The organism is Roseibium sp. MMSF_3247, assembly GCF_030733765.1.
GTDB lineage: Bacteria > Pseudomonadota > Alphaproteobacteria > Rhizobiales > Stappiaceae > Roseibium.
In genome coordinates this window covers 1-57,671 of sequence record NZ_JASHII010000001.1, presented here as the reverse complement: position 1 = coordinate 57,671, position 57,671 = coordinate 1, and the positions used below count along the sequence as shown (strand labels likewise).

Here is a 57,671-nt window from a genome sequence, read left to right as displayed (position 1 = left end):
GCTCGTGGATCAGATGATTGAGCAAGAAGCCTTTGGTTGCCTCCGGCGCATCCCCATCCAGCGCCCAAGCGCCTTTTCGTTTGCCGATGGCGTTCCATGTCCACACGGTGTTTTCATTGAGCGCTGCCATGTGAGCAACCGGCACAACAATCTCCCCATGGGGCGAGGTTACCTTTGCCCAATCACCTTCTGAGAAGCCATTTTCTTCCCAAATCCGGGTCGGCACATACAGCGGGTTCCGGCCGTGGATCTGCCGGAGCCAGGCATTCTGACTGCCCCAGGAATGATACATCGCCATTGGCCGCTGGGTAAGCGCATGAACCGGATAGGCGTCTGGGTCCGCAATGGTATCGCTGAGTGGTGGATACCAAACTGGGAGCGGGTCGAAGGCTTGCCTGACTTGATCTCTCAAACGATCGGGCGGTTGCCGGTCACCGCGCCCTTCTGCGGCCAGCTGGAACCGGCGCATGGGCTCGGAATAGATCTCAAAGAGATAGGGCTGCGGGCTGTCGAACAGACCCAGATTCACCGCCCAGTCCTGATAGGCCGCATTCCAGGGCTTATAAAACGCCGCTTCCTCCGGGATATGTTCGACGAAGAAACTGCCGTTTTCAATGTAGCGGTCCAACTGGGCCGGGTTCACCTCACCGCGGCCAGCTTGCTCGCCATTCCCACGGAAACCAGCGAGCGGGCCGATCCCCGGCCGGCGCTCGTGATTGACGATGTAGTCGGCATAGTCTGCATATTTGGCGCTGCCATCCTCATTGACGAAACCGGGCAGGCCAAGCCGTGCTCCGAGATCCACAAGGACGGATTGGAAGCCCCGGACATCGCGGTCCGGCTCAATCACCGGCCAGCGGATCGCATCGGCTGCCGCATCCGCTTCGCAGATCGGCCGGTCCAGCAGGCTGATGCAGTCGTGACGCTCCAGATACGTGGTGTCCGGCAGGATCAGATCCGCATAAGCGACCATTTCCGAGGAATAGGCGTCCGAATAGATGATCTTCGGGATCACATAGTCGCCGTTCTCATCTTTATCCGTCAGCATCTCCATGACACCACGGGTGTTCATGGAGGAGTTCCAGGACATGTTCGCCATGTAAAGGAACAGCGTGTCGATCTTGTAAGGATCGCCCGCATGGGCGTTGGAGATGACCATGTGCATAAGGCCATGAGCCGACATCGGGTTTTCCCAGGAAAACGCCTTGTCGATGCGTGCCGGCGTGCCATCGTCTTTCAACGCCAGATCGTTCGGGCCGCGGACGAAGCCAAGATGCGGGCCATCCAGCGGACAATCCGGCTGGGTCTTGCAATGGGGCGTCGGGTGCGCCGTGACCGGCTTCGGGTACGGCGGCTTGAACCGGAAACCACCCGGAACCTCGACCGTTCCAAGCAGGATCTGCAGCACATGCAGCGCCCGGCAGGTCTGGAACCCATTGGAGTGCGCAGAAACCCCGCGCATGGCGTGAAAACTCACCGGCCGTCCCGGCATGGTCTGATGGGTTTCCCCGCGGAAATCGGTCCAAGGTTGGTCGATCTCGAATGCTTCTTCGAACGCCACGCGTGCAAGCTCTGCGGCAACAGCCCGGATCTTGCCGGCAGTTACGCCGCAGGCTTCGGCGACCGCCTCCGGGGCGTAGGCATCATCCAGATAGCGCTCCGCCAGATGCTGAAAGACGGTCCTGCAGGACACGCCATCTGCGTCATATTCTGCACCGAGATCCGGTCGGACACCTTTCTGGTCGAATGGTGCCGGTTTTCCGGTCACCCGGTCGATCACAAGGGACTTGCCGTCAGCATCTTTCAGCAGCAATCCGTGGTCGTCAGACCCTGGATTGTCGATCACCAAACAGGGCGCATTTGTGAAGCCTGCCAGATAGTCTAGATCGATATGTCCAGTTCTCAAAAGCACATGGCAGAGAGACAAAATGAACAGTCCATCCGTGCCCGGAGTGATTCCAACCCACTCATCGGCAATGGCGTTGTAGCCGGACCGGACCGGGTTCACACCGATGACCTTACCGCCCCGCGCCTTCAGTTTGCCGAGGCCCATCTTGATCGGATTGGAATCGTGATCCTCGGCCACACCGAACAGCATGAAGAGCTTCGTGCGATCCCAATCCGGCTGCCCAAATTCCCAAAAGGCGCCACCGATCGTGTAGATACCGCCGGCTGCCATGTTGACCGAACAAAAGCCGCCATGAGCGGCATAGTTGGGGGTACCGAAGTTCTGCGCCCAGAAACTGGTGAAGCTCTGGGATTGGTCGCGACCGGTGAAAAATGCCAGCTTTTCAGGAGCGGCCTTGCGGATCGGCTCCAGCCAGGAAACGGCTGTTTTCAGCGCTTCTTCCCAGCTGATTTCCTCAAATTCACCCGACCCGCGCGGGCCTGATCTCCTGAGCGGTTTGCGCAATCTGGACGGTGCAGTGACCTGCATGATCCCGGATGCGCCCTTGGCGCAGAGCACGCCCTTGTTCACCGGATGATCCCGATTGCCCTCGATGTATGCGACTTTCCCGTCCTTTAAATGGACGTTGATCCCACATCGGCAGGCACACATGTAACAGGTGGTTTTTCGTATTTCATCGGAGACAGCCGGAGACGTCTCCACCATCGGTTGACTATGATTGAGCACATCCCCTCCCAAGGCGTCTCTAGAAATCGCATCCTGCCAAACTGCGCCACAGCGAAATCTGAGTTTCATTTGGACGTTTTTATGAGTACGGCTTTCCAACTGAAGACTTGAGTTGGCTTGGCGTCAAGAGGGGCAGAACACTTCTGCGGCTGAAGTGAGCCTCAGTTTTTTCTTCGCGCAATTAGAATACTCGGGCGCGCTTCTGACGGCCTAGGCATGGATCACAAGATGGGCTAGCGTTCGCAAATTCTGTCTGGAGGCCCCATTGGATTCAAACCGCCTGCTTCTCACGTGTTCCATTGGCCTTTGTGCCGTCGTCGGCTTGTGGGGTGTCATCGACCCGGAAGGCCTACAGGCTATCGCGCGCGAGATCGTTGATCAGTACTTCATTAGCCGCGGCTGGTTCGTGATGCTGTCTGTCACGATCATGCTGCTGTTCTGTCTTGGTCTGACCTTCAGCCGTTTTGGCGACATCCGCCTCGGTGCCGATGATGACCGGCCGGAATACTCAACACCGACCTGGATCGCCATGCTGTTTGCCGCCGGTATGGGTGTCGGACTGTTGTTTTGGGCGGTGGCGGAGCCCCTGACTCATTTTGCGTTCTTGAAAGACAAGACGTCGGTCCCGGAAGCTGCCGATTTCGCGCTGCTGGCAACGAACTTTAACTGGGGCATTCATGCCTGGGCGATTTATGGCACGACGGCGCTGGCGATTGCTTATTTCAGCTTCCGGCGGGGCACGCCGATGCTGGTCAGTGCGCCTATCAAAAGCCTGTTCCCGGGCGAGAAGTGGGCCAATCTTGTTGGCTGGTTTTCAGACTTCATGGCAATTGCTGCAATCGCGATCGGGGTTGGTGGATCGGTTGCAATGGGTGTATTTCAGGTTGCCGATGGCGTATCGGTGCTTGCTGGCACCCAGACGGCGGCGCCGTGGCTTGTCGGCTTGATTTTTGTTGTCATGGTCATTGCATATATTCCGCCCCTGATGGTCGATCTCAGTACCGGCATGGCAAAGCTTTCTAACATCGCCATGAGCCTTGCGATCGCCCTAGTCGCTTACACAGTTATCATGGGCCCGAGCGAATTCTTGATGAATTCGGTGATTGGCGGTATCGGCATGTACATTGCCGATGTCATCCCCGCCGGCTTCCGCACCTTTACCTTTTACGGTGACGAGATCGGCCGGTGGTTTCAGGACTGGACACTCACCTACATGGTTTGGTGGATCGCTTGGGGTCCGTTCGTCGGGGTCTTTGTTGCGCGGATTTCCAAGGGCCGCACGATCCGTGAATTTGTTCTCGGCGTCCTGATCGGCCCGACCCTGTTCTCCACGATCTGGTTTGGCGCTTTTGGCGGAGTTGGTATCTTTGAGACCATCAACGGCAAGGGCGAGTTACTGGCTTTGACACAGACCAACGTAGAGCGCATGACGTTCGCACTCCTCGATCGCCTGCCCTTGGCCACCTTGACCACATTGGCAACCATTCTGGCGGCCTTCCTCTTCATTGTGACGAGCGTGGTGAGTGCAGCCTTTGTCCTCGGCATGTTTTCAACCGGCGGAAATCAAAACCCGAGCACAAAGATCAAGGTTATCTGGGGCGGATTGCTGGGCATACTCGGGGCAGCGATGATCCTCTCGGGATCCATGTCGGCCGTGAGGACACTTATCGCCCTCGGTGCGTTGCCTTTCGTGTTTATAACGATGCTGCTGCTGGTTTGCCTGATAAAAGCGCTCATCCTCGATAATCCCAAGGAGGCTTGAAAATGCTTATCGGTGATCCCGTCGATACACTCATGAACCTGGGGACCTTTGCGTTTATCGGCTTCCTCGCCTGGATCCTGATGCGCAAAACGCCGAAAAGCTAAACACTTGAATACGGAATGCGTCAGCTGGCGCGTTTCAAACCGCTTTCGGCCAACGGCGCCGGCCGGTCGAACAGATAGCCTTGTAGATATTCGCAGCCCGCATTGACCAGAAACTCCCGCTGTTCTTGGGTTTCAACACCTTCGCCAATGGTTTTCATTCCCATCACCTTCGCAATGCCGAGGAGCGTGCGGACCAGCATGTCGTTTTCTTCGCTGATGCCAATGCGCGCCACAAAGCTTCGGTCGATCTTCATCGTGTTGAAGGGGTATTTGTGCAGGTAACTCAAGCTGGAATACCCGGTTCCGAAATCGTCAATCGCCAGGCCGATGTTCATGTCACGGAGCTCTGCGAACACCTTCTGGGTGCATTGGTCCTCCTCCAGCACCAGGTCTTCCGTGATCTCAAGCAGCAATTGGTCAGCAGACAAACCATAGGTCATCAGAAGGTCAGCCACATGCTCGGCAAACCCTTCTTTCTGAAACTGGCTTGAGCTCACGTTGACAGAAACACCGGTTCCGCCCCAATTGCTGGCGTCGCGGATCGCCCGCTCCAACACCCAATTGTCGATTTCGGATGTAAACCCAGCTTCCTTGGCAATGGGCAAAAACAACCCTGGAGAAACAAGCCCGCGTTCGGGATGGCGCCAGCGAATAAGAGCTTCAGCGTGTGCCCGTTCGCCCGTCTCGGACACCACGATCGACTGATAAAACAATTCAAACTGATCGTCCTGAAGGGCAGTCGCCAGCTCACTGCGAAGCTGTCGGCGTTCGCAGCGCTCCTCATCCATCCTATTGTCAAACAGCCTGTAAGACCGTTTGCCTTCGGCTTTACACCTTTGAAGAGCAACATCAGCGGATCGAATGATGTCGAGTATACCTCGGCCATGGTCCGGAAACCGCGCGATCCCTGCACTGCAGGATGCATCGATCAGGCGTCCTTCAAACTCAATTGGTTCGATCAGGTCATCAAACAATCCAACCAGATTGCTCGGGAAGTGGTCTTCCCCGACCCGGCCTTCTACCAGAATAACAAATTCGTCGCCACCGATCCGGCCGATCAGCGCATCCGGCCCAAGACACTTTCGTATCCGGACGGCTTGGCTCATGATCAGCCAATCTCCAGCCATATGCCCATGAATGTCGTTGACTTCTTTCAAGTTATCCAGGTCCAGATAAACAAGACTGGCGCCGTTTATGCGCACATCTTCGGATGACAAGCGCTTGCCGGCTTCCTTGTAAAATTGGGCACGTGTGGTGAACCCGGTCATGGAATCATGAGACGCTGCCCGACGCGCTTCCTGCTCCTGCACCGCCAGTTCACTTTTGGCCTGTGTGATCTGACGTAAAGCCGCCAGAACCATGATCAAAATGGTTCCAAGAGATAAAAACAGCACCGGGATCGAAGACACGATAACCCCGGTTGCACGGCTGATCGGATTCCAAACAAGCAGAGCCACACTCGAACCCGCTGCATTCTTCAACGGAATTCCGATCATCCCTTCTGGAACTTCATCCAACAACTCAAGTTGTTCGACAGGCAGGATGGACAGCAACTCAGCCAGTCTGCGGTCGTTCAGCTTGAAAACGGATATCAGGATGTAGGGCTCCTGATAGACCATCGGAATACCGCCAGGATCGGGGACGATCGCAAAAGCGGTTACAAGACTTGGAATGCCGTTAATCCGGAAGACATCCGATCCATTCAGATCAGCCAAATCACCGACGAACAGTATATCTCCAGCTTCATTCGCGCTGAGCCCGGCGAGATAATTGTCACGTATCATCTGCAACGCATTAGCAAAGTCACTGCTCAGGATATGCTGAAACACCGGTTGCGCCGGTTCGCCTGACCGGCTGGCAGAAAATGTCAGGCCATCATTCGGCTCTATCAGCCCGGAAAAGTCGGGGGAAAAGTCGCCGGCCATATCGACGCCAAACCGGTCTGATATCCAGTTCGCATCTGGTTTGGAAACAACATTGATATAAGCGGCATTGGAGGCAGCGTACCGCTCCATCTCGTCGACAAGCGATTGCTGGTAGCTGTCAAAAATCCGAGAAACCGCCATGACTTCACGCTGCGCGGTTTCCTTTTCGGCGATCCAGACCTTGATGAAGACTGCGCCGAAAACAACCAACACGATCGTGAATAAAACAGGCACGACGGCGACTGGCGCGACAAATAGCGTATTTATTCCAATGCGTCTTTTTACGATGCCTTCTCGGTTTTCACTTCCGTCATCATAGATCGTTTCGTCATTTTTATCGTCAATAATACCCATATTCTATCCAGATCTGGACGATATGAAGTAGTGTTTAAAGGTAATTCTCTAATTTTCTCTCAATACGTGTAAAACAACGAAAAAGCCGGAGCGGATGAACCGCCCCGACTTCAGAACTATTTGAGCGACAGATGCTTCGCTTAGAGCTTGTCTGTCACTGCCGTTGAGGTCGCGCCCTCCGGCTCCTTGGTAATAACCGGATCAGACCCACCGGAAAGGAGAGACTTCACGGTCCGCTCATAGGCGGCCATGTCCAACTTGCCGTCAGACCCATCGACCAGCTTGTTGATCTCGCCAACCATCCGGATCTGATGCTTTTCAGTCTGAGCACCGGTGGCGTCGTTTTCCAGAACGATTTCAGCTGCCTCTTCCGGATTTTCGGCAGCATACGCCCAGCCCTTCATAGAGGCTTTTACAAAGCGCGCCAGCTTGTCGACCATTGCCGGGTCTTCCAGGCTGGACTCCAGGACATAGAGGCCATCTTCAAGGGTCGCGACGCCCTGGTCTTCATATTTGAAAACCACCAGCTCTTCCGCCGGGATGCCCGCGTCGATGACCTGCCAATACTCGTTGTAAGTCATCGTGGAAATGCAGTCGGCCTGCTTCTGTAGCAACGGATCCACATTGAAGCCCTGCTTGAGAACCGTCACGCCACCGTCACTGCCGTCCGTCGGAATGCCAAGCTGGCTCATCCAGGACAGGAACGGATATTCATTGCCGAAGAACCACACGCCAAGCGTCTTGCCGCGGAAGTCCTCCGGAGAAGAGATTCCGGTTTCCTTCCGGCATGTCAGCATCATCCCGGACTTCTGGAATGGCTGGGCGATGTTAACGAGCGGCACGCCCTTTTCGCGCGACGCCAAAGCGGACGGCATCCAGTCGATGATGACATCTGCGCCACCACCGGCGATCACCTGTGGCGGCGCAATGTCCGGACCGCCCGGTTTGATTGTGACATCCAGGTCCTCCTCTTCGTAGAAGCCTTTGTCTTTAGCGACGTAGTAACCTGCAAACTGGCCTTGCGTAACCCATTTCAACTGAAGCGTCAGCTCGTCGGCAGCCTGAGCACCGGTCGCAAACAGACCAGCGCCAAGGACCGAAGCCAGTGCCAGACTTTTGAGTGCCTTCATTGCCATTCCCCTATTGGTTATGGGCGTGCCTTGCTGGCTCCGCCCGTCTCTGGAAGTCAAACCTTGCCGGGAACAAAGGAATGAGCATCTCCCTCACGCTCTTGCACATTCCCCGCAATATGGCCGCGCTGCATTGTGCGGGCGTGTCGCCTTCTTCACAGTCAGCCTGACCAAATGGTCAAGAAAATCTAGAAAGCTGCCAGCTCTCTGGTCAAGACTATTTTTTAGTCATGCGGAATTTTAATTCTGTTGACCCGTTAATTCGCTCATATTGTTTCTATTTTCCAATTTCCACTCAAGCTTGCATTGCCATGATATTGGCAATTCCTGCAGTATCAATCATGCTGCCTTTGAATGGAACTCAGGCAAGCCTCATTCTGATGGACAACAGCCAGAACGCGCAAGGTCTTTCCATGATCGACAAATCAAACCTCGTCTATACGGCTCTGCCAATGCCGGATCGGCGGGCTATTTCCGATGAAGATATGCGCCAGCGCGCCAATGAGTTTCTGGAAGACGTCCGCACCCGGCATACGGTTCGCCAGTTTTCCGACAAACCGGTAGAGCGCAGCGTGATCGAAACCTGCATACGCGCAGCCGGCACCGCTCCAAGCGGCGCCAATCATCAACCCTGGCATTTCGTGGCAATCCGTAATCCGGACCTAAAGCGCCAAATTCGAGAGGCAGCCGAAGTAGAAGAGCAAAAGTTTTATGATGGCGGCGCGGGAGATGCCTGGATCAAGGCGCTCGAACCGATCGGCACCAACGCGCACAAACCGCATCTGGAAATCGCTCCGTGGCTGATTGTGATCTTTGCACAGCGCTGGGGCACGTATGAAGACGGAACACGCTACAAGCACTACTATGTTCCTGAAAGCGTCGGGATCGCGACTGGTGTGCTGATCACGGCTTTGCACCATGCTGGCCTCAGCACCTTGACCCACACGCCAAATCCGATGCGGTTTTTGAACGATGTTCTGGACCGCCCGGAAGCCGAAAAGCCCGTCATGATCCTCGCTGTCGGCCATCCGGCAACAAACGCCACTGTTCCTGCCGCCGCCAAAATCAAAAAGCCTCTCAAAGAGATCCTAAGCGTGTTTGATACCTAGGCTTAGTTCGGGAAAAATGGGCAACTTGAGATCTGTCTCATGGACTACGCTATTCCGGCGTTTGCGCCACAATCAGCTGTCGTCTTCGTGCACTATTTCTGTTTTGAACCGAGGGCGCCGGATATGGAAATCGTTCAGACTGAAGTCACCGACAATGTCACTTACAAACAAGGCTGAATGCTCCAACGACAACTGTACGACGATGACAGTGTCGCCTTCTGCGAGGGTCGGAAAATCAAACTGGGCCAAATCATCATCTTCCAGAAGCGCATCGTCATCATTGCTTTCTGACCAGTGAACCTCCAATTCATCCTCATCATCGAAGAAATTGCGGACACTCGAAACTGTCATGATGAAATTGCTGTCGGTCGCATAGTTTCCGAGGATCGACACTGCCGTTGCTTCAATAAGATCGAAATCGTCCTCTGTAAACGTATCTCCATTGAACCGGGTAACGAGATCTGTTGTCACACTTGCTGCTCGCTCAAGCTGACGGGAAGCACGGAACCCATCAAATAAACTGGCGGTGTTCAAGAAGATCAGGATCAACAAGGGAAAAATGAGCGCAAACTCGACCGCGGCAGCTCCCTCTGCAGCCGCCCGAAAGCTCCGGATCCTTTTAAAGAACAACTGCATCTTAAAAAGGCTCGTTCATGAAGGCCATTGAAGAGATTATTTCAAACCGATTGTTGTCGGTTTTCGAGAGCTCCAGGCCAAATCCTAACCCCGGTGTATAGACATCCGTTGTTACGCACGCCCGCATGAACACGATGCTGGTCCCAGCGCCCGGATTGAAGTTCACAACAGGCTCGAATTCATCACCTTCATCGCGACAGACTGCGTCCGTGTCCGGCAGATCGACTAGGTTATCGATTTCCGTGAGCTCGATAGTGATGTTATTCGCGCAATTCGGAACAACAACACCTACAAGATCGCAGATATCTTGCTCAAGGTCATCGCTGGAAACCGTATTGTTCGCCAATCCTTGTGTGACTGTCCCAATATAGACTGATTTTGAGGTTGTGTTTACAGCATGATCCAGCATTGCCATGCGGATGAACAAAAGCCCCATCTCAAAACAGGACAGAAACAACGCAAAAAACGGCAGGCCGATCAGCGCAAACTCTACGGCAGTCGCACCGTCTTTCTTTTTAAGGAGACTTCGCAGGACACGCATTGAAATCAACCTAGCCGGAGATGCGAAGACTGTTCACCGACGCCGCAATAGCATTGAATGCATCATCGATGTTCAAGCCCTCGACAAAATAGTAATTTGAAAGACTTGATGCACAGTATTGAAGAAGCTCGTCTGGCAGTGAACCACTACTGATTTGAAATCCTATCGTATATACTTGAACATTGTTATCGTTCAAATATTCACAAATGCGCTTAAAGTAAGCAACCGCATTATCGGCTGTGGACGAAGAGGTATTTTTACCGCCCTTCGACACGATGGTTTGCTGAGTACTGTTTTTGATTTTACCAGTCGTTGTGTAGTCCCGTGGTCGAAACTGCGCAGTTATTGCGCCATCAGTCATGATCACAGCAACCTTAAGCGTGTCCTCATCATTAAAATCGGCAGGCCGGTCCGAAAAATCACCGCCCAGTTGCCCCCTCATGTCACTGGACAGAACCTTTGCACCCCACAGCGTTCCGATGTCCATGCCGGTACCGTCGGACAGGTCCATGTCATCAATCAACGCCTTCAAGTCGGATGTGTTGTTTGAGTTTAGAAGCATTGCGGTGTCGTCAGACGGACACCAGGGATTGGTCGCGACCCATTTGGTAAAGTCAGGTATTTGCGGGCGGCTGTTCGCCGGAATCGCGGTCATGTCGAAGTCGTCATCCGTGTATTCGATGCACCCTTCTCTCTCCGTAGAGAACATGAATTTGCCGTAGGGAACGTTTTTGTTCACGTAGTAATCAGCCGGACTTGGTGAGTCGATAACCCCCGGGGTCGATGAGTTCACAGCATATCTATCGTAGAAATCCCCGATATTTACGGTTCCTCCAAACGGTATAATGCTCAGGGACGTGTATTCCCGATCGTCTTCGTTCAGCATTGTGTCAATGAAAGACTTCGCAGCTGAACGCAGGTTCGTAATTTTCGACCCCCCCATGGACGAGGAGATATCAAGCACAACAGCCACTTCGACATTTGTTGCAGCTTGCTGAGCGACTGAAGATGCCAAAACACTCGTCGTGTCGATCCCGGCCAGCTTCAAAATCGTCATTTCGATGTCAACGGTCGCATTGATCTCGACAGACTTTGCGTTGAGGCTATCTGTGACATTCCCTATGGTCAGGTTCAAAGTTGTCCAAGGTGCGGTGTCGGGCAGGTTGGCTCGGACATACTCATCTACCGTATCTTCGATACTCGCAGTGTTGCTCAAAGAAGCGGCCGCAAGCGTCGCTGAGTCCAATGTGGATTGGAGTTTTGCCTGAGCGGTCGTCATCCGGACGACATCGAGGCTGCCAATCGTGATCAGCATGAGCGGCACAAACGCCAAAGCTGTAAGAATGGCGACATTACCGGACTGATCCGCCCCCAAGTTGGAAAAACGGGACGCAAGTTTTTGAAGAAGTGAGCGCAATTGCGAAATCCGTACTCTAGAAATGCCTTACAGCGGTGGCACCAATTTTCTCGCCCTGAACAGTTCACGGTTGATCAGTGGACGGCATAGTATTTTTGAAATAACAATCCGACCACTTCTATAAAGTTAATCTGAATAAATAAATTAGATATGGTTACACTTGCCTGAACGCAGTTTTATTGCCTATTTTTTGTTCATAATAAGTATTTTTGCCGATATCTATGAAGGGTGAGCTCCGAATTTGATCATTCGCATAAAAAAGCAACTTCCTTCTTTTCCAGATAAAAGTGCAATTGGCCCCAAATAACTGTGATCACAATTCTGTGTTTACGGAACGATAAGCACGCCGTCGCGTTCGTTTAGTTGATGGATGAAAGCAAAAAAGGACTTCCCTATGACAGCAGGCGACACAGGCACCAAACTTATATCGAAAGCAAAAGCTTGTTCAGTTTGCGGAGCTCTAACGCTCTTCGGCGCGTCAGCCGCACTCGCTCAAGACGAGATCGTAATCGGTGGTAAAGCCGTACCTGTCGAGGAAGATTCTTACAAATGTGACATGACCGCTGAGGAAATCCCGGATGATCTGAGCATCAAACGGCTGGCGAACTGTGAATCCGCCGAACTCATTGATTTTGAGATGCCGGGCAAGGATCTGCGCGCCGTAAAGTTCACCATTTCACCGGATGACAAACCTATTTCATCCGGGATCCGCGCTGAGTTGCGCGACATGTACGTAGCTAAAAATGGCGAGGAAGTCTGGTACCGGATCTCCACATTGATCCCGGAGACGTTTCCCATGGAAGCAGACCACCGGCTGGTCCTGTCTCAGTGGCACGAACGGCTGAGAGCAGGTGGCCATAGTCTGCGGCCCAACATTTCACACCGGCTTTGGAACGGCCGATTTGTCGTGACCCTTTGGAGCGACGACGTCATCGAGCGGTTTGGCACTATCGAAGGGGACGGCCAGATCCTTTATTCGGAGCCACGGATCGACCAGGGCGTCTACCACGAATATGTCTACCGTATTGTGTGGTCGCCAGAAAATGATGGCCGGATCGATGCCTGGATGCGGCAGTGTCCGCCCCTGCGGGAGACCTGTGACAGCGATTGGCAGGACATGATTCAGTTTGAAGGTACAACCGGCTATTCCAACGACAAGGTAGACGGCTATTATTTCAAGTACGGGCTCTATACCGTGAGTGACTTCGACGTGCCGTTTACGGCGTTTCACAAGGATTACTGGAGCGGACCAAACGCCGAGAGCATCGGATTGTCCGATCCGATCTTCAAATGAGCCCGGCGAAAAATATGTCTTTCGGCTAACATGTTAACGCAGTCGGGAGGACTATCCTCCCGATCGCGTTGCTCAGCAGCCACGATATCTAAGCCATCTGGCGGGCGTAGCGCTCCAAATGGTGGTCGGTATCGCCGAACGCTTTTTCTGCGACCATGACCCGTTTCACATAGTCACCAAGCTCATATTCATCCGTCATGCCGATGCCGCCATGCATCTGGATCGCATTTTGACAGATCACCCGCCCGCGTTCGCCAAGGTAGACTTTGGCGGCAGAGACAGCTTTCTTCCGAATGAGGGCCTCCGGGCTATCGGCGGTCATGGCGGCTTCAAACACCAGCGACTTTGCATGCTCGAAATCAATCATCATTTCGGCCAGCTGATGCTGAAGTGCCTGGAACTCGCCGATCGGACGGCCGAACTGGGTGCGAACCTTCAAATACTCGGTCGTCATGGCGATGATTTTTTCGAGCGCTCCCAAAGCCTCTGCGCAAAGTGCTGCGGTCCCTAGATCTGCGATATGTTCGATGAGGTCTGCCGCCTTGTCTTTCGGACCCAGCATCTCAGATGCCGCCACAGGAACATTTTCAAGCACAATGTCCGCACCGGTCCGGCCATCTGCAAACCGGTAGGGTTTCATCACCACACCGCTTGCGTCCGGCCGTATGAGGAACAAGGTAAGACCATCCGGATCAGCCGCATGTCCTGAGGTTCGGGCCGACACGATCAGAATGTCCGCTGACGGGGCGCCGATCACTGCTGTTTTCCGGCCGGAGAGCCGGTAACAATCGCCGTCCGGTTCCGCACGGGTCGCAACACTTGAAAGGTCAAACCGGCTTTCCGGTTCCAAAAACCCGACCGCGGCGCGTTTGGAGCCGTCCGCAATACCGGGCAGAAAAGCGTTTTTCTGGTCGTCCGTTCCAGCCAGTTGAAGGGCGCCCCCGCCCAAAACAACGCTTGCCGTGAACGGCTCGAGCGAAAGGTGACGCCCAAACTCGACGGCCGCGACCATCGTGTCAACGGCGGTGCCGCCAACTCCCGCATAAGCCTCTGCGATGGGCAGGCCCAGCATTCCAAGCTCGCTGAGCGCCGACCAGATCTCGGGATCATGGTCCTGATCACCGGCTATGAGAGACCGGCGCGTGGCCTGGCTGCAGCCGTCGCTCAACACCTTGCCGAGACTGTCGGAAATCAGGGATTGTTCTTCAGAATAATTGAAATTCATGATGCCGGTCCGCTTAGCTCAGGAGTGTTTTTGAAATGATGTTCTTCTGAATCTCGGTCGAACCGCCGTAGATCGTTGCCTTTCGGCGATCGATATAGGCCGGCATGCGCGGGATTGCATAATCCGGGCCGACTGTGTCGCCGTTCCACGCAGGATCCATAGCCGCTTGCTGCCATGGCAAGGCATATGTTCCGACCGCATCCATTTGCAATTCGGCAATGCGCTGCTGCACTTCGGTGCCCTTGACCTTCAAAACAGACGGGAAGGCCCCGTTGAGACCCGTTCCACTGCCACTCAGCATCCGCATGTTGGTGAGTTCCAAAGCCCTGAGGTCGATCTCGAGCCGCGCGATCTTCACCGCAAACAGCGGATCCTCGATCAAAGGCTTGCCGTTTTTCTTCTCTGTCCGGGCGATATCCAGAAGCTTCTCAAACTCGGCCTTGCAGCCGCCGACGCCCGCAATTCCGGTGCGTTCATGCCCGAGCAGGAACTTGGCATAGTCCCAACCCTTGTTTTCTTCGCCGACCAGGTTTTCCGCCGGGACCCGGACATTTTCCAGAAAGACTTCATTGACCGAATGCATGCCGTCAAACGTGATGATCGGGCGGACTGTGATGCCGGGGGTTTTCATGTCGATCAGAAGGAACGAAATCCCCTGCTGTTTCTTGGCCGCATCGGGATCGGTGCGCACGAGGCAGAACATCCAATCGGAAAAATGGGCGTATGAGGTCCAGATCTTTTGTCCATTGACGATGTAATCGTCGCCGTCGCGAACCGCCGCCGTTTTTAAGGACGCCAGATCCGAGCCGGATCCGGGTTCGGAAAAACCCTGGCACCACGGCACTTCACCGCGGGCAATCCCGGGCAAGTGACGGTCTTTCTGATCCTCACTGCCGAATTCAATGATCACCGGGCCGACCATATTAACGCCGAACGGCAGAACGCGGGGCGCTCCGGCAAGGTAGGCTTCTTCATCGAAGATGTTCACCTGCACCGGTGTCCAGCCGCAGCCGCCATGTTCTTCGGGCCAGCGGGGCACCAGCCAGCCCTTTTGCCCAAGGATCTGCTGCCAGCGCATGAAGTCTTCGCCATCGAGCTTTTGTCCTGCCTTGACCTTGTCACTGAGACCTTTTGGCAGCTCCGCCTCCAGGAAAGCCTTTACCTCAGTCCGGAACGCCTCGTCTTCCGGCGTATAATTGATGTCCATGCCTCACTCCCAATTTGATTTTTTGCCTCTACGCGCCGGCCGCTCCCCCAAGCGGCTTTGACGCCAATAGTGCCTACCGTCCCGCGACCAGCCGTTTGGCGGTGTAGGTGATCACCGTTTCCCCATTTTGATTGACGATGTCGTTGCGCGTGGTCACCACGGCACGGTTTCCCTTGCTGGTCTGGCGGACCTCTAAAACTTCCACGATGGCGTGAACGGTGTCGCCCGCCGCGACGGGCGCCAGAACCTTCTTGTCGACTTCCAGAAGCGCCAGCCCCGTCGCCTGGATGAGGGTCTGGCACTGGATGCCCTCGATCAACGTGTAGGTCAGTGCCGCAGGTGCGACCCGCCCGCGAGCCGCGACACCCTGCCCAAAAGTTTGATCGGTAAACAGGACTTCGGTCATGCCGGTCACACCGACGAAGGCGATGATGTCTGCTTCCGTAATTGTGCGTGCCAGGGTCCGGTACCGGTCCCCGGCAGAAAAATCCTGCCAGTAGAACCCCGGTCCGACGAGCCGTGGAGATTGAGTCATGCGTCCAAACACTCTCATAAGTGCGTGGCCGGGGTTCAGGAACACCCGATCACGTTTTCATAAGTATATTTATTATTATATTGCGAACTAAATTTCTGGCAAGCGTTCAAATCGATCTAGCGGGCTCAACGCTCTTTACATGGTCAAGTCAAAACGGCGCTTGAAGAGAACGCCAGCTCTGAAGGCCAGCACCCGGTTTCATGAAGTTATGAAGGAATAACTCAACCAGGCCTAAGCGCCGGCTCCGCTCAACCGGCCCTGAAGGTTCTGCCGTGCCTTGCGCAGGGTCGTAATCAGATGCTCAATGTCGGCTTCATCGACACCTTCAAAGGTGACTTCATTCATCTGGCGCATGCTTTCGCCGATCTTCTTCCAGACTTCCTGCATCTTCGGCGTCAGCCAAACACGTTTGGCCCGGCGATCCTTTTCATCCGGTCGGCGTTCCACGTAGCCTTTGGCTTCCAGCCGGTCAACAAGACCGCTGATCGTGACCGTTCCGATATCCATCCGGGATGCAAGATCCGTCTGCGTCAGGCCATCATCCTTGTGAAGATGATTGAGCAGGAACACCTGCACATGGGTCAGGTCGTACTCGGTTGCCAGTTGATCAAAAAGAATCCGGCGGAAACGGGCAATGTCGCTGAACAAAGTTCCGAGTTTGCGATCCAGATCGTGCATAGGTGTCCAATTTCAGGTTTGCCAAAACCGATTTTTTCAGAGGATTTTCTGTTCCCACTGCTTGCCATCGGACCGGCCAAAGTCTTTATCCCTGCCTTAACGGCGCGCGATCCTTAGCAAAATATGTACATGCGAACAATCGTCAGTTGGTCGAGGGTAAACTTACGGAGCTGTTGCCAGACACTTTGTGATTTCTGACGCAGAGAAACCGAGTTCTTCCAGAACTTCACGACTGTGCTGCCCAACCTGAAACGGTGGCTCTGCCTTTTGGTACGGCCCGTCCTCGTTCGCCACGAAGGGCGCACCGAGCAAAGTGACGGGGTCTGACGTGTCGTGAAGTTTCCCTGCCTCCACAAGCAGGCCGCGATGGTCAAGCTGCGGGTCGGACAGCGCCTGCCCCAGATCACGAACGGCTTGAACGGGAACGCCATGCGCCTTCAGGATTTTCAGCCATTCCTCCGTCGAACGGCTTCGCAAGACAGGCCGGATTAGCTCCCGGCCTTCTTCAAGATGTTTGTGGCGGGCGAGCTCAGAGGAAAAACGCGGGTCCTCCAATAGCGCTGCAAGACCGAGCGCCTTGAACGCCCCTTCCTGCTGATCTGAGGTCAAGGTAGCGATCAAGATCATGCCATCCGATGTTTCGAACGTTCCGGCAGTCGGTTGGGTCATTGGGGATTCATTGCCCATCAGCGGTGGCAGACACCCTCGGACCAGATAATCCGCCCCCTGGCAGCACATCAGCTGAAGGGCCGTGTCATACATGGCAACGTCCAGAAACTGGCCTTTGCCGGTCATCGCCCGCCGATAGAGCGCAGCGGCTATGGCATAGGCTGCCGAAACGCCGGTGGTGACGTCTACAAGCATAAACCCGATCCGGGTTGGCCCTGTCTCGGGGAATCCGGTCAGCGACATCATTCCAGAATCTGCCTGTATCGCAGAATCATAAGCTTTTTCAGAACACCTCGGTCCGCTTTGACCATACCCGCTGATGGAACAATAGATGACATCCGGGTTGGCTCTCCGAACCGCCTCGTAGTCAATGCCGAGTTTTTGTGCCGTTCCCGGCACGAAGTTTTCGATGACAACATCCGCGCCAGAAACCAATCGGCCAGCCGCCTCGCGTCCAAGCTCCGATTTCAAATCAAGGGCAAGACTTCGCTTTCGAAGATTGCCGGTAAGGAACGCCGGTGAGAGGCGTTGTGCCGCCATCTCAGGACTGGCCAGCACCCCGCGCAGCTGGTCTCCGTCACCGGGCGGTTCGACCTTGATGACATCAGCATCGAGCAACGCCAGCATTTGCGCAGCCATCGGCCCTGACAACGCACGGGTAAAGTCGATGACACGCAGTCCCTTGAATGCCCGCATGTCACTTTACCGCCGGATCGCCGGCAAGCATTGTGGCTTTAGGCACAATGACCGCATCCAGGGCAACAGCGCCCTCCGGCAGGACGACAAACGGATTGATGTCGATTGAGTCCAACCGGTCGGCATTTTCTGCGGCAAACACCGAGAGCCGGGACAGGGCTTGCGCCAATGCCTCAATGTCCGCAGGCGGTGCACCGCGCACACCATCCAGCATCGCCCGTCCCTTGATCTCGCCGATCAGGCGATGCGCTTCATCAACGCCAAACGGGGCCAGGCGGAAGGTCACGTCCTTCATCACTTCAACGAAAACCCCGCCAAGACCAAACATCACCGCCGGCCCGAGCGCCGGGTCATTCGTTACACCAAGAACCGTTTCAACACCTCCTGAAACCATTTCACAGACGAGCACACCCTCCATTGTGGCATCTGGCTGGGCTTCCCGCGCGCGTTTCACGATGGCCTCAAAACCTTCGGTGATCGCCAATTTATCGTTGAGACCGATCAAAACGCCGCCGATTTCGGTTTTATGCAGAATATCCGGCGAGGCGATTTTCAAGACCACCGGGCCGCCAATTGCGTACCATGCCTTGACCGCTTCTTCGGCACTTGCCGTCAGGAAATCACGGGTCACCGGGATACCGGCGCTTGCCAGAATGGCTTTTGCTCCAGCTTCCGACACCCGTTCATCCGGCGCTTTGGCCACATCAGCCGGAAGATCTGAAGGTGTATCCGGCTGGCCGCGTTCGAAGGTCTTGTGAAACTGGGCAAGGGCCGCCATTGCGCGGATCGCCATCACAGGATCCTCGTAACAGCCGATGTTGAGCGCTTCATACTCGGCAATGATTTCGGGTGTGGCGATCATGCTGAGCGCCAGCGGTGTTTCAGGGTGTTTTGCTCGCAGGTCCTTGAAAGTCTGAAGGCAGAAGTCCTTAAGCCCCGGCGCCTGAGGGGCGCTCGCAAGATAAATTGCATAGGCATCACAGCCGCTTTCGCGGATTGATAGATCAATGCCCTGACCGATGACTTCCGGCTGGTTGAGCACCTGCCCTGTTATGTCGATCGGATTACGCACACCTGCGTAGGGGATCAGTCCCAGCAGTTTTTGCTGTAAGGCTTCCGGCATGGCCGGAACCTCCAAGCCGTTTTTGACAGACTCGTCGGCCATCTGAATACCAATACCGCCGGAGACGGTCTGAATGGCCATCTTCCGGCCCTTTGGGAAAAGCCCTGTCTGGCAGGCATAGGCGACATCGACCATTTCCTGGCAGCTGTGCGCTCGGTAAACGCCGTATTGTTTGAAAAGGGCATCATAAATTGCATCATCACCAGCGAGACTAGCCGTGTGTGTGGCCGCAGCTTCTGCGCCCACATCCGTATCCCCGACCTTGATCATAATCACCGGCTTCTTCGCGGCGCGGGCCAGATCAAGGGCCGCACACATGCGGTCTCGGTTCTTCACGCCTTCGGTATAGGCCATGATGGTCGAGACATCCGGATGATCCGCATAGTAAGCGATGACCTCGGCGACATCGATGTCGCATTCATTTCCAGTGGTTACCCAAAGGTCCGTCGCGACTCCGCGCCGCTGCGCCATGTAGAACATGTGCGCCCCATAGGCACCACTCTGGCTGACGATTGCCGTTTTCCCCGGAGCAAGGCGCAAGCTGGCCTGAACACTGGAAAACGTGCCGAACCAGCCGGCACTGACGCTGAACGCTCCGATGCAATTCGGACCAATCAGCCGCATCCCGGTTTTCTGCGCCGCTGCCGCAATCCGTTGCTGTACTTCGGCGCCCCCTGCTCCGAGTTCTGCAAAACCGGAGCTGAAAATGATCGTGGACTTGGTGCCCATGGCGGCGCAGTCCGCAACCGTCTTTTCAACAAGAGGCGCGGGCACGGCAACAATCGCGCAATCCACCGCTTCGGGCACCTCGGTGATTGACGGATACGCCTTGAGACCCTGAACCGTTGGCCGCTTCGGGTTGACTGGATAGATCCGTCCCTTGAACCCGCCGGCTATCGTGCTGGCGACCGGCCGCCCGCCAATCCTGGTTGCATCATCCGACGCCCCGATGATTGCAACGGATTGAGGCTTTAGGAGAACATCGAGGCTGGCGTTGGTGGAAGGCAATACATCGGCCATGAAATGTTCCTTGTTCAAATCCGCCGGCCGGCATCGGCCCAAAAAGCATCGCGCAGCTTGCGCTTGAAAATCTTGCCGTTGTCGTCCCGCGGCAAGCTGTCCTTTATCAGGATCTTACGGGGGATCATGTAGCTGGCAATCCGGGACCGGAGGTAATCCTGCAATTGACCGGTATCGATGGTGGTGTCCGGTTCCGGCTGAATGGCAACAGCGATGGCTTCGCCTAGATCGGGATCGGGAATTCCAAAAACCGCGCAATCATGGACCTGATCATGGCCGAACATGGCGGCCTCGATCTCCGCTGGATAGATGTTGACCCCACCGGAGATGATCATGTCGCGCTTGCGGTCGGAGATGAACAGATAGCCATCGTCATCGAGGTAGCCAATGTCGCCAACGGTGAAGAGCCCGTCCCGCTCCACAGCTGCCCGGTCCTCCGGGCGCCCTTCATAAATAAAATCAGGAAAGGAATGCAGACGGCAAAAGATTTCGCCTGGCACATTCGGCGGGCACTCCGCCCCATCTTCGGCAAAGATCTTGATGGTCGCGTCCTCAACGGCGCGGCCCACCGTGCCCGGCTTCTGAAGTGCCTCTTCGCTGGAACACAACGTCACCGCACCGGTTTCAGTGCCGCCGTAATACTCAAAGATCACGGGTCCCCACCAGTCGATCATCGCGCGTTTGATATCCGGGGGGAACGGTGCGCCGGCGGCAACGATGTGCCGCAGGGAGGATGTGTCATAGTGCCGGCGCACCGCAGCTGGAAGTTTCAAGAGCCGGATGAACATGGTCGGTACCATGAAGGCCGTCGTGATCCGGTACTCCTCAATGATCTGAAGGATCTTTTCCGGATCGAATCGCGGGACAAGAACAAGATCGCCACCCACATCTACGGTCAGCATGGCAAACCGGTTCGGGGCCGAGTGATACATCGGAGCCACCATCAGGGTCCGGCAGTGTTCGGTAAAAATCCTGTTGTACCCGGTGCTGACCAAGGTGGGATTTGTTAGCCTGCGCACGCCCTTGGGGTATCCGGTGGTCCCGGAGGTGTAGATCATCGCAGCCTGACCATGCGCGTCCGGTCCGTCCCAGACAGACTGGTCTGCGAGCCAGTCCGCCCAGACCGGGAACCCCTCCGGCAAAGCACAGGCATCTCCTGAGAGGCCATAGCTCGCTGCAATGTCAGCCGGGGTCGGCACAATGACGATCTGAAGCTGGTCAATGACATCAACCGGAAGGTCCGGGCCGATCTGGTTCCAAAGATCCGCGTGAATGACAAAAACCTTAGCCTTGCAGTCCTTCAGAATATAGGCGGCTTCCTCAGCTGTGAAACGCCAGTTGACCGGAACGGCTGCTGCTTTCACAAGGGCGGCCGCCAGATCCATCGCAACCAGCGGAAAATCATTCCGCATCATGGTGGCAACTGTACCCCCTTCCGTGACGCCGACTTTCAGGAAACCACTCGCCGCTCTTCGGGCAAGGGTACGTACATCGGTTTGAGCCATGGACCGCGGCCCGCAAAACAGTGTCTTTGGCATATGGTCGGTACTCTTCCCGTTTTAATGGCCCAGAAAATTGGGCTTACGGCTTTCACCAAAGGCGCGGACGCCTTCTTCGAAATCCTGAGTGTTGAAGGCCTTGCTTTGGCAGGCTGCTTCCAGGCGCAAGGACTCGTCGAGGGTCGCCGATTGCGCGGCTGCGATCTCGCGCTTGATCAGTCCAAGCGCAACCGTCGGACCGGAAGCCAGGCGCTGCGCAAGTGCGGTTGCGGTATCTAAAAGGCTTTTGTCTTCCGTAACCTCATGCACCAGGCCCCAGTCTTTTGCCGTTTCTGCGTCCATCGACCCGCCAAGCATCGCCAGCGCCGTGGTGCGCGACGCACCGATCCGGTGGGTTAGGAGCGAGGAGGCCCCGCCATCCAGAACCGCGCCGATCCGAGCAAAAGACAGGTGAAACTTCGCGGATTTGGCTGCAATGACGATGTCGGACGCCAGGACGATGGAAAACCCGGCACCGGCCGCTGGACCATTGACGGCGGCAAAAACCGGAACCGGCAGATCCCGCAAAGCCTGAACCACCCGATTGATGCCGCCGAGGATCTGCGTCTCTATATGCTGACGGCGCGCCAGGATCGTCTCAAGATCGAGATCGGCACCGCTGCAAAAGCCACGGCCCGACCCTGTGATCAAAACAGCGCGCACACTCGGAGCATGCAACTCCGATAGAAGCTCCGACAAGATGCCCTCGCGCATGTCCGTTGACAGGGCGTTCAACCGGTCCGGTCGGTTGAGGGTCAGGCTCAGCACACCGCTGTCCCGCTTTACAAGTAAATCGCTCATTTGCTCCTCCCCAGGATGCATTTGCAGCCGGCACCTCCTACCGCTCTGCTGTGACAAGGCCCGGCTAGGTATCAATCACCGGGCCCTGCCATCGCGATGGCGGTGTTTATGCCCCCATCTTTCCGACGATTGCCAAGGAGCAGACGTTCTGGTGCGGGAAACCGCCCAGATTGTGCGTCATACCGAAGACGGGTTCTTCCTTGCGCTGGCGGTCACCGGCACGGCCCTGAAGCTGCAGATACATTTCGTAAATCATCCGGAGACCCGACGCTCCGATCGGGTGGCCAAAGCATTTCAGACCGCCATCGATCTGGCAGGGGACCTTGCCGTCGGCATCATAAAAACCGTCCATGATGTCCTTCACAGCGCCGCCTTCCGGTGAGATGAAAAGGTCTTCCATTGTCACCAGCTCGGTGATCGAAAAGCAGTCATGCACTTCAAACAGGCTGATCTGATCGCGCGGGTTGGTGATGCCGGCTTCCTTGTAAGCCCGCTCGGCGCATTTGCGCGTCGTCACGAAGTGGCTGCCGTCCCAGGAATTGTGCTGCGCTTCCAGTCCGTTCGAAGCCGCAAGCTGCAAGGCCTTCACGGTAATGAGGTCATGTTTACCAAGGGACTTGGCGATTTCCGGTGTGGTCACGATGGCACAGGCTGAGCCGTCAGACACCCCGCAGCAATCGAACAGACCCAGCGGCTCTGCGATCATCGGGGCATTCAGCACCTTGTCTTCATCAATCCGGTTGCGCAGGTGGGCCTTGGGATTGCGCGCGCCATTGTCGTGGCTTTTGACAGAGATATGCGCCATCGCGCGTTTCAGATCACCGGCGTCAATGCCATGTTTGGCGCGATACGCGGATGCGAGCTGTGCGAAGGATCCAGGCGCGGACACGTTGGCCCAGAAAAGATCATTCACCGAGCCGCGGTTGCGCTGAGGCAAACCGCCGTAACCAGTATCCTTCAGCTTCTCGACACCAAGAGCCAGCGCGATGTCGGCCGCCCCGGCTGCGACAGCATAAACGGCACCCCGGAAAGCCTCCGAGCCGGAGGCACAGTAGTTTTCAACGCGCGTGACCGGAATATTCGGCAAACGCAGCGCCATCGACAAGGGAACGGCGGACTTGCCGACGTGCTGCTCCTCAATGGCCGTCCCGAGCCAAGCGGCATCGATCTGGTTTTTCTCAATGCCTGCGTCGCCGAGCGCCTCGGTGAACGCTTCGATCATCAGATCATCGGCATTGTCGCTCCAGCGCTCGCCAAACTGTGAACAGCCCATGCCGAGAATGGCGACCTTGTCTCTAATTCCAGATGCCATGTTTTTTCCTCCTTATTCGGCCGCTTCGGCGGGCGCGCTGGCCTGATCATCATTGTCTGGCGTTGCCTTCCAGAAGTACCGGCGGAATCCACGGTTCCTGTCGTAGTCCTTCACTCGGAACATCAGCTTCATGGGCATGCCGACGGCCAGTTCCTGGTCCGGATCAATGTCTGTGAAGTCGGCCATCAACCGGCCGCCGTCCTCGAACTGGATCATGCCGTAATAGGCGGGCGGGTCCGGAGAGAAGGTCAGCCGGTCGGCCGTGAAGGAATTCAGCCGGGCCTTTTTGTCTGCAAACGCGTGGTCTTCCTGCGTGCCGATGGCACCGCAATTCGGATTGACGCAAACATTGCTTTTGGGGAACTGCAGTGTGCCGCATTCACTGCAGCACCCTCCGATCATGCGTTGTGCCATATCCCGGTTTCGATAGTGGGTGGACAGGCCGGTCTGTTTATCGACCTCCGCCCTTATGCCCTCTTCCATCGTGACCAGGCCGTTGACGGTTAGAAAGCGGGCGTAGTTGGTGTCCGCCCGGCGGCGGGCCAGATGGCCGGAAACAGCGGTTCTCGGTGCAAGCTTTTCGATGGCGTCCGTCACTTCGAAGATCAAAGCATCGCACCCCTGGCCAAAGCCGGTCACAAGGATTTTGTCGCCCGGTCTTGCGGTTTCCAAAGCGTGCACCAGCATAATGACCGGATGGGCGGCCCCCGCTTCCCCGCAAGTCGCTTGGAGATTGTCGGCAACGGCCTCGTCCGCAAGGCCCACCTTCTTGGCGAGCATGCTGGCGACCCGCTTCATGGCGGCCGGGAAGCAAAACGTCGTGACATCGCTTGCCGCAGTGCCTGTTTTATCAAGCACGGCTTTGATCGCGTCAGGCACGATCTTCAAATAGCCATCATCCCGCAGCCAGCGCTCCTCCCAGGCATAGTCATACGCGTGACCAGATCCCCGGAAATGATCGACAAAGTCGGCAGATACGGTGTGCGCCCCGATGAATTTCGCAATCACTTCGCCTTTGCCGACCAGAACCGCCGCGGCACCATCGCCATAAGTCATTTCCTGCGGGCTCGCGGCCTTGGTCTTGCGTTGTTCGGAGGCGGTAAACAGAATTGGTCCCTCGGCACCAGAGGCCGCTTGCAAGGCGACTGACAATCCGGAACTGCCCGCGCGCTGAGAGGCTGCCAGATCGAGAGTCATCAGTTGGCTTTTGAGGTTCAGCGCGTCGGCGACCACCCCGGCATTCTGCCGGTCGTCGAAGGGAAAGCTGGTCGATGCCATAAAGACTGCAGAAATCTCGGAACGATCGAGCGCGGTCAGGCAGTCTCTGGACGCTTCGACCGCCATAGTGATGGCGTCTTCGTCCCAGTTGGCGATGGTACGCTCGCCCTTTGCCAATCCCTTCAAGCCGGGATTGTACCAGCCGTGCATCTTGCTGATCTCAGCACGTTGCAACCGGCTTTGCGGTAAGTAACCGCCGAAGGCCAGAATTCCCAAATCCATGATGCTCCTCCTCCCGCGCTTTTCAGCGCTTATGTTTTCGGCTTCCGGTCAAACAGCTTGAACGCGCCCGAGGCGGTGGCGATCAGAGTGCCGTCCGGCAGCACAATTTCTCCTTCGGCAAAAAACACGGAGCGCCCCCCGCCAATCCGGCGGCCATGCGCCCGCAGCAACCCTTTTCGCATTGGCGCGATGAAATTCGTGTTTAATGTCAATGTCATGCAATAAAAACGCGGCTCCGGGGGCGGGCGATAACAGCCGGCCATGCCGCATGCAAAATCGAGCGCACTCACCAAAACACCGCCATGGGTCACGCCCATGACATTGGTATGGTAGCTGTCGATCTCGACCGCAACACACGCATGATTGCGCTGCCATTCGGTCAGCTCAAACCCGACATGCTTGTTGAACTCCCCTATTGGCCCCGATGTCTCGGCAAGGGTCATGATTTCTCCCGCTCTCACAGCTCCGGCCTTCGCAACGATTCAAGATAGCCGCCGTCCGAAGCATTGCCTTCCAGCCGGATATTATATGTCTTGATTATTATTCGCAAGCGTATTATTAATCTGCGATACAATTTTGGCGTCATATCTACTTACGCGCCGCAATTGCCCGATTTTGAGGCCGAAATACTGAGGGATGGGAATGTCTGACAAAGCTTTGCTGGATGGAAAAGTTGCAATTGTCACCGGCGCGGGCCGCGGTGTTGGCCGCGAGATTGCCCTTTTGATGGCTCAAAAGGGTGCCTGCGTTGTCGTCAATGACCTTGGCGGAACTGGCGGCGGTGAAGGCGAGGATGCGCTCCCGGCAACCGAGGTCATCAACGAAATTACTGCCGCTGGCGGCAAGGCCGTTGCCAACTTCGACAGCGTCACGGATTCAGCAGCAGCTCAAGGCATGGTTGATCAGGCAATCGAAAACTTCGGCAAGCTCGACATCGTGGTGAACAACGCCGGCATTGTCCGGGACGCGATCTTTCACAAGATGACCGAAGACGAGTGGGATCAGGTGATCGCCGTCCACTTGAAAGGTGCCTACAATGTCAGCCGCGCCGCCGCGACCGTGTTCCGGGAGCAGCAATCCGGCCGCATGATTCACATGACATCCACGTCCGGATTGATCGGTAACTTCGGTCAGGCCAACTATGCCGCCGCAAAACTCGGTATGGTCGGCCTATCACGGTCCATCGCCCTCGATATGGCGCGCTATAATGTGACGTCCAACGCGATTGGACCTTTTGCCTGGAGCCGCCTGATCGGCACGATCCCGATCAAGTCCGAAGAAGAGCGTATCCGGGTTGAGCGCCTGAAGAGCATGACACCGGCAAAAGTCGCGCCTCTCGTTGCAGCTCTTGCCTCAGATGCCGCCCAGAACGTTAGCGGCCAGGTGTTTGTGTCCCGGGGCAGCGAGGTCATGCTACTCAGCCAACCCCGGCCAATCCGGTCCATGGCGCGCCCTGACGGCTGGACGCCGGAATCCATTCTCGAACACGCATTCCCGGCTTTTACCAGCACACTTGTGCCCCTTGAGCGCTCAGCCGACGTGTTCTGCTGGGATCCGGTCTGATGGCCATCGACTATGACAAGCTGATGGCCTGGCCGTTCGAGGAGGTTGAACAAACCTACTCAATCAAGGACAGCATCATCTATGCCCTTGGCGTCGGATATGGCCATGACCCGATCGACGAGGGGCAACTGCCCTTCGTTTTTGAGGAAGCCGATTTCAAGGCTGTGCCGACCATGGCCGTTGTGCTGGCCGGGCCAGGTTTCTGGCTGCGCAAGCCTGCGACCGGCATTGATTGGCGCAAGATCCTGCATGGGGAACAAGGCATCCGCTGGCACAAACCACTGCCGAAATCAGCGACTGTCACAGCACGCACTCGCATCACCCGCATTCTCGACAAGGGGGCGGACAAGGGCGCCCTTATCTATTCCGAACGTGATCTCGTCGATAAAACCACCGGCGACAAGCTCGCCACTTTGTCGTCAACCACCTTTGCGCGCGGAGATGGCGGTTTTGGTGGGGCACCAGGCCCACAGCCGCAACCGCACGACGTGCCCGAGCGCGATCCCTGCGCTGTGTGTGACCTCCCCACAAGGCCGCATGCAGCGCTGCTATACCGCTTGTCCGGCGACCCCAATCCGCTGCATGCCGACCCAAGGGTGGCCGCGGCAGCGGGGTTCAAAGCGCCGATCCTCCATGGCCTTTGTACTTTGGGGATCGCCGGACATGCGGTTCTGCGCAGCTTCTGCGGATATGACACGACCTGTTTAAAATCCTTGAAATTGCGGTTTTCAAGCCCGGTCTATCCAGGCGAAACCATCCGGACGGAGATGTGGCAGGATGGCGACGTCATCTCTTTCCGGTCCAAGGTTCTGGAGCGCGATACGGTGGTGTTGAACAATGGATGCGTCGAGCTGGGATAACAACGAGGGGGGACGCGAAATGGATGCAACGCTCGCGGCCTGCAAATCGATCTTTCAGGACATTGCCCGGTTTCGCGGCCTTCTGTTCGATCGCCTCATCGCTCCCTACGGACTGACCATGTCCCAGGCGCGGGTGCTTTTGCACCTGCTTGCCGAAGACAAGCTGACCCAGTCGGACATTGCGCGCCGCATGGATGTCGGAACAGTAACGGTCGGGGGTCTTGTTGACCGATTGGAAGCTCGCGGCCTTGTTGAGCGCCGGGCGGACCCGATCGACCGGCGCGCGAAGCGGGTGTGTCTCACGGCCGAGGCCCGGCCTCTGGAAAAAATCATGGATGAATGCAGCGCCGAAGTAGATGGCGCATCTTTCAAGGGCTTGCCGGAAACCAGCATTCACGTTTTGCTGTCCAACCTGCAAGCGGTGCGGCAGAACCTGCTTGAAACACTGAACAAAGATGCCGGCTGAGCGCGGCGAAAATAGAGTCTGGGAGGACTGGGGATGGGGCCACTTCACGGTGTGAAGATCGTTGAATTTGCCGGTATTGGGCCGGGCCCCTACGGCTGCATGATGCTTGCCGATATGGGGGCCGAGATCCTGCGGATTGACCGGGAACCGACCGGGGCTCCAGACATTGAAGGCATTGACGAACAGCGGAAAAACAGTGTTGCCCGTGGCCGTAAATCCATCACGCTTGATCTGAAGGATCCTGCAGCCGTTGAAACCGCTCTCAAGCTGATCGAAAAGGCAGATGCTGTTGTCGAAGGCTTTCGCCCCGGCGTTATGGAACGGCTCGGTCTTGGCCCGGACGTATGTCTTGCCCGCAACCCGGCGCTTGTTTACGCCCGCATGACCGGCTGGGGTCAAACCGGCCCCTTGGCACATGCGGCCGGTCACGACATGAATTACATCTCCTTGTCCGGGGCCCTTTGGTCCTTTGGAGAGGAGGGGCGCGATCCGGTGCCACCGCTCAATCTCCTCGGAGATTATGGCGGCGGCGGCATGTTCCTCGCTTTTGGCATTGTGTGCGCCTTGCTGAGGGCCAGAACAACCGGTGAAGGCGATGTGATTGATGCCGCCATTTCAGACGGAACTGCCGCTTTGATGGCGCCGGTTTATATGTGGCTCGCCAACAATCGCTGGCAAAACCGCCGGGCCAGCAACCGATTGGACGGCACGGCGCCCTATTACGGCGTTTACAAGTGTTCCGATGGCAAATGGGTGTCGATCGCACCGATCGAGGAAAAATTCTGGCAGCTGTTCCTGCATTTGCTGAAGCTTGACGAAGCAGACATCGGCGACCGCCATGACACCCGCCAATGGCCGGACATCCGGCGCCGCTTTGAAAGCATCATCGGCGCACAGCCACGCGAGTATTGGTGTCAGCTGTTTGAAGGAACGGACATCTGTTTCGCGCCAATTCTGGACCTAGAAGAGGCTCCGCTTCATGCACACAATGCGGCGCGGGAGACCTTCGTGGAACGTGATGGCATCGTTCAACCGGCGCCGGCCCCGCGTTTTCAGAATGCCAAAGCCACATTGCCGTCCCGGCCGCCGCTTATCGGCGAACATAACGAGACTATCTTACGGGACTGGGGAGTGGCTGACGATGATGTATCAGCTCTAAAGAAAAGCAGCGCAGTTTGACAACAGATCCCAACCCGCAACGCCGGGTCGGGTATCAGCCGCACTTGCGTAATTATATAATATGCGTATAATTCGTATACTTATAATAATAGACCAAATTGTATTGAGTTGTGAGGGAGCGAAACGCGGCGAACACACGCAGGCCGCATGGATCGGCACCTATCTGGCCCGGTCCGAACACGGGAGGAGATAAAGATGATTTCCATGAAGTCGGCCCTTTTGGGTCTGGGCTTGACCATCGCCATGGCAGGCGTGGCATCCGCTGAAACCATGCTGCGCTATTCCGAAGCCGGCCCAAACCGGGGCGCCAGAGCCAAGGCCCTGCAGTATTTCCTCGATGAAGCGAGCCGTATGACGGAAGGCCAGCTGACCTTCGACGTGCATTGGGGCGGCGCGCTCCTGAAATGGTCAGCCGTGCTGAACGGAGTTGCCGCTGGCGCTGCCGACATGGGAACCGTCATTGCTCCCTATTCGCCCAAGCAGCTTCAAGGCCTTGCAATCGGGGATCTGCCTATTTCCTCATCCGACACCTGGGTCGGCCTGAGAGCGATGCACGAGTTGATGACCACGAACGCACAGCTCCAGGACTTTCTTGCGAAAGAAAACGTCGTCTTCCTCAGCAACTTCACCTCTACCGGCACCCAGTTTGAGTGCACCGGCGATCACAAGATCGAAACGGCCGACGACTTCAAGGGCCTGACCGTGCGGGCGACCGGGACGGTCGGCAAGGCGCTCAATGAGCTTGGTGCCAATGTCGTCAACATGACCTTCGACAAGGTGTATCAGGCACTGGATTCCGGTTTGGTCGACTGTGCCGCCGGTTACTATTACACCAACCGCGCGTTCCGGCATTATGAGATTGTCGATCACATCACCGAAGCCAATTGGGGCCAGGTCGGCGGCTTTGCCTTGGTCATGAACAAGGATGTCTGGGAAGACCTTCCTGCGGAGTATCAGAACGCGATCATGACCGCCGGATCCCAGATGATTGACGAGTTCGCTCGCATTCAAATCGAGACCATTAACGACGTGAAAGCCGGGCTTGCGAGCGGCGAAATCGGCCGTCAGGTGCCCGTTGTAGCGCTGGACGACACTGAGCGCGCAAAGTTGCTCGCCATGACGGACAAATATGTCCAGGAATGGATTTCCGACATGACGGAACGGGGGTATGACGGCCAGGCGATCTGGGATCAGTACGCCGTTCTCGTCGACAAGTATGCGGATGAACTGAACACCAAAGGCTATCCATGGGCACGGTGACGCCCGGCAAACCGGTCCCGCCTGGCAACGGGCGGAGCCGGTTCTCCTCCCCCTTGAGACTTCTGGCCGGGCTGGAAACAGCGTTCATAGCAATTGCTGCTGTCGCCATTTTGGGCATGTGCGTTTACATCACGCTTGGCATTGTCCTGCGCACCTTTGTCGGAATGCAAATCCCGGATGAAGTCGTGATTGTCGGAGACCTGATGATCGGCGCCTTGATCCTGCCACTGGCCTATGTGGCGGCTGATCGCGGTTTTATTGCCGTTGAAGTGATAACGGACCTGCTGCCGAAAGCTGCCCAAGTCTGGCTTAATGTGCTTGCGGCCATAATCGGACTGTGCGCGGTGATCCCGATCACTTATGCCGGATATCTTGCCATGATCCACGCGATCGAAAGCGGCAACTATTTCTTCGGCATTCTGGAAGTGCCTGAATGGCCGGGGCGGGTCGCCTTCTTTGCAGGCTACGCCTTGTTCTTCATCCGCCTGACTGTCTTGTTCCTTCAAGACGTCTGGACCGCCATCGGCTCCGGCGGCGGAGGGAATCCCGGCAAGACACAAGATCCAAGCTGGGAGGAGGCTGCCTGATTTCAGGCAGGCGGCCACCTCGTTCATAATTCACCCCGAACGAGAGACACTCTAGTGGACCCCTCAACAATTGGTATCATCGGCTTTGCGGCAGCGCTCACACTGCTTATCCTGCGCGTTCCAATTGGATTTACGCTGGTCAGCGTTTCCTCTATCTGCGCTTTGGTCACATATGCTTGGCGCCCGGGCGCTGAATTCAATCTCGACCGCGGCCTGCGTCCGGCGATGGCGCTCATTGAATCTAACGCCTTTGAGTTCATTCACTCGTATTCCCTGTCGATGGTGCCGCTGTTCATTGCAGCCGGTCACATCGCCTATCACACGCGCATTACAACAGATATTTACGACGCGGTCCGGGTCTGGATGTCCCGCCTCCCGGGCGGCTTGGCCGTTGCGTCGCTGATCGGCTGCGGCGGTTTCTCGGCGATCACAGGATCCAGCGTCGCCTGTGCCTCGTCCATGGGCCGGATTTGCGTTCCGGAAATGTTGCGCTACGGCTATGACAAGCAGCTGGCAAGCGCCAGTGTCGCCGCGGGCGGTACACTTGGCGCCCTCATACCGCCCAGTGTTCTGTTCATCCTTTATGGCACCTTCACCGAGACATCGATCAGCCGGCTGTTCATGGCCGGTGTGGTGCCTGGCCTCTTAAGCCTTGCCGGGTTCATCATCACCGTTCTGGTCTGGGTAAAACTCCGGCCGGAAGCGGCCCCCGTCCCCGAAGGAGACATCTCCGGAGACGACCGGTTTACGGCCGCGATCAAAGCCTGGCCAGCCGCCACACTGATGATCATTATCATTGGCGGGATCTATGGCGGGATCTTCACCGCCACGGAAGCAGCTGCCGTCAGCCTGTCTTTCGTGTTGATCTACGGAACAGTTTCAGGCCGGTTGCGGTGGGCGGATTTCGTCCTGTCGATGCGCGAGACCGCCTATCAGACTGGGTCGTTGTTCTTCATTGCGGTCGGCGCAAAGATCTTCGTTTCCTTCGTCTCCCTGACCGGGGTGACGGGCGGGTTGGTCGATATCGTGTCGTCTTCGGGCCTGGAAACCTGGATGATCCTGTTGTGTATCGTCGCGATTTACCTGGTGATGGGCATGTTCCTGGATCCGATCGGCACCATGCTTTTGACCCTACCCTTCACGGTCCCGCTTATTGAAGGCATGGGATTTGATCTTATCTGGTTCGGTGTCATCGTCGTCAAACTGCTGGAAATCGGCCTGATCACACCGCCGGTCGGCCTCAATGTCTTCGTCATCAATTCGGTGGTTGGACGGGAGATACAGGTTCACACGATCTTCTTCGGGATCATGAAGTTCCTGGTGCTGGACATTGTTGTCCTATTGGCACTTCTGGCCTTCCCGATCCTGTCACTCGGCCTGCCGAGTTTGATGTTCTGATCAACATAAGGCACTGCCCCGGTCTTGCGCCGGGGCCGGAGTGTATTTGGTCCCGGCTCAAGGCCGGGACGGCTGACAGTTTAATGCTAAAGGTTCTAGACTAGAGACTTCTCAAAATAGACGCGACTGAATCCGTCTTCCGTTCGGCGGCCGGCCTCTTTGTAGCCGAGTTTCGGATAGATGCTGAGATTGGCGGTCATCTTTTCATTTGTGTAAAGGCGGATGTCGGAAAGACCGAGCGAACGGGCTTCAGCCTCACAGTGGGATATCAGAGCCCTGCCGATGCCTCGACCGGCTGCGGCCGAGACAACAGCGACATTTTCCAGGAACATGTGGTCGGCCCTTGGGGAATAGACGATGAAGCCCAGGAAACTGCCGGTCTCATCTTCTGCAACATGAACCTGCCCAGCGCCGATCTGCCTCTCAAAATCAGCAACCATGGGCGCCGGCTTCCGGCCAATTGCCGCGATATAGGGCGCATAGGCCTTTTCCGCACAGGCTCGAACAGCCGATACATCGTCTGGCATGGCAGGCCGGATCTTCATCGCAGGGCACTCCGGATCAACTGATTTCTGCCCCATTCATTCCGGCAGAATGGGCATTTGGCAAGAAAAGACCCGGACGCCACAAAACGTCCGGGCAAGAAACACTCCGGTGATGTGCGCAGGGAGTGTCGAGGGGGCCGTATTGCGCGCTGCCTGTTATTTGGCCCGCTGGTTGAACCGGCGGCCGACGAGGGCGCTTGCAATGTTGGTTTTCTGAATGTCGATGGACCCGCCGGCGATGCCCCAGCCCCAGCTGTCCCGCATCTTTTGTTCCATCGGATATTCGCGCGAATACCCATAACCGCCCATCAGCTGCATGGCCTTGCCGGTGACTTCGCGGGTCATCTCATTGGCAAAACACTTGGCAATCGAGCTTTCCCCAACCGACGGAAGACCGCTTTCTGCGTTCACGACAGCCCGGTAGAGCAGCAGGCGCGCTGCATCCAGTTTCATTTTCATGTCGGCGATTTGAAGCTGAACCGCCTGGAAATCGATGATCTGTTTGCCGAACTGCTCCCGCTCCTGAACATAATTCAGGACGTAGTCGAAGGCCGACTGCGCACAGGCGAGGCTCATGGTGGTGTTGCCGCAGCGTTCCAGATCGAATGCCTCCATGAGCTTCCGGAATCCGCCTGCTGAAACAATGATGTTCTCGGCCGGAACGCTGACATCATCGAAATACATGTCTGCGCTGTGCACACCGCGAAAGCCCATATGGTGCTCCCGTTTGCCGAAGGTGAAGCCATCAGCTCCTTTTTCGACCAGAACAGCCCCGATGCCCTTCGCTCCGGGATCGTCGGACATGCGGCAATAGACAACATAGGCATCCGAGTGGCCTGCGCCGGAACACCAGCGCTTTTGACCGTTGATGATCACCCTATCGCCCTCGACCCGCGCCTTGGTGGTGAGATCGGTCAGCGCTGATCCCGCACCCGGCTCGGACATGGAAACTGCGACGATCATGTCGCCGGAGCAGACCTTCGGCAGGACTTTCTGGCGCATGGCTTCCGGGGCAAAATTGGCGATCGCAAGTGCCGGGCCGAAGCAGGATTCAAAGACCGGAAAAGCAACGCCAATGGAGACCTTGGCAACTTCTTCCAGCACCAAAACCGCTTCGAAATGACTCATGCCGCCGCCGCCATAGGCCTCCGGCAGGTTCACCCCTAAAAGTCCGAGCTCAGCGAACCGGTGCATGACATCCGGTCCCGGCGACTCATCCGTTTCTTCAACCTCACGGGCTATGTCCGGCAATTCCGTCTGGGCAAACCGGCGCACGGTTTCCTGGAGAGCGGTCTGTTCTTCTGAAAGGGTAAAATCCATTTGCGATGCTTTCACTTTTCCGCTGAAACGGCGACTGTCTTGTTTCGGTGTGAGATTGGGGATCAGCTAACCGCTTTTTCCCGGAAATCCGGCGTTGCTTCCCAATAGGGATCCCGGAGTTTGCGCTTGAAGATCTTGCCGGTGTCATCGCGCGGCAGAAGAGATTGGAATTCGATCCGGCGCGGCAACTTGAACCCGGCCAACCGGCTCTTCAGGTGGGCGATGATTTCTTCTGCCGTGAGATCACTGGAGGGCTCTGGCTGCACAACCGCCATCAGCGCTTCACCATACTCCGCATCCGGCACACCAAAGACAGCGCAATCGTCGACGCCTTGCATGGCATGAAGTTCTGCTTCAATCTCTGCCGGATAGATGTTGACCCCGCCCGAAATCACCATGTCCTTTGACCGGTCGCACAGGAACAAGTATCCGTCTTCATCCAGATACCCGACATCGCCCGTGGCAATGAGGCCGCCGACATCGAGATCCGCCCGCGCTTTCGGATTGTTGGCGTAGGTGAATTCAGGGGCCGTATCGAGGCGGGAGACAATCTCGCCAGGTGTTCCGGCCGGCACGTCCTGACGGTCACCGTCCATGATCCGCAATATCACGCCATCCAGCGCACGGCCGACCGTGCCTGGCCTACGGAGGCTTTCTTCCGGAGTGCAAAAGGTCACATAGTTTTGTTCGGTGCCTGCGTAGAACTCATGGACCACCGGTCCAAACCAGGCCTGCATCGCCGTTTTAATCTCCGGCGGACAATGCGCGGCAGCGGTCACCACATACTGCAGCGACGACACATCATAGCGACCCCGGACTTCAGGGGGCAGTTTCAAGAGACGTGCAAACATGGTCGGGACCATGAAAACGGTCGTGATCCGTTCACGTTCGACGGTTGCCAGAAAATCCTTCGCATCAAAACGCGGCATCAGGAAGACTTTGTCGGCCACAGCGTAGGTGCGCGTCCCGAAGGAATTCGGCGCCCCATGATAGAGCGGGCCGCAGATGAGCGCCCGAATGCCGGGCTTGATCCCGTAAATCCGGTCGCGGACCGCAAGAAACTCTTTCGCCAGCCCCGGCTCCTGCGGCAGCTTGATCACACCCTTGGGTTTTCCGGTAGTGCCGGAGGTGTAGGTCATCGTGTCGGTAAAGTCCCGGCACGGATCTGTCAGTGGCGGGTGTGTTTCAATGAAGTGCTCCCAGGCCACCGTTTCAACGGTTTTAACGCCATTCATGGACGGAAGCCGGTAGGCCACGCGCAGTTCCGGCGGGGTGTCCACCTCAAAAACAAGCATATTCTTTGGAATCGCACCGCCCAAGCCCTGCAGGAGATCAGAATGCGAGATCAGCGCTTTTGCGCCGGAATCCTGCAGAACATAATCAATTTCCGGTGGAGCCAAATGCCAGTTGACCGCCACCGGGCTTGCGCCGAGCAATGTGGCCGCCCGCGCAGCTTCAAAAAAGGCAAAATCATTGCGCAACAACAGCGCAATGCTGTCACCGCGATTGATGCCATAGTCCCGCAGACCGGAGGCCGCGCGATGAGCGCGCCGTTCGCAGTCCGACCGCCAGGTTGAGCGTTCACCGCTGTACAAAACCGTGTCAGACATGGCGGGCCTCTTCAGCATTGTCGTTGGTCCCATTCATTGCTGGCACCTTGGCACCCACCAGCGCGCGGGCTGCGCCAAGAACGGTATCAGTGTGTTCGCCAACGTCTGGAACATGGGAACCGACCGGCAAAGGAGCTCCGGAAAACTGAAATGGCAGACTCGCGACTTTAAAAGCCTCTGCACCGGTTCCGACCGTGCTCATCAGGTCCCGCACCGTGACCTGTTCGTCGCAGATTGCTTCGGCGACTGTCTGATAGCGGGCACAAGGTATCCCAGCGCCCATCAAGGTCGCTTCACAGTCAGCGGCGGTCCGCGATTGCGTCCAGTCCTCGACCAATGACATAAGGGCCGGCCAATTCTTTTCACGTTCCAGCTGGGTGTTGAAACGGGTGTCGTCCTTCCATTCCGGGTGATCCAGAAGGTCTGCGAGCCGCTCAAAGATCCGGCTCGTGATCGGCACGGCGATCACATGCCCATCGGACGCCCTCACCGGTGTCGCCAGCCAGCGGTCAAACGAACTTGGCGTCTGAGCTTCTTGCATTTCCAGGACGAGCAGATTGATCATGCTGTCCATCAAGGCAACATCGATGTACTGCCCAGCCCCGTGGCGGAGCTGCCCAATCAGGGCGGTCTGGATCGCGCTGAAAGCAAACAGGCCGCCAATCAAATCAGCGTACCAGATCCCGGTCCGGAACGGCTTGTCCACATCCTCGGCATAGGACATCGCGGCAAGGTCATGACCAGAAAGCGCATGCAGGATGGGGGCATAGGCTGGGTGCCGGGAGCGTGGCCCTTCCTGGCCAAAGCCGGAAATCGAGCAATAGACCAGATCTTTGCGGCCTTTGGAGAGGGATGCGTGGTCAAGCCCAAGATCGCGAACGACGCCCGGGCGGAAATTCTCAACCACCACATCACAAGATGCGGCAAGCGTGCGGATTGCCTCCAGATCGCGTTCAGAGCGGAAATCGATCTCAATGCTTTTTTTTCCGGCGTTAAAATGGCCGAAATAGGTGCTCTTTCCGTTGCGCAGCGGTTCCTTGACCCGCATGTGTTCTCCGCCCATCGGCTCAATCTTGAAGACCTCTGCGCCGCAATCGGCAAGGAGACGAGTGCAGTAGGGGCCGGAGATGATCCGGGTCAAATCAAGGACCCGGATCCCGTCCAGCGGTTTTTTGGTGTTCAGTGCCATAAAAGATTTTTCCCGCATGCGGTTACTGCGTCAGCACATCGCTGGCCATGTCGAGCGACACCGGTGCGTCGGCGAGCAGAAGATCGGTCGCCGCCTTTTCAAAGCCGGTTTCGCCAACTTTCAGCGGGTCTTGCGCCCGCAGCCGGTGGTCGATCACCATCCGGGCAAGCAGCAGTCGCCGGGCATCGCGGCCAGCTGCGCCCAGCGCCGAGCCTTCGGTTGCGAGCAATGTGGCTGTCGCTGAGTTGTAAACCGCGCTGGAGGCCTTGCGCGCCAGTGTCTGGTTGCCGCTCATGGCAACATCCTCGGCAAAATCGATGGCCTGCTGGACGGTGCTGCGCAATTCGCCCTTGAACTGGCCCGGCATGTTGGAGCTGGTGTCGATCTGATCCATCAGCTCTTCCTTGAGGTCCTTGTGCGCACCGACCTTGGCAATCGCACGTGTCGTGATGTCGAGCGAGTTGATGTTGGAGGTGCCCTCCCACAAGACACCCAAATGCGCATCGCGCACCAAACGGGCGTTGACGAAATCTTCGATGTAACCGTTGCCGCCGCGTACTTCCATCGCACCCGTTGCAACACGAACGTTGTCGCGGGAGGTCCGGTATTTGTGCGCCGGGGTCAGGATCCGGGTGATCATTTGCGCCCGCTCATCACCAGCCTCCGCCAGGCTGATCTGATTGCCGAGATAGAGTGTAATCGACAACGCCTGTTCTGTCGGCAACATCAGCTTCATCAACTGGCGGCGCAGGAGTGGCTTGTCGATGATCTTTTCCTGAAACGCATGCCGGTTCTGGGCTGTGACCAGCGCCTCGTTGAGGCAGCGGCGCATCATGGCGGCGGCCCGGCACCCATGGGACAGGCGCGACAGGGACACCTGATCCATCATCATTTTCAGGCCCTTGTTTTCATGCGGGCCCACCTCACCGAGCGGATAGGCAACGGCGCCATCAAAGACGATCTCGCCGGACGCCATGGAGCGGCTGCCAAGTTTGTTCTTCAACCGCACAATCCGGTAGGAGTTCCGGCTGCCGTCGTCCAGGCGGCGCGGCAGGGCGAAGAGCCCCAGTCCCTTGTTGCCAGCCGGAGCGCCTTGCGGGCGGGCAAGCAGAAGGGCGACATCGCCATCCGTGCAGGAGCAGAACCACTTTTCGCCGTAGAGCTTCCAGTTGCCGTCTTCGAAACGGGCTTCCAGCTGGATATTGGAGACGTCCGATCCTCCGGTGCGCTCCGTCATGAACTGGGCACCCTTGAGCATGGTCTTGGTGTCCTGGCTTATCAGTCCATCGTAGAAGCGGGCCTTGGTGGCCTCGTCCCCATAATCCTTGATCAAGGTCGCCGTCGTTTCTGTGGCGGAGATCGGGCAAAGCTGGCCGAACTCCGACTGGCCGAAGATGTATTGGAAAATGAATTTCACGGTATGCGACATTGGCTTGTCCCAGCCGAACACTCCCGGCTTATGGATCATCGCGGCCAGGCCATAATCGCCCAGCGCAACGTCTTCCATGTTCCGGTAGGCCGGATGGAATTCGATCCAATCTTCGAACCGTCCCCATGGATCCCGGTGATGGAGAACGGGTATGTGCTTGTCCGCCATGCGGGACCAGTCATCAACCTCGTCACCAACCAGCGCACCGAATGCCTCCAGATGCGGCTCAAGGTGGGCCCGCAGATCGTCCGGTAGGTAGAGGGTAACAAGATCCTGCAGGCTCTTGTCGATGCCATAAAAATTCAACCCATGGCAATCCGGCGCCACCAGGTTGGCAAGCTCTGGGGTTGGCAATGTATGGTGTTGCGGTTGAACATTCATTTAGAAATCCTCCCAATAGGGTCTTGGCGTCGGCATTTTCCGGCCGGGCTGTTGAATTGAAATTCAGAGAGATAAGGTCTGTTCAGCTGCCCCGATCGAAACCGGGGCGTCGCTCAAGAGAAGATCTGTTGCGGCTGTTTCGAAAGCGCTGCCGTCGCTGGACAGGGGATCTTGCGGCGACAGACGGTGCGCGACAACCATTCGCGCCAGCAACAGCCTGCGCGCATCGCCACCATCTGTGCCAAGGCGCGCACCTTCGCAGGCCAAAAGAACGGCGGTCGCGGAATGGTAGACGGCACTGGCGGCCTGGCGGGCAAGGCTCTCCTCCCCGCGCCGGGCAATTTCTTCGGCGAGATCCAACGACTTGATCAGCGATGATTTCAAGATGCCGGCAAAGGAGTTAGGAAGCCCTGAACAACCGTCGATCTGCGCCAGCAGTGCGGACTTCAGGTCCGTGTGGGCCTCTGTCCGTCCGATGGCCCGCGTTGTGATGTCCAGCGCATTGATGTTGGACGTGCCTTCCCACAGAAGGCCAACATGGGCATCCCGGACGAGACGGGCATTGACGAAGTCCTCGATGTACCCGTTGCCGCCGCGGATCTCCATCGCCCCCGTCGCGACGCGGATGTTGTCGCGCGCGGTACGGTATTTGTGGGCAGGGGTGAGGATCCGGGCGACGCGCTCGGCATGGGTGTCGCCGTCACCGGCTGCGGTCAAAACAGTGCCGAGATAGAGCGTCATCGACAACGCCTGTTCGGTCGGCACCATGAGTTTCATCAGCTGCCGGCGCAGCAAGGGCTTTCCGATGATTGTTTCCCCGAATGCCTTTCGGCTCCTGGCAACAGTCATGGCCTCGTTGAGACACCGGCGCATCATGGAGGCGGCACGCGCCCCATGGGACAGGCGTGACAAGGACACCTGGTTCATCATCATCTTGAGGCCAGGGTTTTCCTTTGCTCCGACATCCCCAAGCGGATAGGCAACTGCGCCCTCAAAAACCACCTCGCCAGACGCCATGGAGAGCGTGCCGAGTTTATCTTTCAGACGCACAATCCGGTAGGCGTTCCGGCTGCCATCCTCCAGACGGCGCGGCAAAGCAAAAACCGCAAGGCCCTTGTTTCCTGCCGGGGCGCCTTGCGGGCGGCCAAGCACCAGCACGACATCGGCATCAGCGGCGGAACAGAACCACTTTTCACCATAGAGCCGCCATGTGCCGTTCTCATTCCGGGCCTCGACGGCGAGTTGCGACACATCTGACCCGCCATGGCGTTCGGTCATGAATTGACCGCCAGCCATACGGGTCGCCGGATCCTGGCTGATTAACCGATCATAAAACCGCTCTTTAAGCGCCTTGTCGCCAAATTTCTTGATCATCGCAGCGGTGGTTTCGGTCATCGAAATTGGACACAGCTGACCGAACTCGGATTGCCCGAGCAAATACTGGAAGAGAAACTTGACCGTATGCGGCATCGGTTCAGGCCAGCCGAACACCCCCGGCTTCCCCGTCATGCCGGCCATTGCGAAGTCACAGAACGTGATCTGCTCCATGCGTTTGTAGGCCGGATGAAACTCGATCCAGTCTTCAAACCGTCCGCGCCCGTCACGGTGATGGAGGACTGGCACGTGCCGGTCGGCCGCTCTGGAAAGCGTATCAATTTCATCGCCCACCAGAGCCCCGAACTCTTGCAGTTTCGGCCAGAGATGAATGCGCAAATCTTCAGGTAGATAAAGCGTCAGCAGATCCTGAAGACTGCGGTCGATCTCAAAGAAGTTCTGTCCATGGCAATCCGGCGCAACCAGCCCGGCGAGTTCGCCTTGAGGCAAAGGAACGTGCTGGCCTGTGTGAATATTCATGAACGCAGTCTCCAAAACAAAAGGGCGCGGCAAAAAAATCTGTACTCAATAGGACTTCGGCAGCCCCAGAACCCGTTCGGCGATATGGCAAAGGATGAGTTGTTGGCTAACCGGCGCCAGGCGGGGGATCATGGCCTCGCGCATGTAACGCTCGACGTGGTATTCCCGGGCATACCCGAACCCGCCATGGGTCATGACCGCCTGCTGGCAGGCTTCAAACCCGGCTTCGGATCCCAGATACTTCGTGGCATTGGCTGCCGGGCCGCAGGGCAGACCGGCGTCATATTGGCAGGCAGCTTCCAGCGCCATGAGCCAGGCGGATTCCAGCATCATCCAGTTGCGCGCGAGCGGGTGCTGGATGCCCTGGTTCTGACCGATCTGCCGGTCAAAGACGATACGCTCCTTGGCATAGGCGCAGGCTTTGCGCAGCGCCGCATGGCCCAGACCAATGGCTTCCGATCCGATCAGGATCCGTTCCGGGTTCATGCCGTGCAGGATCGCCCGGAACCCTTCGCCTTCCTCTCCAATGAGATTTTCTGCCGGAATCTCGAAATCTTCAAAGAAGAGTTCGTTACAATCGACAGTCTTCCGGCCCATCTTGTCGATCTCCCGGACCGCAATCTGGTCACGGTTGAAATCGGTGTAGAACAGGCTGAGCCCTTGTGTCGGTTTTTCGACCTCTTCAAGCGGTGTAGTGCGGGCCAGAAGAAGGATTTTTTCCGCGACCTGCGCCGTGGAGATCCAAACCTTTTGACCATTGACCAGATAACGGTCTCCTTGACGCCGGGCGGCCGTTTTCAGATGAGTCGTGTTCAAACCGGTGTTGGGCTCGGTGACAGCGAAGCACGTACGTTCCTGACCCGCGACGACCGGCGGCAACATGCGCCTCTTCTGCTCGTCGGTGCCGAATACAACCACCGGCGAAAGACCGAAGATGTTCATATGCACGGCAGAGGCGCCAGAGAGCCCGGCTCCGGATTCGGCAATCGTGCGCATCATGATGGCAGCTTCAGTAATCCCAAGACCTGCGCCGCCATAAGCTTCAGGGATACAAATGCCAAGCCAGCCCGCCTGGGCCAGGGCCTGAAAAAGCTCGGTTGGAAAGCCGCCAGTCTTGTCTTTTTCGAGCCAGTAGACGTCATCGAATTGGCTGCAGAGGCTCGCGATTGCATCCTGAATGGCCGTTCTATCGGGGGAAAGCTGGATATCCATTGTCGCCTCAAGCTGGAACCGGTTCAAACGCAGGAGCGGAAACAATCCCCGACTGCAGCAATTCGTAGATCGTGTCTTCGCTGAGCCCGGTTTCCTTCAGAACTTCAACGGTATGCTCGCCAAGGTTTGGCGGTGGCCGACGTTTGCTTGACGGTGTCCGGGACCATCTGGTCGGCACTTTCGTGCGCCGCATTCGGCCTTCGCTTGGGTGATCGTACGTCTCGAAAAAGCCGACATCGTTGAGATGCGGGTCGTCCAGCAGGCTCTCAATGGAGTGCATCGGCATAACCGGGATGTCCGCGGTCTCAAGCAGAGCGAGCCATTCGCTGCTGGTTTTCGTCTTGGTGACTTCACTGACAGCTTTGCAGAGATCGTCAAAGTGCTCTTGCCGCCCGGTGAAAGAGGAGAACCTGTTGTCAGCCGACAGAACGGCTGGCTTTCCTGTGACATCCAGAAACCGGCCCCACTGCGCATCGGAATAAAGAAGCAGGCAAATGTAGCCGTCTTTCGTGCGCAACGGCCTGCGGGCTTTCGACGTGAGACGATGGTATCCGCTCGCATCTAGTGGTGGTTCAAAAGATAGGCCGCCCAGATGATCCCCGAGAACGAAATTCGCGACAGTCTCAAACATCGGAATGCTGATCTGCTGCCCCTCACCGGTCCGGCCCTTGTGAACGAGCGCCGCAAGAATCGCGTTGGCAGCGGCCAAACCAAATGCCCGGTCGGCAATTGCATTCGGGAAATAGCGCGGCACCCCGCCGCTCGCCTTGGCCTGAAGAAACGGCAGCCCGACAGCACCCTGGATGAGATCATCATAGGCAGGCCGTCCCGAATACCGGCCATCCTCATCAAATCCGAGCAGCGCCGTGTAGATTATGTCCGGTTTGACCGCCTGAATGGTGTCGTAGGAGAGGCCCAAGCGCATCATCGCTTTCGGACGGCTGTTGGTGACGAAGATATCGGCGGTCCGGATCAGGCCCAGCAAGACCTCGCGGCCATCTTCCGTTTTCAGGTCAAGGCAAACGGAACGCTTGTTGTAGTTGGCATTCATATAAAGCGGGCCCATGGCCGCTGACCGCATTGGTCCCACCTGGCGCAACATGTCACCTGCCGGGGATTCAATCTTGATGACGTCGGCGCCGTAGTCGCCCAGCGTCTGCGTCGCAACCGGTCCGGCGAGCACCGCCGACATGTCTATGACACGTATGCCTTCCAAAGGGCCCATGCGAAAAACCTTGGCTTATGTCTACATATATGAATAATAAGTCCATATATTGAAACATTGTCAAGCCAATCGTCGATGATTGCTCGCGTTTTGTGGGAAAGCGCGATAGAAGACCGAGACCAGAAATGAAGACTTCGACAGGCTGCCCGGTTGCGCCGACACGCTGCGGAATCAACGCCTTGCAACAAAAGACCGTGCCCCATGGCTGTTAAACAGATCCAGAATGCACTCGATCTGATCGAGTATTTCGCCCGCACCAAAAAACCGGCCAGTCTGGCGGAACTTCAGCAGCATTTCGGATGGCCGCGATCGAGCGCCTACAATATTTTGAACACATTGGTGGAACGCGGCTACATGTATGAGCCTGCGCGGCGCGGCGGCTACTATCCAACGCCCCGGCTTGCCAGTGTTGCTGAAAGCATCATGTCGGCGGACCCTCTGAATGAACGGCTGGCAGAACTGTTGCGGAAACTTGCTGATGAAACCGGCGAAACGGCCATCCTGGCTGCGCCTGCAGGACGGTTTTCCGTTTATCTCGATGTCATCGAATCCCCGTCCCCCATCCGCTACGCAGCGCATGTGGGCATGCGGATCCCGATCCATGCCGGGGCTTCCGGGCGCGCGCTTTTATCTCTCTATTCAGAAGCCGAGCGCGCGGCCCTTTTGAGCAAGGTCTCCTTTGACCGGTATGGCGCAAACGCCCTGATGACAGCTGAAGACGTTGAAGCGGCACTTGCAAAATCCAGGGACCGCGGTTGGTACCAGAGCATTCGTGAATACAGCGCGGACCTCGCAGCCATTGCCATTCCAGTGATGGTCGATGACCGTAGATTTGCGGTTGTTGTTGCCGGCCCGCAGTACCGGCTTGAAGACAAGTGCGCTGATGTTGCTGCCACTTTGCAAAGGCTGACGGCAGAGTTCGGCTTTTCAAGCAACGAGATCACGTCAGACCCGATTGCGGCCAGCAAATAATCCAGGCGATCCACCGCCGGAAACAGGCACGTTCGAAGAACCGACCGTTTGCCGCCTGCGCACCACGCCTGCACCCGCCACCACTCCTAACGAACGATAGGCTTTAGCGGCCGGTACATTCACGCATTCCGCTTATTGGGCGGGGCTACGCTCTTATCGATCCCATAACTTGCTATTTTCATTTCATTTTTTGCCAAAGTCGAATTCCCAATCCTGCGGAAAATACTCCCTGCCGGTGACCGGACGGACTGAAGGCCAAAAAAAGCTGGCTAGACATATGTCTCAATATATGGTCATTTAGTCCACAAATAAGAACAAAATTCAGATACTGCCCTTGCTCAGCCGATATCCGCCTCAGGAGAAGGCCGGCAGGCAAGAGAACGGGCGCTGAGCCCGGGCACCCGCGTTGGGTGGATCTCAATTGGGAGGAAATATGATGAAACGCATTAAAAACGCGGTCTGTGGTGCAGTTGCCGCCGGTTTATTTGCAGGTTCTATGGCGCAACCGGTCATGGCCGCAAATGTCGACGGTCCACCAGTCTTCTGGAAGTTTTCGGTTTGGGGCAAATCGCGGGCCCTGACAGCCGGTCCGGAACACCTTGCAGCACGGCTTGCCGAAGAAACTGGCGGAAAGTTCCAACTCAAGATCTTTTACGGCGATCAGCTGTCCAAGGCGAAAGAAAACCTCGACGGCATGAGGGTCAATGCTTTTGAAGCTGCGATCGTCTGCAATTTCTACCATCCGGCAAAGACACCTGCCTTGATGGTCATGAGCCTGCCATTCCTGCCGATCAAGGATTTCGACACATCGATTGCCGTGCGCGATGCGCTTTATCAGCATCCGGTTACCGTGTCCGATCTGGAGAAGTGGAACGCCATCAGCTATGCGTCGACGCACTTGCCCCAGTATGAGTTCATGGGAACCGGTGAACCTCCCAAAACCCTCGCGGATTGGAACGGCCTGCGGGTGCGTGCCGGCGGCGGTGTTGGCCTGGCCATGGAAAAACTCGGCGCAGTGCGGCAGTCCATGCCAGCGACGGAAGTCTACACCGCGCTGCAGCGCGGCATTGCCGACGCAGTGTCCTTTCCTTTCACTTATGCGCATGGCGCCTACAAACTTCAGGAAGTGGCGAGCTGGTTCACAGGAAATCTGAAGCCCGGCACGGCCGATTGCCCGATCGTTCTGAACAAGACGTCCTATGAAAGCCTTCCAGATCAATACAAGGATCTGCTCGCGTCTCTGAAACCCGAAGTCGATGAAGTCTATCGCGAGGTCTACGGCAAAGCGGACGAGAGATATCTTCCTATTTTTCAGGAAGCTCTGACTGAAGTCACCTACGATCCCGCAACCCGTCAAGAGTTCCAAAACGTTGCTGGCGAGCCGATCTGGCGGCAATGGGTTTCAGACAATCAAGAAAACTTTAATGCACAAGGCGTTCTCGACACGATTCTGAATGCCGGCAACGGCAGCTAACATACCTTGAAAGGCACCGTGTCCAAGCCGGTGCCTTCCTTCACGGTCTTTCATTCCTGCAGGCTGGATCTCTACTCCGGCGCGCGAGAGCCATCCCCTTCCCGCAATCTGACCAGCTTCGGAACCTGATTTCCCATGACAGTAACACATGGCGGCGGCGCCCTTTTATTGTCGATGAACCGCGGATTGGGTGCGATTGAAGACACGCTCAATATCATCGCGGCTTTGACGATCTTCATCGTGATGCTGGTGACGACATTCCAGATCTTCTGCCGGCTCGCGGGGTATCCAATCCCGGGTTTTCTGGAGGCATCCGAGCAGGCAATCGCCGTATTTGCGTTCCTCGGTGTGGCTTATGCACAGCGGTATGGCGCGCATATCCGGATGGACATGCTGGTGGGCGCTGCACACGGGCGCATGCGCTGGTTTCTGGAGGCGGTCGCCACCTTGCTCGGCATGATCCTCATTGCTGTTCTCATCCGCTACAGCTGGAGCTTTTTTTACAGCTCCTTCGAGGTTGGCGACGTCACATACGACTACGGGATTCCAACGTGGCCGTCGAAACTCCTGGTGCCATTCGCCTTTTCCATCTGGTTCCTGCGTTTGAGCCTGCAACTTATCGGCTTTTTGCGCCTGTTCATCTGGCCCAAGGTGGATCCGGTCGCGGTGCCGGTCATCAAGACCACTGCCGATCACGCCCAGGATGAAGCCTCCAGTACAGGAGGCGGAAAATGAGTTTCCTTGAAACCCTCACAAGCGGTGCACCCGGCGTTTTCTTCGGGATTGGTTACAGCAATCCGGCGCTTGTCGGCGTTATCTGCATGGGGCTTTTGCTGGTTTTTGTTCTGATCGGTGTCCGGGTCGTCTTCGCGGCCGGGCTGGTCGGATTGATCGGGCTTGTCGAACTCATCGGATGGCATGCGGCGGCCGGCAGTATCGGCTCCATCCCGCACTCAAAATCCGTCAGTTTTGTTCTCGGGCTGATCCCGGTTTTCATCCTTATTGGGTATCTTGCGTTCCATGCCGGCATGACGGCGCAGCTCTTTGCAGCCGCACGAGCCTGGATTGGTTGGCTGCCGGGTGGTCTCGCTGTTGCAACCGTCTTTGCAACGGCAGGCTTTGCCGCCGTGTCCGGTGCCTCGACCGCAACGACAGCGGTGTTTGCCCGCGTCGCGATCCCGGAAATGCTCAAGGCCGGTTATGACCGTCCGCTCGCCGCCGGCGTTGTCGCAGCCGGGGGAACGCTCGCCTCCCTTATCCCGCCATCAGCGATCTTGGTAATCTATGCGATCATCGTTGAAGAATCGGTCGGAGCGCTGCTGCTCGCGGGCTTCTTGCCTGGCCTGTTCTCCGCAGCGATTTATGCCGCGATTATTGTGCTCTGGGCCAAATTCCGCCCCGAAGCCGGGCCAGCCGTGCGTGGCGTAAGCTGGCGGGAACGGTTTCAATCCTTGCCGGGCGTTTTACCGATCGCAGCCGTGGTCGGGATTATCGTCAGCGCGATCTACACCGGCTGGGCTGCCCCTACCGAAGCCGGAGCGCTTGGGGCATTCGTGGTTCTGGTCATGGCCTGGATCAACGGGATGCGCTGGCCAAGCCTCAAGGCCGCCCTGATGGAAACGTCGAAGCTGGTGGTGATGATCTTCTCATTGATTTGGGGCGTGTTAATTTTTGGCCGATTTTTGGGGTTTTCCGGCCTGCCGGAAACGTTTGCCAACTGGATCCTGTCCTTTGATGCCGATCCTTATCTGATCCTTGCCGCCATTTTGTTGGGATACGTGATCCTCGGCATGTTCATGGATGCCATCGGGCTTCTGCTTTTGACTTTGCCCGTTGTTTATCCCGCCGTTATGGCTCTGAATGGCGGTCCGGATGTCACCGCAGCCGATAGCGCCTTCGGCATGAGTGGGACGCAGGCCAGCATATGGTTCGGGATCATCGTGGTGAAAATGGCCGAAGTCTGCCTCATCACGCCTCCGATAGGCATCAATTGTTTCGTGGTCAATGGCGTGCGCCCGGACATCCCGCTCTCCGACGTCTTTCGCGGCATTTTCCTGTTTTTTATCGCTGACGTCCTGACAATCGCGGGTCTCATCTTCTTTCCCCAAATCATCACCTGGTTGCCGAGCATGATGAACTAGGCCGCGTGGACCGATTGGAGCCTCAAGTATGTTGAAACGGCCAGACCCGGCCACACACGAAATGACCAAATCCGCAATCGCGGTTCTGGTCTTTTGTGCCGCAATGAATTTCTTTTCCCGCGGCGTCAGTGAAACCTTTGCCGTATTCCTGTTGCCGGTCACCGCCGACCTTGGCTGGAGCCGGAGCACCTACGGAACCATTTACTTCGCCTATATGGCCACCATCGGGTTTTCCGCCCCCGTGATCGGAGTATTGTTCGACCGGTTTGGTCCGCGTCCGGTCTACACATCAGGGGTTTGCCTGTTTGGCTTGGGCTTTTTGTTAGCGAGCATGATGGAACATCTCTGGCAGGCCATTCTCGGCCTCGGCATCATGACCGGTATCGGCATATCAGCAACTGGCATGACGGTCGCCTCCGGCCTGGTGAGCCGTTGGTTTGCCCACCGGATTACATTGGCAAACGCCCTTGCCTACACCGGGATCCCTCTGGGAATGGTGGTCATCGTTCCCCTGACCCAGATCCTGATTGAGGCGACAGACTGGCGAACGGCCTACGGAGTCCTGGGATGGGCCAGCCTTGCAATGGTCGCCGTGATCTGGTTCTTGCCATGGCAAACAATGGGCGGCGGCGCTGACCATATACCACCTCGCCAGGCAAACCGCGGCTTCAGTCTGGGCGCGGGTGTTTTGCGGCATCCCGCGTTTTGGGGATTGTTTGCAACGTTGTTTCTCGCATCAGTGACCGTTTGGTCCGTAATGCTGCAGGCAGTCGCCTACCTTATTTCTGCTGGGTTTACCCCGGTTATTGCCGCCTTCGGTTATGGGGCTGTCGGCGCGATGTCTGTCGTCGGCCTTGTTTGTTTCGGATGGGCAAGCGACCGGTTCGGCCAGCGCAATTCCGTGACAGTCGGCTACATTCTCTCGGCCATCGGCGTGGCTCTGTTGTGGCAGCTCCATGAAACACCAAACCTTCTTGTGCTAGCTGGGTTTGTTGTAGTTTTTGGTGCCGCAATGGGCTCGCGCGGTCCGGCCGTATCCGCCCTTGTCGCAAGGCTCTATCCCAACAATGTCGCCGCGATTTATGGCGCAACAACCATCGGTCTGGGATTGGGCGGGGCCGTTGGCGGTTGGCTATCATCCGCGCTTTTTGACTGGACCGGCAATTACAGCGCCGGCTTCACCCTGTCTATTGCCACCTCCCTGATCGGTATCACGCTTTTCTGGTTGATCAAGCCGCTCTCCGCCGGGCGCTGGCCTGATCCAAATCCGGTTTCAGAGGTCCCCTGAAAGACCCGCAACAGGCTTTTTCCCGATGTTTCAACTCTCAATCGAAAGGATCCTCAATGGCAGATCAAGCGACCGCACCCGATTGGACGCCCGCCAACCATCGGCCAGGACCTTCTCTCTATTTTGAAGACCTGGAGGTCGGCCGCCGCTACGGGCTGCCGTCCCGCACGCAAACCGATGCCCTGTTTGCTGCGTTTCAACTGGCCTCCGGCGACAACGATCCCATCCACTACGACCGGGTGTATTGTCAATCGATCGGCCACAAGGACATGCTGGCGCATGGCATGCAGGTCCTCATCCAATCAGCCGCCGGTGCCGGCACGTTCCCCGAAGAGGTCGCCGATGCGTTGATCGGTTTCATCGGACTGGAGTGCAAGTTCATGAAACCGGTCTATGTCGGCGATACCCTCTATTCAGAACTGGTGATTTCCGAACTGATTGAACAAAACACCACCGGTGTCGTGGTCATGACCGCAACGATCCGTAACCAGGATGGCGTCACCGTTCTGACCGGCGAGCATCGATATCTGCTCCGGAAGCGGTCTTCCGTATCCGGCTGATCAGATTTGAAACCGCGTGCTCTTGATCAATGTCATATCCGCGTAATTGAAACTGAATTTAACTGATCTCCGGTTGAGATTCACCGGATCCAGGATAATCGCTCAAGGGGTTCGACACATATCATCGTCGAATTTTGCCTTGCGAAAAGTCCTTGAAGTGGTTCAAGTTTGTTTCAACAACCACGGTTTGTCATTGGTCATCAGACGCGAGGATCCGCATGCTTGTCTCACACACCCGGATCGTTGACATCGTCGGAGACATCATCCGGATCATGGTGTCCTCGACGAAGAGTGAGGCCGAAGGCCGGCCCTGTCTCGGGGATTTGGCTATTGTGGAAACCGGCGACGGCACGTCTTCCCTCGCCCAAGTGATCAACATCGACCAGGACATGGTATCGTTGCAGGTCAACTCCGGCACCAAGGGTTTGGCCAACAATGCGTCTGTCCGGTTTCTCGGAGAACCGGCGAAAGTTACGTACTCGGACAACATCCTTGGCCGTGTGTTTGATGGTGCCGGCACCCCGATTGATCAAGGACCGGACCTTTCGACCGATCCAACCGTTCCGATCGGCGGTCCCTCAGCGAACCCGATGAAACGGGTGCTCGCCTCGCGCATGATACGCACGGACGTGCCGATGATCGACATTTTCAACTGTCTCGTCGAAAGCCAGAAGATCCCGATCTTCTCCGTCTCGGGCGAACCCTATAACGCGTTCCTGGCGCGCATCGGCATTCAGGCGGATGCGGATATCGTCGTCTTTGGCGGGCTCGGACTGATTTTTGACGACTACGCCTTTTTCCGGAAACAGTTTGAAGATGCGGGTGTTTTCCCGCGGACGGTGATGTTCATCAATCAGGCGTCTGATCCGGTTGTTGAACGCCTCCAGGTTCCGGACATGGCTCTGGCCGTTGCCGAGAAATTCGCGGTTGAGGAAGGCAAGCGCGTTCTGGTCCTGATGACCGATATGACCGCCTTCGCCGATGCCATGAAAGAAGTCTCGATCGCCATGGAACGGGTCCCAGCCAACCGCGGTTATCCGGGCGACCTCTATTCCCAACTTGCGCGGCGCTATGAAAAGGCCTGTGATTTCAAGGGATCTGGGTCCGTCACGATCCTGACGGTGACGACCATGCCGGGCAATGACGTCACACATCCGGTACCGGACAACACGGGCTACATCACGGAGGGGCAGTTCTACCTGCACAGCGGGATGCTTGATCCGTTCGGATCTCTCTCGCGCTTGAAGCAGCACGTTATCGGCAAGGTGACGCGCGAAGATCACAACCAGATCATGAACACCATGATCCGGTTCTATTCGGGGGCCCGGGATGCAGAACAGAAGCAGTCGATGGCGTTTGAATTGTCCGACTATGACCACCAGCTTCTGAAATTCGGCGCGCTCTTCCGCAAGCGGTTCATGGATATCGAGGTGGCCATTCCCCTTGAAGAGGCGCTGGACCTGTGCTGGCAAACGCTCGCCGAGTGTTTCTTGCCCGAACAGCTTTTGATGAAACAGGGGCTGATCGACAAATATTTCCCCGGCGAGAAAGCCGCTTCGAAGGGCGCGGCTCAAGATGGTGCGGACGGGGAGGCTGCCTGATGGCCAAGCTTGCGCTCAACAAGTCATCCCTTGCCCGGGAGAGCGCACATCTTTCTGAATACAAACGCTTCCTTCCGTCTTTGGAGCTGAAGCGTCTGCAGATCATGGCCGAGAGGGCGAAAGCCAAAGAAACCGCACTCCGGCTTGATGCGGAATATGAGCGCCGCTTTGACGAGATCGCAAAATCTCTGCCGATGCTCGCAAACGAGCAGGTTCCTGTCGAAGGGATCGTGACCCTCAAATCTGTCAAACGGGGTGAACAGAACCTGTCCGGCACTCGGCTGCCGACGCTTGAGAATATCGAAGTCGACGTCAAGCCCTATTCTCTTCTCGCTCGGCCGCACTGGGTGGATCCTGCGGTCAACGGGCTGAAAGAGCTCTTGAAGCTCAACCTGGAACGCGAGGTTGCACGGGAGCGGATCGAAAAGCTGCTTGAAGCCGAAGCGGTGATTTCGCGGCGGGTCAACCTCTTCGAGAAGGTTCTCATCCCGCAAGCCCAGAAGAACATCAAAAAGATCCGTATGGCTTTGGCCGATGCTGAACGCGATGCCGTGGTCCGCGCTAAAATCTCCAAACGAAAGACAGCGGCGCGAAGCGCAGTAAAGGGGATGGCTGAGCTATGAGCATTGTGCCCCTCACAAAAGTCAGCCTCATCGGCGTTCTGGAAGACAAGGAAAAGGTTCTGGAAGCCACTCAGGCTTTTGGAGCGCTGCATCTCATTCCCCTGAGTGATGCGCAAAAGGAACTTGAAGCGGTGCCAGCCGGGACAGGCCGGGAAGCCGTGGAGGCTCTTCGTTGGCTGATGGATGCGCCTGTGCAGCGGTTGCAGGTCACAGACCCGAGCAGCTTTGACCTCAATGAAACTGTCAGCCGATCAGTCGAAAACCGGCAATTGATCAAAGACTGCGAAGATCGCTTGGCGCGGCTGAAGAAACGTATTCACGATGTCGAACCCTGGGGCGAGTTCAATTTCACCGACCTGGAGAACCTGAAAGGCAATCGCCTCTGGTTCTACGTTGTCCCCACAGGAAAGCTCAGAGAAATTGATCCGTCGGATAAGGTCCTGGAGGTCGTGCACGCCGATGCCTACAGGGCCTATGTGGTGGTGTTGTCACCGGACGAGCCGGAGGTTGGCAACATGCCCGTCCCCCGGGTTCATGTCGGCGCGGTCTCTCTCTCAACGCTCAAAAAACACTACGAAGAAGCTGCGATTGAACTGGAAGAGCTGCAGTTACAGCGGCAGGCGCTGACAAAGTGGCGGTTTTTGCTGGCATCAAACCTTGCAGCAGCGAGAGATCAAGCCGCACGTCATCGCGCAGGCCTGGAAACCGGAGATGCCGGACGGGTTTTTGTGCTCCAGGCTTGGGCACGGCAGGACCAAGTTGAAGAAATCGAGGACCTTTCTGGAGAGATCGGTGTTGCGGCTGTCTTTGACGACGTAACCGCAGAAGACCAGCCACCGACCTTGCTTGAAAACCGGCCGGGGTTAGCCGCGGGCGAGGATCTCGTTGAATTCTACCAGACACCGGGATATCGAGACTGGGATCCGTCTGTCATCGTCTACATATCGTTTGTCATCTTCTTCGGAATGATCATGACAGATGCTGGATATGGCCTATTGATCCTGGCACTGCTATACCTCTTCCGAAACCGCTTCAGCAATTCTGAACAAAGCCGGCGGCTCTTACGCATGGCCATGTGGCTGATGGTCTCGACAGCCGCGTTCGGTGTCGCAACGGGCAGTTACTTTGGTGTTGCGCCGCCGGACGGCAGTTTCCTGGCGAAACTCAAGGTCCTGCATCTGAAAGACGTGGATACGATGATGAAGATCACGCTGATCATCGGTGTGGTGCACATTGTCCTGGCCAACCTCATGCGCAGCCTTAATGAAACAACCCCAAGCGGACGGTTTCAGCCACTTGGCTGGTGTCTTGTCGCTTTGGGCGGGCTCGCGACATTCCTAGGACAAGGCACGGCCTTTGCCACACTTGGCCCCGGCGCCGTTGTTGCCGGGCTATTGACCGTCGGTTTCTTCGGAAGTGATCGGAAGGTCAATTCGCTGTCGTCCGGCGGGATGCGTGTTTTCGATGGCTTGGCCTCCCTTGCACGGGTCGTGAATATCTTTTCCGATGTGCTCAGCTACATGCGGCTTTTTGCGTTGGGCCTGGCGGCTGCATCGCTCGCAGAAACCATCAACACGCTTTCCGGCCAGTTGAATGACTCGGTCCCTGGCGTTGGATTGCTGATTGCAATCCTCGTTCTGATAATCGGCCACTCTATCAACATCGGCCTTGGACTGATTGCGGGGTGCGTCCATGGCCTGCGCCTGAACGTGATTGAATTTTTTAATTGGGGTTTGAAAGACGAGGGCACGGCCTTCCGTCCATTCAAGAAAGAGGAGACACGCCTGTGAACGAATTCGTTGTGGCGCTCGGTTGGTTCGGGCTTTATGCGCCGGTGGCTCTTGGCGCGATCGGGAGTGCCTGGGGCTGTGCTCTGGGAGGCAGCGCCGCGATCGGCGCAATGCTCGACAGCGATGGCGGTTACGGCCGGTTCATCGGTGTGTCTCTCATGCCGTCCTCTCAGGTGATCTACGGCATCGTCATCATGTTCTCGCTCCAGCAAACAACCGTCGATGCAGCAAACGGGGCTGCCATGTTCGGCATCGGTGTTCTGTCGGGCTTCACCATGCTGTTCACCGGCATTCGGCAGGGCGAGGTTCTGGCATCGGCCATTCACGCGTCCAAGGCAAAACCCGAGATTTTCGGCATCTCGCTCGCACCGGCAGCAGTTCTGGAAGGCTTTTCGGTCTTTGCGCTGGTGTTTGCGCTGGTGCTCGCCGGAACAATGCCGAGCTAGGAGGCGACCATGTCAGAAACCAATACCGCCGGAGAGCTTGAAACTGCCGCAGGCGCTGGCGTGCAGGCCTTGATCGACCGGTTGAAAGCGGAAGGGGTTGAGGCCGGTCAATCGGAAGCCGAAGCCATATTGGCAGACGCCAAAGCAAAGGCAGAGGCCCTGGTCGCAGAAGCTGAAAAAAGGGCCGCTGCGCTTAAGGCAGCCGCCCGGGCAGAAGCTGCACAGGAGAAAGCTGCCACCGAGGATGGCCTGAAAGTAGCCGCCCGAGACCTTGTGCTTGATATGCGCAACGAACTCGGCGAACGCATCCAGCAGGAAGCCAAGCGACTGGTGGCCACAACGCTCGCCGACGAGGCCTTTTTGCAGAAGTTGATCCTTGCGATGGCGGCCAATGCCAAAGAGAGCGCCTCCGTGAGTGATGCTGAGCCAATGGAGATCGTGTTTCCGCAAAAGATCGTGACCTTTGAGGAACTGAAACAGTCTCCGGAAGCGGTCGAACCAGGAACATTGACACATTTCGTCATTGCGCTCGCCGGGGATGTCTTGCGGGAAGGCGTCACATTCTCCACGGCTCCTGGGTTTGACGGCATCAAGATCAAGCTGACCGGGCGGGACGTTTCCATTGATCTGACCGAAGAGGCCATCGCAACGCTCCTAAAGCGCCACCTCCAGCCGAGGCTCAGAGCCGTCATGGAAGGGGTGTTGCGTTAAATCCATGTCCAACCCCCACCAGTACATCGCGCTGATCACCAGCTTGCCGCATCTTGGCAAGTTGTTCAGCCGCAAGAAGGTGCCGATTTCCCAGTACCGGCTGCGCCAGCGCATGGCGATGCTGGAACTTGGGCATGCCCGCCTGCTGAAAGAAATGGTTGAAGTGACGGCCTGGGCCGGCGTTGCACACATGGAAGATGACTTTGAGGTCATCCAGCGGGCGCGCGAAGTGATACGTGATCTGGCTGAATACCCGGATCTCCAGCACCTGGTAACCGGGCGTATGGAAACGCGAACCCTGATTGCTGCACTTCGGCGGCGGCGGAACGGCCAAGATGCTGCAGGCGCGATAGAGGCTTGGGGATACGGCCGCTGGTGTTCGTTGATCAAGGACAATTGGGCCGACCCGGCCTTCGGTCTGGGGCATTTCATGCCTTGGGTCGCAGACGCGCATCGATTGATCCGGGCAGAAGATCACATTGGCATGGAGCGATTGGTGCTGACCGAGGTGTTCCGCCAGCTGGACCAATATTCGATTGCCCATGAATTCGATTTTGAAGCTGTTGGGATATACGTGTTGCGTTGGATCATTGTGGAGCGCTGGTCGCGCTACAACGCTGATCAAGCCCGCGATCGCCTGAAAGCCCTCGTTGCTGAAGCACTGACCCCATCTGACACGGCAGCCGTGGTTCAATCCGTTTCTGCCGAACTTTTTACCGATACTTCTCCATCTCTTGAGGGAGTTCTCCCATGACCAGTCACGTCCAGCTTCCAGAGCCGACAGCTGAAATCATTGCCGTCCAGGACGACCTTGTGACACTGGCGCCTCTCGGGGAGGCCCCTCTGATCAAGAACGAGGTTGTCTATATCATCCCGCACGGTCCGAAACGGGAAGGAAAGCCCCGCGAATACCTGAAAGCCGAAGTGTTGCGGGTTCGCGGCAAATCAGCCGAAGCGCAGGTTTTTGAAAACACGGCCGGTGTCCGCGTTGGGGACAAGGTCATCCAAAGCGGCGAGATGTTGTCCGTTGCTCTGGGACCTGGCCTCTTGAGCACGGTCTTTGACGGTCTGCAGAACCCCTTAGCGGATATAGCAGCGGAACACGGATTTTTCCTGCCGCGCGGGGTCTTGACCAATGCGCTTGATCAGACCCGCAAATGGTCGTTTGAACCCAAAGTCACGTCGGGCGCTCCAGTCAATGCAGGTGACACGCTCGGCATGGTCCCAGAAGGACGCTTCAATCACCGGATCATGGTGCCGTTTGGTCTTAAGGGGACCTGGACTGTTGAGCGGATCCGTGAAGGAACCTTCACCATAGAAGAGGTTGTCGTCACCTTGAAAGATGATCGCGGCAATACCCGCGATTTAACCATGGTGCAGCACTGGCCGGTACGCCGCGCAATCCCGGATGCTTTGGTAAAAGCGGGTCAAAGTGAGCGCCTCTATCCAAGCGAGCCTCTAATTACCACCTTGCGTCTGATCGACACGTTCTTCCCGATTGCCCGCGGCGGCATGGGCTGTATTCCAGGACCCTTTGGAGCCGGCAAAACGGTATTGCAGTCACTGATTTCGAGGTTCTCTGCGGTCAATATTGTGATCGTGGTAGCTTGCGGCGAACGCGCGGGTGAGGTGGTGGAAACCATCACCGAATTTCCCGATCAGCCGGATCCGTCTGGTGATGGCACCTTGATGGATCGCACTGTCATTATCTGTAACACATCGTCCATGCCGGTCGCGGCGCGAGAAGCCTCGATCTACACCGGCATCACGCTCGGCGAATACTACCGCCAAATGGGCTATGACGTCCTCCTGATCGCGGACAGTACATCCCGCTGGGCTCAGGCCATGCGTGAAACATCGGGGCGATTGGAGGAAATTCCCGGTGAAGAAGCTTTCCCGGCCTATCTCGATTCCGCGATCAAGGGAATCTATGAGCGCGCGGGGGTCCTGAAAACTCCGACCGGCGAGACGGGCAGTCTGACCATGATCGGCACGGTCTCGCCGGCCGGCGGAAACTTTGAAGAGCCGGTGACACAATCAACGCTTGGTACTGTCAAAACCTTCCTTGGTCTCTCATCAGAGCGCGCCTATAAGCGGTTTTACCCCGCCGTGGATCCACTGTTGTCCTGGTCCCGCTATCACACCCAATTGCGAGACTGGTATCATGAAAACATCGGGCCGGATTGGGTGCCGCGCGTTGAAGAAATGATCGATCTCCTCGCCAAGGGAGATGAAATCACGCGCATGATGCAAGTGACCGGTGAGGAGGGCGTGTCGACCGAAGATTTTATTCTGCAACAAAAGGCCCTCTTTCTGGACATGGTCTATCTGCAGCAGGATGCGTTTGACGACGTGGATGTCTCCGCGCCTTTGGCCCGCCAGCAGGAAACCTTTGATCTTGTCTACAAGATTGCCCGGATACCATTTGAATTCGAAGACAAAGATTCGGCTCGCAAGTTTTTCACCGAACAAACATCTCTATTTAAAAACCTGAATTATGCGGCAGACGGAAGCCAGGAACGGCAGCAGTTGCTCAAACGGATTGAGACGGGCGTGCATGCGGCTCCGCAGCGTCTAACAGATTGATATCGCGCGTTGGTTTTTAGGTTAGTTGACGCTTAATCGCGGTTATGTCCGCGCAGCTGTTTGAAGACGCGCATATCCCCGCTAAAGAGCGAGGTTTTGTTTATTTTGTTGGGATTTGGTTGCGGGAGTAGGATTTGAACCTACGACCTTCAGGTTATGAGCCTGACGAGCTACCGGACTGCTCCATCCC

General features: G+C 56.8%; 48 protein-coding genes (1 of these 48 running past the window's edge). 23 read left to right on the top strand and 25 right to left on the bottom strand.

The features are described 5' to 3' along the window. Positions 1–2,614: the 5' portion of a molybdopterin oxidoreductase family protein gene (locus RBB44_RS00240; RefSeq protein WP_306148334.1), read on the bottom strand. It extends 191 nt beyond the left edge of the window; only the first 2,614 of its 2,805 coding nucleotides appear in the window; the start codon lies at positions 2,612–2,614; the stop codon falls past the left edge of the window. Positions 2,615–2,900: 286 nt separating this feature from the next. On the opposite strand from RBB44_RS00240, the gene RBB44_RS00235 reads away from it, so the two are divergent. Further along, positions 2,901–4,397, top strand: a complete 1,497-nt coding sequence (locus tag RBB44_RS00235) for a BCCT family transporter (RefSeq protein ID WP_306147926.1) — start codon at positions 2,901–2,903, stop codon at positions 4,395–4,397. Positions 4,398–4,521: 124 nt separating this feature from the next. Here RBB44_RS00235 and RBB44_RS00230 read toward each other — a convergent pair whose 3' ends face one another. After that, positions 4,522–6,780, bottom strand: coding sequence for a bifunctional diguanylate cyclase/phosphodiesterase (locus RBB44_RS00230; protein ID WP_306147925.1), 2,259 nt, complete (start codon positions 6,778–6,780; stop codon positions 4,522–4,524). Positions 6,781–6,920: 140 nt separating this feature from the next. Further along, positions 6,921–7,910, bottom strand: coding sequence for an ABC transporter substrate-binding protein (locus tag RBB44_RS00225; protein WP_133949476.1), 990 nt, complete (start codon positions 7,908–7,910; stop codon positions 6,921–6,923). Between the two features lie 452 nt (positions 7,911–8,362). Between RBB44_RS00225 and RBB44_RS00220 the strand changes: the two genes are divergently transcribed. Continuing rightward, positions 8,363–9,019 (top strand): nitroreductase family protein, encoded by a 657-nt coding sequence (locus RBB44_RS00220; protein WP_371932259.1) that lies wholly within the window; start codon positions 8,363–8,365, stop codon positions 9,017–9,019. 72 nt (positions 9,020–9,091) lie between these two features. Here the strand turns inward: RBB44_RS00220 and RBB44_RS00215 are convergent, their stop codons facing one another. The 3 genes from RBB44_RS00215 to RBB44_RS00205 are packed head-to-tail and all read right to left on the bottom strand — an operon-like array spanning position 9,092 to position 11,571. Then, a complete protein-coding gene (locus RBB44_RS00215) occupies positions 9,092–9,655 on the bottom strand; it encodes a TadE/TadG family type IV pilus assembly protein (RefSeq protein WP_209180846.1) in 564 nt (187 codons plus the stop codon). A 1-nt stretch (position 9,656) separates the two neighbouring features. Then, complete coding sequence (locus RBB44_RS00210; RefSeq protein WP_306147924.1) at positions 9,657–10,196, bottom strand: TadE/TadG family type IV pilus assembly protein; 540 nt, start codon at positions 10,194–10,196, stop codon at positions 9,657–9,659. 10 nt (positions 10,197–10,206) lie between these two features. Then, entirely contained in the window at positions 10,207–11,571 is a 1,365-nt protein-coding gene (locus RBB44_RS00205; protein ID WP_306148332.1) for a TadE/TadG family type IV pilus assembly protein, read from the bottom strand. Positions 11,572–12,007: 436 nt separating this feature from the next. Between RBB44_RS00205 and RBB44_RS00200 the strand changes: the two genes are divergently transcribed. Beyond that, the gene (locus RBB44_RS00200; RefSeq protein ID WP_306147923.1) at positions 12,008–12,907 is read left to right on the top strand and encodes a heparin lyase I family protein; all 900 of its coding nucleotides are present in this window, start codon (positions 12,008–12,010) and stop codon (positions 12,905–12,907) included. Between the two features lie 88 nt (positions 12,908–12,995). On the opposite strand, the gene RBB44_RS00195 is transcribed toward RBB44_RS00200, so the two are convergent. The 11 genes from RBB44_RS00195 to RBB44_RS00145 all read right to left on the bottom strand — a co-directional run bounded on the left by RBB44_RS00195 (position 12,996) and on the right by RBB44_RS00145 (position 25,654). Continuing rightward, positions 12,996–14,132: an acyl-CoA dehydrogenase family protein gene (locus tag RBB44_RS00195; protein WP_306147922.1), complete on the bottom strand. Its 1,137-nt coding sequence runs from the start codon at positions 14,130–14,132 to the stop codon at positions 12,996–12,998. Between the two features lie 13 nt (positions 14,133–14,145). Next, on the bottom strand, positions 14,146–15,339 hold the full coding sequence (locus RBB44_RS00190) for an acyl-CoA dehydrogenase family protein (RefSeq protein WP_306147921.1): 1,194 nt from the start codon (positions 15,337–15,339) through the stop codon (positions 14,146–14,148). A gap of 73 nt (positions 15,340–15,412) precedes the next feature. Then, complete coding sequence (locus RBB44_RS00185) at positions 15,413–15,874, bottom strand: MaoC/PaaZ C-terminal domain-containing protein (RefSeq protein WP_306147920.1); 462 nt, start codon at positions 15,872–15,874, stop codon at positions 15,413–15,415. 231 nt (positions 15,875–16,105) lie between these two features. Beyond that, on the bottom strand, positions 16,106–16,552 hold the full coding sequence (locus RBB44_RS00180) for a MarR family winged helix-turn-helix transcriptional regulator (RefSeq protein WP_306147919.1): 447 nt from the start codon (positions 16,550–16,552) through the stop codon (positions 16,106–16,108). A 162-nt stretch (positions 16,553–16,714) separates the two neighbouring features. Next, positions 16,715–17,917 carry a CaiB/BaiF CoA-transferase family protein gene (locus tag RBB44_RS00175; protein ID WP_306147918.1) on the bottom strand — a complete coding sequence of 401 codons (1,203 nt, stop codon included), beginning with the start codon at positions 17,915–17,917 and terminating at the stop codon, positions 16,715–16,717. A gap of 1 nt (position 17,918) precedes the next feature. Then, positions 17,919–20,060, bottom strand: a complete 2,142-nt coding sequence (locus RBB44_RS00170; protein ID WP_306147917.1) for an acetate--CoA ligase family protein — start codon at positions 20,058–20,060, stop codon at positions 17,919–17,921. Between the two features lie 14 nt (positions 20,061–20,074). Beyond that, on the bottom strand, positions 20,075–21,565 hold the full coding sequence (locus RBB44_RS00165; protein ID WP_306147916.1) for an AMP-binding protein: 1,491 nt from the start codon (positions 21,563–21,565) through the stop codon (positions 20,075–20,077). 54 nt (positions 21,566–21,619) lie between these two features. Then, positions 21,620–22,399, bottom strand: coding sequence for an enoyl-CoA hydratase-related protein (locus RBB44_RS00160; RefSeq protein ID WP_306147915.1), 780 nt, complete (start codon positions 22,397–22,399; stop codon positions 21,620–21,622). A 106-nt stretch (positions 22,400–22,505) separates the two neighbouring features. Further along, positions 22,506–23,711, bottom strand: a complete 1,206-nt coding sequence (locus RBB44_RS00155; RefSeq protein WP_306147914.1) for an acetyl-CoA acetyltransferase — start codon at positions 23,709–23,711, stop codon at positions 22,506–22,508. Between the two features lie 12 nt (positions 23,712–23,723). Continuing rightward, positions 23,724–25,211 carry a hydroxymethylglutaryl-CoA synthase family protein gene (locus tag RBB44_RS00150; protein WP_306147913.1) on the bottom strand — a complete coding sequence of 496 codons (1,488 nt, stop codon included), beginning with the start codon at positions 25,209–25,211 and terminating at the stop codon, positions 23,724–23,726. Between the two features lie 29 nt (positions 25,212–25,240). Continuing rightward, entirely contained in the window at positions 25,241–25,654 is a 414-nt protein-coding gene (locus RBB44_RS00145; RefSeq protein ID WP_306147912.1) for a PaaI family thioesterase, read from the bottom strand. Between the two features lie 199 nt (positions 25,655–25,853). Between RBB44_RS00145 and RBB44_RS00140 the strand changes: the two genes are divergently transcribed. The 7 genes from RBB44_RS00140 (at position 25,854) to RBB44_RS00110 (ending at position 32,524) form a co-directional block, all read left to right on the top strand. After that, the gene (locus RBB44_RS00140; RefSeq protein ID WP_306147911.1) at positions 25,854–26,774 is read left to right on the top strand and encodes an SDR family NAD(P)-dependent oxidoreductase; all 921 of its coding nucleotides are present in this window, start codon (positions 25,854–25,856) and stop codon (positions 26,772–26,774) included. Then, positions 26,774–27,634, top strand: coding sequence for a MaoC/PaaZ C-terminal domain-containing protein (locus tag RBB44_RS00135; RefSeq protein ID WP_306147910.1), 861 nt, complete (start codon positions 26,774–26,776; stop codon positions 27,632–27,634). The genes RBB44_RS00140 and RBB44_RS00135 overlap by 1 nt, the downstream gene beginning before the upstream one ends. Positions 27,635–27,653: 19 nt before the next feature. Then, complete coding sequence (locus tag RBB44_RS00130) at positions 27,654–28,100, top strand: MarR family winged helix-turn-helix transcriptional regulator (RefSeq protein WP_306147909.1); 447 nt, start codon at positions 27,654–27,656, stop codon at positions 28,098–28,100. 33 nt (positions 28,101–28,133) lie between these two features. After that, on the top strand, positions 28,134–29,279 hold the full coding sequence (locus RBB44_RS00125) for a CaiB/BaiF CoA-transferase family protein (protein ID WP_306147908.1): 1,146 nt from the start codon (positions 28,134–28,136) through the stop codon (positions 29,277–29,279). Between the two features lie 195 nt (positions 29,280–29,474). Next, complete coding sequence (locus RBB44_RS00120) at positions 29,475–30,539, top strand: C4-dicarboxylate TRAP transporter substrate-binding protein (RefSeq protein WP_306147907.1); 1,065 nt, start codon at positions 29,475–29,477, stop codon at positions 30,537–30,539. Continuing rightward, the gene (locus tag RBB44_RS00115) at positions 30,527–31,126 is read left to right on the top strand and encodes a TRAP transporter small permease (RefSeq protein ID WP_306147906.1); all 600 of its coding nucleotides are present in this window, start codon (positions 30,527–30,529) and stop codon (positions 31,124–31,126) included. Before RBB44_RS00120 ends, RBB44_RS00115 begins: the two co-directional genes overlap by 13 nt. A gap of 54 nt (positions 31,127–31,180) precedes the next feature. Then, positions 31,181–32,524 carry a TRAP transporter large permease gene (locus RBB44_RS00110; protein WP_306147905.1) on the top strand — a complete coding sequence of 448 codons (1,344 nt, stop codon included), beginning with the start codon at positions 31,181–31,183 and terminating at the stop codon, positions 32,522–32,524. A gap of 95 nt (positions 32,525–32,619) precedes the next feature. Here RBB44_RS00110 and RBB44_RS00105 read toward each other — a convergent pair whose 3' ends face one another. The 8 genes from RBB44_RS00105 to RBB44_RS00070 form a co-directional block, all read right to left on the bottom strand. Then, positions 32,620–33,069 (bottom strand): GNAT family N-acetyltransferase, encoded by a 450-nt coding sequence (locus tag RBB44_RS00105; protein WP_306147904.1) that lies wholly within the window; start codon positions 33,067–33,069, stop codon positions 32,620–32,622. 156 nt (positions 33,070–33,225) lie between these two features. Further along, entirely contained in the window at positions 33,226–34,389 is a 1,164-nt protein-coding gene (locus tag RBB44_RS00100; RefSeq protein WP_306147903.1) for an acyl-CoA dehydrogenase family protein, read from the bottom strand. A gap of 62 nt (positions 34,390–34,451) precedes the next feature. Then, positions 34,452–35,999, bottom strand: a complete 1,548-nt coding sequence (locus RBB44_RS00095; RefSeq protein ID WP_306147902.1) for an acyl-CoA synthetase — start codon at positions 35,997–35,999, stop codon at positions 34,452–34,454. Beyond that, positions 35,992–37,188, bottom strand: a complete 1,197-nt coding sequence (locus RBB44_RS00090; protein WP_306147901.1) for a CaiB/BaiF CoA-transferase family protein — start codon at positions 37,186–37,188, stop codon at positions 35,992–35,994. Before RBB44_RS00090 ends, RBB44_RS00095 begins: the two co-directional genes overlap by 8 nt. A gap of 22 nt (positions 37,189–37,210) precedes the next feature. Further along, positions 37,211–38,998, bottom strand: coding sequence for an acyl-CoA dehydrogenase family protein (locus tag RBB44_RS00085; protein ID WP_306147900.1), 1,788 nt, complete (start codon positions 38,996–38,998; stop codon positions 37,211–37,213). Positions 38,999–39,061: 63 nt separating this feature from the next. Further along, positions 39,062–40,852 carry an acyl-CoA dehydrogenase family protein gene (locus tag RBB44_RS00080; protein WP_306147899.1) on the bottom strand — a complete coding sequence of 597 codons (1,791 nt, stop codon included), beginning with the start codon at positions 40,850–40,852 and terminating at the stop codon, positions 39,062–39,064. A gap of 45 nt (positions 40,853–40,897) precedes the next feature. Next, complete coding sequence (locus RBB44_RS00075) at positions 40,898–42,064, bottom strand: acyl-CoA dehydrogenase family protein (protein WP_306147898.1); 1,167 nt, start codon at positions 42,062–42,064, stop codon at positions 40,898–40,900. Between the two features lie 7 nt (positions 42,065–42,071). Continuing rightward, on the bottom strand, positions 42,072–43,289 hold the full coding sequence (locus RBB44_RS00070; RefSeq protein WP_306147897.1) for a CaiB/BaiF CoA-transferase family protein: 1,218 nt from the start codon (positions 43,287–43,289) through the stop codon (positions 42,072–42,074). 201 nt (positions 43,290–43,490) lie between these two features. On the opposite strand from RBB44_RS00070, the gene RBB44_RS00065 reads away from it, so the two are divergent. The 13 genes from RBB44_RS00065 to RBB44_RS00005 all read left to right on the top strand — a co-directional run bounded on the left by RBB44_RS00065 (position 43,491) and on the right by RBB44_RS00005 (position 57,481). Beyond that, the gene (locus RBB44_RS00065; protein ID WP_306147896.1) at positions 43,491–44,261 is read left to right on the top strand and encodes an IclR family transcriptional regulator; all 771 of its coding nucleotides are present in this window, start codon (positions 43,491–43,493) and stop codon (positions 44,259–44,261) included. Between the two features lie 433 nt (positions 44,262–44,694). Further along, positions 44,695–45,735, top strand: coding sequence for a TRAP transporter substrate-binding protein DctP (dctP, locus tag RBB44_RS00060; protein ID WP_306156080.1), 1,041 nt, complete (start codon positions 44,695–44,697; stop codon positions 45,733–45,735). Between the two features lie 135 nt (positions 45,736–45,870). Continuing rightward, positions 45,871–46,470 carry a TRAP transporter small permease gene (locus RBB44_RS00055; RefSeq protein ID WP_306147894.1) on the top strand — a complete coding sequence of 200 codons (600 nt, stop codon included), beginning with the start codon at positions 45,871–45,873 and terminating at the stop codon, positions 46,468–46,470. Further along, a complete protein-coding gene (locus RBB44_RS00050) occupies positions 46,467–47,876 on the top strand; it encodes a TRAP transporter large permease (protein WP_306147893.1) in 1,410 nt (469 codons plus the stop codon). Before RBB44_RS00055 ends, RBB44_RS00050 begins: the two co-directional genes overlap by 4 nt. Positions 47,877–47,904: 28 nt before the next feature. Further along, positions 47,905–49,164, top strand: a complete 1,260-nt coding sequence (locus RBB44_RS00045) for an MFS transporter (RefSeq protein WP_306147892.1) — start codon at positions 47,905–47,907, stop codon at positions 49,162–49,164. A 56-nt stretch (positions 49,165–49,220) separates the two neighbouring features. Then, positions 49,221–49,724: a MaoC family dehydratase gene (locus RBB44_RS00040; protein WP_306147891.1), complete on the top strand. Its 504-nt coding sequence runs from the start codon at positions 49,221–49,223 to the stop codon at positions 49,722–49,724. A 218-nt stretch (positions 49,725–49,942) separates the two neighbouring features. Continuing rightward, entirely contained in the window at positions 49,943–51,325 is a 1,383-nt protein-coding gene (locus RBB44_RS00035; RefSeq protein ID WP_306147890.1) for a V-type ATP synthase subunit B, read from the top strand. Continuing rightward, entirely contained in the window at positions 51,325–51,948 is a 624-nt protein-coding gene (locus RBB44_RS00030; RefSeq protein ID WP_306147889.1) for a V-type ATP synthase subunit D, read from the top strand. Before RBB44_RS00035 ends, RBB44_RS00030 begins: the two co-directional genes overlap by 1 nt. Then, positions 51,945–53,738 (top strand): V-type ATP synthase subunit I, encoded by a 1,794-nt coding sequence (locus RBB44_RS00025; RefSeq protein ID WP_306147888.1) that lies wholly within the window; start codon positions 51,945–51,947, stop codon positions 53,736–53,738. The genes RBB44_RS00030 and RBB44_RS00025 overlap by 4 nt, the downstream gene beginning before the upstream one ends. Further along, positions 53,735–54,184 (top strand): ATP synthase subunit C, encoded by a 450-nt coding sequence (locus RBB44_RS00020; protein ID WP_008195907.1) that lies wholly within the window; start codon positions 53,735–53,737, stop codon positions 54,182–54,184. The genes RBB44_RS00025 and RBB44_RS00020 overlap by 4 nt, the downstream gene beginning before the upstream one ends. A gap of 9 nt (positions 54,185–54,193) precedes the next feature. Beyond that, positions 54,194–54,895: a hypothetical protein gene (locus tag RBB44_RS00015; protein ID WP_306147887.1), complete on the top strand. Its 702-nt coding sequence runs from the start codon at positions 54,194–54,196 to the stop codon at positions 54,893–54,895. Between the two features lie 4 nt (positions 54,896–54,899). Further along, on the top strand, positions 54,900–55,649 hold the full coding sequence (locus RBB44_RS00010) for a DUF2764 family protein (RefSeq protein WP_306147886.1): 750 nt from the start codon (positions 54,900–54,902) through the stop codon (positions 55,647–55,649). Continuing rightward, positions 55,646–57,481 (top strand): V-type ATP synthase subunit A, encoded by a 1,836-nt coding sequence (locus RBB44_RS00005; protein WP_306147885.1) that lies wholly within the window; start codon positions 55,646–55,648, stop codon positions 57,479–57,481. The genes RBB44_RS00010 and RBB44_RS00005 overlap by 4 nt, the downstream gene beginning before the upstream one ends. Positions 57,482–57,671: the final 190 nt, after the last annotated feature.

What these genes read in the sequence shown, in the direction of transcription:
- RBB44_RS00170 (WP_306147917.1), bottom strand. Translation starts at nt 20,060, where the DNA reads ATGGCCGATGTATTGCCTTCCACCAACGCCAGCCTCGATGTTCTCCTA.
- RBB44_RS00100 (WP_306147903.1), bottom strand. Translation starts at nt 34,389, where the DNA reads ATGGATTTTACCCTTTCAGAAGAACAGACCGCTCTCCAGGAAACCGTG.
- RBB44_RS00225 (WP_133949476.1), bottom strand. Translation starts at nt 7,910, where the DNA reads ATGAAGGCACTCAAAAGTCTGGCACTGGCTTCGGTCCTTGGCGCTGGT.
- RBB44_RS00155 (WP_306147914.1), bottom strand. Translation starts at nt 23,711, where the DNA reads ATGGCATCTGGAATTAGAGACAAGGTCGCCATTCTCGGCATGGGCTGT.
- RBB44_RS00215 (WP_209180846.1), bottom strand. Translation starts at nt 9,655, where the DNA reads ATGCAGTTGTTCTTTAAAAGGATCCGGAGCTTTCGGGCGGCTGCAGAG.
- RBB44_RS00115 (WP_306147906.1), top strand. Translation starts at nt 30,527, where the DNA reads ATGGGCACGGTGACGCCCGGCAAACCGGTCCCGCCTGGCAACGGGCGG.
- RBB44_RS00055 (WP_306147894.1), top strand. Translation starts at nt 45,871, where the DNA reads ATGACAGTAACACATGGCGGCGGCGCCCTTTTATTGTCGATGAACCGC.
- RBB44_RS00105 (WP_306147904.1), bottom strand. Translation starts at nt 33,069, where the DNA reads ATGAAGATCCGGCCTGCCATGCCAGACGATGTATCGGCTGTTCGAGCC.
- RBB44_RS00185 (WP_306147920.1), bottom strand. Translation starts at nt 15,874, where the DNA reads ATGACTCAATCTCCACGGCTCGTCGGACCGGGGTTCTACTGGCAGGAT.
- RBB44_RS00130 (WP_306147909.1), top strand. Translation starts at nt 27,654, where the DNA reads ATGGATGCAACGCTCGCGGCCTGCAAATCGATCTTTCAGGACATTGCC.
- RBB44_RS00090 (WP_306147901.1), bottom strand. Translation starts at nt 37,188, where the DNA reads ATGGCACTGAACACCAAAAAACCGCTGGACGGGATCCGGGTCCTTGAT.
- RBB44_RS00040 (WP_306147891.1), top strand. Translation starts at nt 49,221, where the DNA reads ATGGCAGATCAAGCGACCGCACCCGATTGGACGCCCGCCAACCATCGG.
- RBB44_RS00080 (WP_306147899.1), bottom strand. Translation starts at nt 40,852, where the DNA reads ATGAATATTCACACAGGCCAGCACGTTCCTTTGCCTCAAGGCGAACTC.
- dctP (WP_306156080.1), top strand. Translation starts at nt 44,695, where the DNA reads ATGATGAAACGCATTAAAAACGCGGTCTGTGGTGCAGTTGCCGCCGGT.
- RBB44_RS00220 (WP_371932259.1), top strand. Translation starts at nt 8,363, where the DNA reads ATGCCGGATCGGCGGGCTATTTCCGATGAAGATATGCGCCAGCGCGCC.
- RBB44_RS00045 (WP_306147892.1), top strand. Translation starts at nt 47,905, where the DNA reads ATGTTGAAACGGCCAGACCCGGCCACACACGAAATGACCAAATCCGCA.
- RBB44_RS00135 (WP_306147910.1), top strand. Translation starts at nt 26,774, where the DNA reads ATGGCCATCGACTATGACAAGCTGATGGCCTGGCCGTTCGAGGAGGTT.
- RBB44_RS00180 (WP_306147919.1), bottom strand. Translation starts at nt 16,552, where the DNA reads ATGCACGATCTGGATCGCAAACTCGGAACTTTGTTCAGCGACATTGCC.
- RBB44_RS00210 (WP_306147924.1), bottom strand. Translation starts at nt 10,196, where the DNA reads ATGCGTGTCCTGCGAAGTCTCCTTAAAAAGAAAGACGGTGCGACTGCC.
- RBB44_RS00150 (WP_306147913.1), bottom strand. Translation starts at nt 25,211, where the DNA reads ATGGATTTGGGAATTCTGGCCTTCGGCGGTTACTTACCGCAAAGCCGG.
- RBB44_RS00200 (WP_306147923.1), top strand. Translation starts at nt 12,008, where the DNA reads ATGACAGCAGGCGACACAGGCACCAAACTTATATCGAAAGCAAAAGCT.
- RBB44_RS00010 (WP_306147886.1), top strand. Translation starts at nt 54,900, where the DNA reads ATGTCCAACCCCCACCAGTACATCGCGCTGATCACCAGCTTGCCGCAT.
- RBB44_RS00160 (WP_306147915.1), bottom strand. Translation starts at nt 22,399, where the DNA reads ATGAGCGATTTACTTGTAAAGCGGGACAGCGGTGTGCTGAGCCTGACC.
- RBB44_RS00015 (WP_306147887.1), top strand. Translation starts at nt 54,194, where the DNA reads ATGTCAGAAACCAATACCGCCGGAGAGCTTGAAACTGCCGCAGGCGCT.
- RBB44_RS00075 (WP_306147898.1), bottom strand. Translation starts at nt 42,064, where the DNA reads ATGGATATCCAGCTTTCCCCCGATAGAACGGCCATTCAGGATGCAATC.
- RBB44_RS00125 (WP_306147908.1), top strand. Translation starts at nt 28,134, where the DNA reads ATGGGGCCACTTCACGGTGTGAAGATCGTTGAATTTGCCGGTATTGGG.
- RBB44_RS00025 (WP_306147888.1), top strand. Translation starts at nt 51,945, where the DNA reads ATGAGCATTGTGCCCCTCACAAAAGTCAGCCTCATCGGCGTTCTGGAA.
- RBB44_RS00190 (WP_306147921.1), bottom strand. Translation starts at nt 15,339, where the DNA reads ATGGACATCAATTATACGCCGGAAGACGAGGCGTTCCGGACTGAGGTA.
- RBB44_RS00005 (WP_306147885.1), top strand. Translation starts at nt 55,646, where the DNA reads ATGACCAGTCACGTCCAGCTTCCAGAGCCGACAGCTGAAATCATTGCC.
- RBB44_RS00230 (WP_306147925.1), bottom strand. Translation starts at nt 6,780, where the DNA reads ATGGGTATTATTGACGATAAAAATGACGAAACGATCTATGATGACGGA.
- RBB44_RS00145 (WP_306147912.1), bottom strand. Translation starts at nt 25,654, where the DNA reads ATGACCCTTGCCGAGACATCGGGGCCAATAGGGGAGTTCAACAAGCAT.
- RBB44_RS00065 (WP_306147896.1), top strand. Translation starts at nt 43,491, where the DNA reads ATGGCTGTTAAACAGATCCAGAATGCACTCGATCTGATCGAGTATTTC.
- RBB44_RS00120 (WP_306147907.1), top strand. Translation starts at nt 29,475, where the DNA reads ATGATTTCCATGAAGTCGGCCCTTTTGGGTCTGGGCTTGACCATCGCC.
- RBB44_RS00050 (WP_306147893.1), top strand. Translation starts at nt 46,467, where the DNA reads ATGAGTTTCCTTGAAACCCTCACAAGCGGTGCACCCGGCGTTTTCTTC.
- RBB44_RS00085 (WP_306147900.1), bottom strand. Translation starts at nt 38,998, where the DNA reads ATGAATGTTCAACCGCAACACCATACATTGCCAACCCCAGAGCTTGCC.
- RBB44_RS00165 (WP_306147916.1), bottom strand. Translation starts at nt 21,565, where the DNA reads ATGGCTCAAACCGATGTACGTACCCTTGCCCGAAGAGCGGCGAGTGGT.
- RBB44_RS00140 (WP_306147911.1), top strand. Translation starts at nt 25,854, where the DNA reads ATGTCTGACAAAGCTTTGCTGGATGGAAAAGTTGCAATTGTCACCGGC.
- RBB44_RS00195 (WP_306147922.1), bottom strand. Translation starts at nt 14,132, where the DNA reads ATGAATTTCAATTATTCTGAAGAACAATCCCTGATTTCCGACAGTCTC.
- RBB44_RS00030 (WP_306147889.1), top strand. Translation starts at nt 51,325, where the DNA reads ATGGCCAAGCTTGCGCTCAACAAGTCATCCCTTGCCCGGGAGAGCGCA.
- RBB44_RS00175 (WP_306147918.1), bottom strand. Translation starts at nt 17,917, where the DNA reads ATGCGGGCATTCAAGGGACTGCGTGTCATCGACTTTACCCGTGCGTTG.
- RBB44_RS00095 (WP_306147902.1), bottom strand. Translation starts at nt 35,999, where the DNA reads ATGTCTGACACGGTTTTGTACAGCGGTGAACGCTCAACCTGGCGGTCG.
- RBB44_RS00035 (WP_306147890.1), top strand. Translation starts at nt 49,943, where the DNA reads ATGCTTGTCTCACACACCCGGATCGTTGACATCGTCGGAGACATCATC.
- RBB44_RS00070 (WP_306147897.1), bottom strand. Translation starts at nt 43,289, where the DNA reads ATGGGCCCTTTGGAAGGCATACGTGTCATAGACATGTCGGCGGTGCTC.